Annotated in this window: 40 protein-coding genes and 2 riboswitches; of the genes, 36 read left to right on the forward strand and 4 right to left on the reverse strand. The window is 29.6% G+C overall.

The features are described from left to right. Positions 1-212 precede the first annotated feature (212 nt). From COL3_RS27465 to COL3_RS27475, 3 genes are all read left to right on the forward strand, one after another. Complete coding sequence (locus COL3_RS27465; RefSeq protein ID WP_008417818.1) at positions 213-1,277, forward strand: galactose ABC transporter substrate-binding protein; 1,065 nt, start codon at positions 213-215, stop codon at positions 1,275-1,277. 202 nt (positions 1,278-1,479) lie between these two features. Next, positions 1,480-2,142 carry a class I SAM-dependent methyltransferase gene (locus COL3_RS27470; RefSeq protein WP_008417815.1) on the forward strand — a complete coding sequence of 221 codons (663 nt, stop codon included), beginning with the start codon at positions 1,480-1,482 and terminating at the stop codon, positions 2,140-2,142. 228 nt (positions 2,143-2,370) lie between these two features. Then, complete coding sequence (locus COL3_RS27475) at positions 2,371-5,448, forward strand: PAS domain S-box protein (protein ID WP_008417813.1); 3,078 nt, start codon at positions 2,371-2,373, stop codon at positions 5,446-5,448. Positions 5,449-5,648: 200 nt separating this feature from the next. Here the strand turns inward: COL3_RS27475 and COL3_RS27480 are convergent, their stop codons facing one another. Both COL3_RS27480 and COL3_RS27485 read right to left on the reverse strand, forming a co-directional pair. Then, positions 5,649-6,308 (reverse strand): ImmA/IrrE family metallo-endopeptidase, encoded by a 660-nt coding sequence (locus COL3_RS27480; protein ID WP_008417811.1) that lies wholly within the window; start codon positions 6,306-6,308, stop codon positions 5,649-5,651. Next, positions 6,289-6,639: a helix-turn-helix transcriptional regulator gene (locus COL3_RS27485; RefSeq protein ID WP_008417809.1), complete on the reverse strand. Its 351-nt coding sequence runs from the start codon at positions 6,637-6,639 to the stop codon at positions 6,289-6,291. Before COL3_RS27485 ends, COL3_RS27480 begins: the two co-directional genes overlap by 20 nt. A 230-nt stretch (positions 6,640-6,869) precedes the next feature. Between COL3_RS27485 and COL3_RS27490 the strand changes: the two genes are divergently transcribed. Continuing rightward, positions 6,870-7,637 carry a polysaccharide deacetylase family protein gene (locus tag COL3_RS27490; protein WP_008417808.1) on the forward strand — a complete coding sequence of 256 codons (768 nt, stop codon included), beginning with the start codon at positions 6,870-6,872 and terminating at the stop codon, positions 7,635-7,637. Positions 7,638-7,796: 159 nt separating this feature from the next. Here COL3_RS27490 and COL3_RS27495 read toward each other — a convergent pair whose 3' ends face one another. Then, a complete protein-coding gene (locus COL3_RS27495) occupies positions 7,797-8,780 on the reverse strand; it encodes a magnesium transporter CorA family protein (protein ID WP_008417806.1) in 984 nt (327 codons plus the stop codon). Between the two features lie 533 nt (positions 8,781-9,313). Here COL3_RS27495 and COL3_RS29470 point away from each other — a divergent pair. From COL3_RS29470 to COL3_RS27505, 3 genes are all read left to right on the forward strand, one after another. Further along, positions 9,314-9,445, forward strand: a complete 132-nt coding sequence (locus tag COL3_RS29470; protein ID WP_008417804.1) for a hypothetical protein — start codon at positions 9,314-9,316, stop codon at positions 9,443-9,445. Continuing rightward, complete coding sequence (locus tag COL3_RS27500; RefSeq protein WP_008417802.1) at positions 9,430-9,894, forward strand: ORF6C domain-containing protein; 465 nt, start codon at positions 9,430-9,432, stop codon at positions 9,892-9,894. Before COL3_RS29470 ends, COL3_RS27500 begins: the two co-directional genes overlap by 16 nt. An 89-nt stretch (positions 9,895-9,983) precedes the next feature. After that, a complete protein-coding gene (locus COL3_RS27505; RefSeq protein ID WP_008417800.1) occupies positions 9,984-10,178 on the forward strand; it encodes a hypothetical protein in 195 nt (64 codons plus the stop codon). A 224-nt stretch (positions 10,179-10,402) separates the two neighbouring features. Here COL3_RS27505 and COL3_RS27510 read toward each other — a convergent pair whose 3' ends face one another. Further along, positions 10,403-10,720, reverse strand: coding sequence for a hypothetical protein (locus COL3_RS27510; protein WP_008417798.1), 318 nt, complete (start codon positions 10,718-10,720; stop codon positions 10,403-10,405). A 185-nt stretch (positions 10,721-10,905) separates the two neighbouring features. Here COL3_RS27510 and COL3_RS27515 point away from each other — a divergent pair, with 185 nt between their 5' ends. The 29 genes from COL3_RS27515 (at position 10,906) to COL3_RS27655 (ending at position 49,127) form a co-directional block, all read left to right on the forward strand. Further along, a complete protein-coding gene (locus tag COL3_RS27515) occupies positions 10,906-11,316 on the forward strand; it encodes a hypothetical protein (RefSeq protein ID WP_008417796.1) in 411 nt (136 codons plus the stop codon). Positions 11,317-11,447: 131 nt separating this feature from the next. Then, positions 11,448-11,813 carry an SdpI family protein gene (locus tag COL3_RS27520; protein WP_008417793.1) on the forward strand — a complete coding sequence of 122 codons (366 nt, stop codon included), beginning with the start codon at positions 11,448-11,450 and terminating at the stop codon, positions 11,811-11,813. 204 nt (positions 11,814-12,017) lie between these two features. After that, on the forward strand, positions 12,018-12,773 hold the full coding sequence (locus tag COL3_RS27525; RefSeq protein WP_008417791.1) for a C1 family peptidase: 756 nt from the start codon (positions 12,018-12,020) through the stop codon (positions 12,771-12,773). A 344-nt stretch (positions 12,774-13,117) separates the two neighbouring features. Beyond that, positions 13,118-14,431: an extracellular solute-binding protein gene (locus tag COL3_RS27530; protein WP_008417789.1), complete on the forward strand. Its 1,314-nt coding sequence runs from the start codon at positions 13,118-13,120 to the stop codon at positions 14,429-14,431. A gap of 140 nt (positions 14,432-14,571) precedes the next feature. Beyond that, positions 14,572-15,474 carry a sugar ABC transporter permease gene (locus COL3_RS27535; protein ID WP_008417787.1) on the forward strand — a complete coding sequence of 301 codons (903 nt, stop codon included), beginning with the start codon at positions 14,572-14,574 and terminating at the stop codon, positions 15,472-15,474. Between the two features lie 5 nt (positions 15,475-15,479). After that, positions 15,480-16,322 (forward strand): carbohydrate ABC transporter permease, encoded by an 843-nt coding sequence (locus tag COL3_RS27540; protein WP_008417784.1) that lies wholly within the window; start codon positions 15,480-15,482, stop codon positions 16,320-16,322. 114 nt (positions 16,323-16,436) lie between these two features. Continuing rightward, a complete protein-coding gene (locus COL3_RS27545) occupies positions 16,437-18,173 on the forward strand; it encodes a sensor histidine kinase (protein ID WP_242982207.1) in 1,737 nt (578 codons plus the stop codon). Next, positions 18,173-19,735, forward strand: coding sequence for a response regulator (locus tag COL3_RS27550; RefSeq protein ID WP_008417779.1), 1,563 nt, complete (start codon positions 18,173-18,175; stop codon positions 19,733-19,735). The genes COL3_RS27545 and COL3_RS27550 overlap by 1 nt, the downstream gene beginning before the upstream one ends. Positions 19,736-20,059: 324 nt before the next feature. Beyond that, positions 20,060-20,383, forward strand: a complete 324-nt coding sequence (locus tag COL3_RS27555) for a hypothetical protein (RefSeq protein WP_242982208.1) — start codon at positions 20,060-20,062, stop codon at positions 20,381-20,383. 259 nt (positions 20,384-20,642) lie between these two features. Further along, on the forward strand, positions 20,643-23,636 hold the full coding sequence (locus COL3_RS27560) for a sigma 54-interacting transcriptional regulator (RefSeq protein ID WP_008417775.1): 2,994 nt from the start codon (positions 20,643-20,645) through the stop codon (positions 23,634-23,636). A gap of 172 nt (positions 23,637-23,808) precedes the next feature. Further along, positions 23,809-24,285 (forward strand): PTS sugar transporter subunit IIA, encoded by a 477-nt coding sequence (locus tag COL3_RS27565; protein ID WP_008417773.1) that lies wholly within the window; start codon positions 23,809-23,811, stop codon positions 24,283-24,285. Positions 24,286-24,335: 50 nt separating this feature from the next. After that, positions 24,336-24,620 (forward strand): PTS sugar transporter subunit IIB, encoded by a 285-nt coding sequence (locus COL3_RS27570; protein WP_008417771.1) that lies wholly within the window; start codon positions 24,336-24,338, stop codon positions 24,618-24,620. A 157-nt stretch (positions 24,621-24,777) separates the two neighbouring features. After that, positions 24,778-26,052 (forward strand): PTS galactitol transporter subunit IIC, encoded by a 1,275-nt coding sequence (locus COL3_RS27575; protein ID WP_008417770.1) that lies wholly within the window; start codon positions 24,778-24,780, stop codon positions 26,050-26,052. Positions 26,053-26,128: 76 nt separating this feature from the next. Continuing rightward, the gene (locus tag COL3_RS27580) at positions 26,129-27,505 is read left to right on the forward strand and encodes a sn-glycerol-1-phosphate dehydrogenase (protein WP_008417768.1); all 1,377 of its coding nucleotides are present in this window, start codon (positions 26,129-26,131) and stop codon (positions 27,503-27,505) included. A 31-nt stretch (positions 27,506-27,536) separates the two neighbouring features. Beyond that, positions 27,537-28,337 carry an HAD-IIA family hydrolase gene (locus COL3_RS27585; RefSeq protein WP_008417766.1) on the forward strand — a complete coding sequence of 267 codons (801 nt, stop codon included), beginning with the start codon at positions 27,537-27,539 and terminating at the stop codon, positions 28,335-28,337. Positions 28,338-28,416: 79 nt separating this feature from the next. Beyond that, positions 28,417-29,451 carry an NAD(P)-binding domain-containing protein gene (locus COL3_RS27590; protein ID WP_008417764.1) on the forward strand — a complete coding sequence of 345 codons (1,035 nt, stop codon included), beginning with the start codon at positions 28,417-28,419 and terminating at the stop codon, positions 29,449-29,451. 383 nt (positions 29,452-29,834) lie between these two features. Beyond that, positions 29,835-31,418: a glycosyltransferase family 39 protein gene (locus tag COL3_RS27595; RefSeq protein WP_008417762.1), complete on the forward strand. Its 1,584-nt coding sequence runs from the start codon at positions 29,835-29,837 to the stop codon at positions 31,416-31,418. Between the two features lie 3 nt (positions 31,419-31,421). Then, entirely contained in the window at positions 31,422-32,015 is a 594-nt protein-coding gene (locus COL3_RS27600) for a hypothetical protein (protein WP_008417760.1), read from the forward strand. Positions 32,016-32,228: 213 nt separating this feature from the next. Next, complete coding sequence (locus tag COL3_RS27605) at positions 32,229-34,364, forward strand: hypothetical protein (RefSeq protein WP_008417758.1); 2,136 nt, start codon at positions 32,229-32,231, stop codon at positions 34,362-34,364. Positions 34,365-34,432: 68 nt separating this feature from the next. After that, positions 34,433-35,590, forward strand: a complete 1,158-nt coding sequence (locus COL3_RS27610) for a HEAT repeat domain-containing protein (protein ID WP_008417756.1) — start codon at positions 34,433-34,435, stop codon at positions 35,588-35,590. Continuing rightward, positions 35,587-36,999 (forward strand): glycosyltransferase, encoded by a 1,413-nt coding sequence (locus COL3_RS27615; protein ID WP_008417755.1) that lies wholly within the window; start codon positions 35,587-35,589, stop codon positions 36,997-36,999. Before COL3_RS27610 ends, COL3_RS27615 begins: the two co-directional genes overlap by 4 nt. Positions 37,000-37,015: 16 nt before the next feature. After that, a riboswitch (cyclic di-GMP riboswitch) is annotated at positions 37,016-37,107 on the forward strand. A gap of 47 nt (positions 37,108-37,154) precedes the next feature. Beyond that, positions 37,155-38,054: a hypothetical protein gene (locus COL3_RS27620; protein WP_008417754.1), complete on the forward strand. Its 900-nt coding sequence runs from the start codon at positions 37,155-37,157 to the stop codon at positions 38,052-38,054. Positions 38,055-38,434: 380 nt separating this feature from the next. Continuing rightward, the gene (locus COL3_RS27625) at positions 38,435-39,007 is read left to right on the forward strand and encodes an RNA polymerase sigma factor (protein ID WP_008417753.1); all 573 of its coding nucleotides are present in this window, start codon (positions 38,435-38,437) and stop codon (positions 39,005-39,007) included. After that, entirely contained in the window at positions 39,007-39,819 is an 813-nt protein-coding gene (locus COL3_RS27630) for a hypothetical protein (RefSeq protein WP_008417752.1), read from the forward strand. The genes COL3_RS27625 and COL3_RS27630 overlap by 1 nt, the downstream gene beginning before the upstream one ends. A 216-nt stretch (positions 39,820-40,035) precedes the next feature. After that, a riboswitch (cyclic di-GMP riboswitch) is annotated at positions 40,036-40,118 on the forward strand. 60 nt (positions 40,119-40,178) lie between these two features. After that, a complete protein-coding gene (locus tag COL3_RS27635; RefSeq protein WP_008417751.1) occupies positions 40,179-42,266 on the forward strand; it encodes a methyl-accepting chemotaxis protein in 2,088 nt (695 codons plus the stop codon). Between the two features lie 217 nt (positions 42,267-42,483). Continuing rightward, complete coding sequence (locus COL3_RS27640; protein WP_008417750.1) at positions 42,484-45,582, forward strand: ATP-binding protein; 3,099 nt, start codon at positions 42,484-42,486, stop codon at positions 45,580-45,582. Beyond that, a complete protein-coding gene (locus tag COL3_RS27645; RefSeq protein WP_008417749.1) occupies positions 45,560-46,450 on the forward strand; it encodes a response regulator in 891 nt (296 codons plus the stop codon). The genes COL3_RS27640 and COL3_RS27645 overlap by 23 nt, the downstream gene beginning before the upstream one ends. 236 nt (positions 46,451-46,686) lie before the next feature. After that, positions 46,687-47,898, forward strand: coding sequence for a diguanylate cyclase (locus COL3_RS27650; protein WP_008417748.1), 1,212 nt, complete (start codon positions 46,687-46,689; stop codon positions 47,896-47,898). 236 nt (positions 47,899-48,134) lie between these two features. Continuing rightward, complete coding sequence (locus tag COL3_RS27655) at positions 48,135-49,127, forward strand: polysaccharide deacetylase family protein (RefSeq protein WP_008417747.1); 993 nt, start codon at positions 48,135-48,137, stop codon at positions 49,125-49,127. The last annotated feature ends 77 nt before the right edge of the window (positions 49,128-49,204 follow it).

Here is a 49,204-nt window from a genome sequence, read left to right on the forward strand (position 1 = left end):
TACTCTCTTCCCCCTATAATTTGGTGATTACTGGTTAAGCTTTACGCGCATGGTTGGATATCTATATAAAATACATAATTTATTGAAGCTGTTATTGAAATAAATTTAGATAATCATTTTTTGAAGTTATTGGGCATAAAGGGGGTAAATAAATATTTATATTAATTTATGATAATAATATTAGTATCATTAATGAAAGGGTATGATTTAAAATGAAAATATTAAAAAAAACTATAGCAGTTTTAGAGTGCATAATTATCATATCTGCAATAGTATCAGGATATTATAATAAAAAAGTTAACGCTCAAACGATACAATTTAGACAAAGGCCTATAGCTATAGATGTATTATTATATAATTCTGATGATAAATATATTTCTTTAGTTCGCCAAAGTCTGGAAGATATTCAAAAACAAAATCCAGGAAAAGTTGAATTTAAATTTTACGATGCAAAGGGAAACCAGTCAACGCAAAATGAGATACTCGACAATATACTTAGAACTGAAAGGATTGATATTTTATTAGTAAATCTTGTTGATCCTAAAGCTACAGGTGATGTTATCCAAAGGGTTAAGGGAAAAGATCTTCCATTAATCTTTTTTAATAGAGAACCAGTTGCAACTGAAGTAATAAAATCTTACCCAAAATCTTACTATGTAGGAACAAATGCAAGTGAGGCTGGCGCATTGCAAGGAAAAATATTAATAAATCTATGGAATAATGATAGAAGTTTTATAGATAAAAATAATAATGGAATATTACAATATATTATGTTACAAGGAGAACGTGGAAGTATAGAAGCACAAGAAAGAACAGAATCAGTTATTTCAACAATTCAAAAAGCAGGAATTAAAACAGAACAATTAGCATTAATTGTTAGTGATTGGAGAAGAGATTTTGCCAAAGATGCTATAAGTAAATTGTTACTACAATATGATACAAGAATAGAGGCAATAATTGCAAATAATGATGAAATGGCAATAGGAGCTATTGAGGCATTGCAAGGTTATGGATATAACAAAGGAGATAAAGCAAAAACAATAGCAGTTGTTGGAGTTGATGCAACTCCAGAAGCACGAGAATTAATTAAAAAAGGAGAAATGGCTGGATCAGTCTTTCAAGATCCGTCAGAAATGGCGAAGGCTATTTATTTAATAGGAATGAATGTGTACCTAGGAAAGGATCCACTTGCTGGAACCCCATATAAATTTGATGCTACAGGAGTGGCAGTTAGACTACCATATAAGGAATATGCCAATCAAGGTGGTAATGTATAATTACATATAATAGTATCATAAAGGATTGCGGTTTAAGAGAAATATAGCAATCCTTTAGTTGCGCAAGTTTTATCTTTATACTTAAACGAGGAGATCTAGATGCCATTGTATATTAATTTCCAAATGTGCTATGATGCCTATATAGTTGCATTTTATGGGGAATTAATCAAATTTTAGGGGAAAAAATTAATGGAGGATAAAGATGGAACTTAAGTGGGAAGATGAATATGACTCATTATATGAAGAACAATGGGAAGATCAAATAGGTGTACTCCCAACTGCGAAGGTAGCAGCAGATATTTTTGATAAAAACGATTGTAAGATTATAATGGATTTAGGTTGTGGAAAGGGTAGACATACAGTATATTTTGCACAACAAGAATTTAATGTATTTGCCACAGATATTTCTGAAACAGCTATAGCAGAAACCAAGGCAAGAATAAAAGAATTAGAATTTAAAAATGTACAATTTAGACAACATGACATGAGAGAAATACCTTTTGACGATAATTACTTTGATGGAGTCTTATGTGTGTGGACAACAGGGGTAGGTACATTAGAAGATTGTAGAAGACATATAAATGAAATACATAGAGTATTAAAAACTAATGGAATAGTAATTATTGATTATGTTTCAACAAGTGATAAACAATGTGGTATAGGCGATGAAATAGAAAAAAATACATATATCAACAACATTAAAGGGGAGGAAGATATACCATATCATTACTCCACTAAAGAAGAACTAGAAGAACTCTATTCTAGCTTTTCCGGATTTTTTATAAAACCAGTGGATTATAATTTTTTTGATAGAAATGGAGGGAAGTATACAATAGAAGCTTTTGTAGTTATAGCTGTAAAATAGTATATAACCTGAGTTAATAGAAATGAGGCAAGTAATTATAATAAAACGTCATAATTATACAAAATAATTCTGTAGTAGCCATGGAAATAACATAAATAAGTAGAAAAATGATGAATAATAATGCACGTTATAAGTGGAAAAATGTGGAGAAGTGTAGTAAAATATCCCTAGGTATTTCAACTTATTGAAAAAAATTACTATAGGATAAGGGGGATAATAAAATAACCTATGAGTTGTACAGATGATCCAGATAAACAACCATTTATAATTGTGAAGAATAATATAATTACCGAAGTAAGCCAAGCTTTTGTTGATATGACCAAATACTCATTTCAGGAACTTATAAATAGAAATATTGAAGAAGTACTAAGAATTTTAAGGGTAGGTCCGCATACTAATCTTGAAAGGGTTGAGAGTAAGCAAAAGTATTTTTTCTTTACCAAATATCTAGAAGTTAGATTTATAAATATTGAAGTCATAAGTCGAAGAAAAGAGAAGATATATATAATCAGAGAAAAAGCAAATTCGAGAATTTCAGATAACAATCAATTTTTGGACAGACTTATTACTGAAAATGGAGTAGGAATAGGAATTTTTACAGCAAAAGATTTGATCATGTTAAAGGCAAATGAACGCCTGCTAAATCATTATCCCGCATCCTATAATAAAAAAGAGGTAATGTACGGGAAATCTTTAAAGGATATTATACCTAATTTTATGGGGGGGCCTATTGAAGAAGCATTTAATGACATTGTAAACAACAATAAGTCCAAATCATATAAAGAAAAAAAATTAGCTGTATTTAATAAAACTAGATATTGGAATTGCACCTTAACTCCTATTATGGTTAATGGAAGGGTAGAATATATAGTTGTAATGGCTGATGACGTGACAGAAAATGTTTTAAATAAAAAATATATACATAGACAATCAAAAGTTATTGAAGAGAAAAACAAAAAACTTGAAGCTATCTTTGAAAGTATAGGTGACATGCTTTTTATATTAGACAAAGATGGCAATGTATATGAAGAAAATACAACTAGCATAAGCTCTTGTTTAGAATTGATTAAAAATAATGTGGAATTTTTTGACTTTAACAATAACCTATTAGCAGTAGAAGACAGACCTATTTATAAAGTGTTAAAAAACGGAGAGAAAGTAAAAAGTTTTGGGCTAAAGCTGGTAGACAAAGAAAGAGAAAAATACATTATTATTAATGGAACTCCTATATTTAATTCGGATGAGAATATTAATTTGGGAGTATTTGCAGCAATAGATATAACCGAACTGATGGAAAAAGAAAAGCAGATTAAAAAACAAAAAGAACTACTGGAAAATATAATAGAGAATACATCAAATGGTGTTTTTATCTATGATAAAAACGGAAAACAACTGATGGTAAATAAAGAAGCCAAAAAGCTTATTTTTCCTACAGATTCAAGCAATGTTTTAAAACGTATTAATATTAACAATGAAACCTTTTATGAAAACGGAAGAATTATACCAAAGGGAGTACCTTTAAATTATTGCGCACTTAATGGAGAAATAATTAATGGTGAAAAAGTAACAATTAAGGAAGAAAAAATGGAAAAGGTGCTGGAATTTAAGTCTTCTCCTATTTATGATAATGACGGCAATATCGATATGCTAATAACTTATACTCATGACATAACTGAATTAGTATATCAAAATAAATATATAAATCAGCAAAAAGAGCTACTTGAATCAATTATTGAAAATATGTCTGATGCGATGATTGTTTATGATAAAGATAAGAATGTAGTTTTACGAAATGAAGCAACAAAGAAAATTTTTTATGATTATAGTAATTTAAAAAAATATGAAGATATATTTAAGACAACAAAGTGCTTAGATATTTACGGAAAAGAAATTTTGCAGGAAGAATTGCCTGTATTTAGATCATTTAGAGGAGAAAAGGTAACCAATTTTATAATGGCATTTAAGCGTCCTGATAAAAAAATTCATTGCAGAGTAAGCTCAAAGCCTATTTATGATGAATATGGTAAGATTAGTAATGTAGTTGTATGTATACATGATATAACAGATTTAATAGAAAAGGAAAAACAAGTGCAAGACCAAAAGGAGCTAAACAATATGCAGGAAGCAATAATAGTTTTTAATAAGGATGGTAAGTATATTATTAGAAATAATGTATCAATAGAGTTATTACAAACTAGAGTTGAAAATGTAGGGGATGGTTATAAGGTAAGAAAGTTTTTTCATCTTAATGGTGAAAAAGTGCTCCCAGAAGAAATGCCAGGTTACATTGTGGAAAAAGGAAAGTGTGTACAAGGTAAAGTAGGTTATTTTGAGGAAAACGGGAAAAAAGAATATGTTCTAGCTAATGGGGTACCAATTACCGATTCAGAAGGGAATTTTATGTATGGAATTATAAGCTGCCGCAGCATAACTGAGTTTATGGAAAGTCAACAGAATTTAAAATTAGCCCAGGAGCAATTATTAAAAGCTGAACGTGAAAAGAATGAAACTTTAAAAAAATCACTTGAAATGAAAGATGAATTTTTATCACTTATATCTCATGAATTTAGAACTCCTATTAATGTTATAAGTACTGCAATACAAGCTTTAAATTATATTTGCGGAAACGAATTAAGTAATAAAGTTAAAGAATATTTAGGAATTATACGACAAAATAATTTTAGGCAACTAAGATTAGTAAATAATCTTCTTGATGTTATTCGTGCCAATTCAGGACGTATTAAGATAAATAAAAGAAACATTAATATAGTATTTTTAACGAAAGCTATTATTGAGTCAGTATATGACTATGCGGCTCAAAAGGGAGTTAATGTAAGTCTTACTTCTTCTTTTAAAAATAAAGTAATTGCAATTGATGATGAAAAATATGAAAGGGTAATTTTAAACCTTATTTCGAACGCTATTAAATTTACATCAGAGGGAAACTCTATTTATGTAACTTTACGAAGCTTAAAAGGTAAGATATGTGTTGAAGTAAAGGATAATGGAATAGGAATTCCGCAAGATAAATTAGATGTGATTTTTGAAAAATTTGGGCAGGTTGATAGTTCATTATCAAGACAAGCGGAGGGGACTGGGATAGGCTTATCATTGGTAAAAATGTTTGTTCATGCACTTGGAGGCAGTATTTCAGTTAAGAGTAAGATTGGTAAAGGAAGCACATTTACGATGTTGTTTCCAGACAAAACGGTTGCTGATGAAGACAATTCTGAAAAAGATGCAGATTTTATGAATAATCGTCTTATAGAAGTAACAAATGTAGAATTTTCAGATATTTATTTATAACACAGTTGTTGTCAAGTTTTTACTTGTTCCTTGGCTACTTTAAGAGCAAGTAAAAATTTGACAAATATTTGTGCCAGGTGAAAATTTAAAAGTAACACTCCAATATGTGAAAAGAAAATTTCTAATTTTATATCTCGTTTTTAATACTTTTTCTATTGGCTGTTAAGTTTTAGTAGGAGAACTTTGCGATTTCAATTAAATTATCGAAAGGAGTTCATAAATCCAATGAATTCCTGATAATTTTGCTGTTGTTCAGTTATATAATTTTTGAAATTTCGAATAATGCATCTATCTGAACTACTTATAAATTTATTTTTACACCATTTTTTATAATTATCGTATCTATAGCGGGCTGCTTCAGAAGATAAGGCGCAATATATTTCAATGTCGTAAGCCGATTTTACATTCAGCATGTCTAATATTATTGGGTTAGATAAGAGTAGTCCAGTAAAGTGATTTGCCTCAGCCTCTCTGAACTTGTATTCATTTTCAGTTAAATCTTCACAAAACAACCTTGTTTTGTTACAGTAATGTTCACATAAAATATGGCCCAACTCATGGGTTATAGTCCACTTAATTCTTTCTTCAGATTTGTAGTATAAATCATTGTAATAGATGATATATCTATTTAACGATTTGCAATAATCAGTACACCCTTCTTCTGAGGATAATAGTTCAAAAGTTTCTTCTTTAGTTAGGTTATATTTAAGCATAAATTGATGATAAGAAACTATTTTGATATTATCGAAAGAACTTATTATTTCTTTTATGTCTATAGGAAACCTATTAATATTAAATTTTATATAAAGATCATTGACTAGGCTTTTAATATGTTTATACCTAATCGTCAAAATACTCATCAAAGGCAGACCTTAAAATTTTCATCATCTTTTCTTTGTTTTTAGGGTCCATTTTCTTTCTAGCTCTTTCAATTCTTCTAATATCATCATCTTCAAATTCATAATCACTATTTCTTGTGAGCGCGTCTGCTTCTTCAACTTCATCACATAGTAAATAATCAACAGTACTGTTTAAAGCGCTAGCAAGTTTTATTAATGTGTCATTACTAGCCCCTTGTTTATTTCCTTCTATCATGCCTATTGTAGATTGGCTTACTCCAATAGTTTCAGCTAATTTTTGTTGTGTGATCTTCATTTTCTTTCTGAGTAATTTAACTTTATCACCTAACATAGCACTTCACCTCTTAGGATAATTTTATCATAGTTGCCGATAAAATCAATAGTAAATTTAATAATATTAATCATTATTGAAATAAAAATTTATAAATAAAAATAGGTGCTTAAAATTACCTTAATAAAAGATTTAATAAAGTAAATAATAAGAAATATACAGAGTTTAGTTAATGCGAGTAATGAATAATTTATGCAATGTAAATAAAAACGTAATTGGAGGAGGATAAAATGAAAAAAAACTTTAGATATATTTTATTCCTTGCCATGAGTGTATTTCTTATTATTTTTATATTTGAAGAAAATATGAGTTGTACGGCTATGGGAGCAGATAAAGTAAGTAACGAGGAGATTATGGAAAATGAAAAGATTTCTAAAGATAATAAGAAAGTTATTTATTTAACTTTTGATGATGGGCCTAGTTATAAAGTTACGAATAAAATCCTAGATATATTGAAAGAAAATAATGTAAATGCAACATTTTTTCTAATTGGTAACCAAATTGAAGGAAGAGAGGATGTTGTAAGAAGAATTTATGAAGAAGGAAATAGCATAGGGCTTCATAGTTGCACTCATAATTTTAAACGAATTTACAGTGATGAAGACAAATTTATTCAAGAAATGATGATTTGCCGCAGCCAAATATACGAAACCATTGGCATTGCACCCAATATAATTCGATTTCCAGGTGGAAGCTGCAGGCATTTGAGTAAAAGCTATTTAAGAAAATTACATGCTAATAATTTTAAAGTATATGATTGGGATTTGGATAATAATGACGGAATAAATCCTAAAATACCTCCCTATCAGTTATATAAAAAGGCTATAACTGGAAGTGAAGACAAGGATAAGATTATATTACTTATGCATTGCACGGATATGAATAAAAATACCTGTAAGGCACTTCCGCAAATAATAAAATATTATAAATCACATGGCTTTGAGTTTAAAGTAATTACAGAAGAAACAACTGAATTATATTTTCCAATTAAGAAGTAATTTTATAAAACATGGTACAAGATTTCGTCTTTATACCATGTTTTATTTATATTATAGATATAAATTAACAAGTTTGCCTCACTTATGTTTAGTCAATTCTTTATTGAGCAAACACAAGTGAGGCAATTATTGTTTTAAATTTCCATATTAATTTTTTACTTAAAACCATTTATCCTTCTTAAGAAGTAATACTACCCCAATAAATATTGTTGGAATAAATATCATACCAAATACAATCCAAAATGCAAATTCGTAATCATGCATCGGAATTCCTTGTACGTTCATAGAGAAGAGTCCGCTAACTAGGGTCATAGGTAATATGGCAACTTGAATGATTGTAAATGTACGCATAAGACCATTCATTGTATGATTGGTAAGTGACGCAAAGGTATTATCAGCCGATTCTATAACTTCCTTATAATTTTCGAGCATATCCCATATTTTTTCTATTTTGTCAGTAATATCATCAAAATACATGTCCATATCTTCAGGAAGATAGTTTTTAATAACTTTTTCTAAATTTATTATAACCGGTCTTAAAGGTTTGATAACACTTCTATAATTGATTATTTGCATCTTTGTTCTTGAGATAGTTTCAAGCATTTCTTTGGAACGGGTAGCAAAGACTGCTCTATTGATTTCATTGACCATATTTCCGATTTTATCCAGCATAGGGAAGCAATAATCAAATAAAGCTTTAATGATTTCATAAAGCAATAATGCTGAACCTTCACTCATATATTCTTTTCTTATATCTTCATTATTTTCACATTTTTGTGCCATTTCAACTAAGGGTTTAAGTTCTCCTTCATGAAGTGTAACTAGATAATTATGGCTGATGAATATGTCTATTTCCTCAGAATCTAGTCTTGCTAAATCCTTTTTATATCTTGGAAGATGAAGAACAATAAAGCTATAATCATCATAAGAATCTATTTTCGATCTTTGATGCTCAGTAATACAATCCTCTAGAAGAAGTTCGTGGAATTCATACATATCTTCAAGCATCTCAATTTCTTTATTAGTAGGTCTTATAATGTCAATCCATTTAAGGCCATTAAATTCAATAATTCTTACCTCGGTTTCTAACTTTTTTAAAACCACAGGATGCTTTTTATCAGTTTTGAATGGTAATGTAAACATAGTAATCCTCCTTTAATTTATGGGAGGATATTAAAAGTCAGTCATTTTGAGTTGTATAATCTAATCCTCCCGTTATCAATATTAAATTTTTTAAATATTTCTGGGACGAATAGTCATCCACTCAAATCCACCACCTTTATAATCTGTATTATTAGAGAAATTTTCTCAACTAGTAAAGTATAATAATTTTTATAATGTTATACAAGTAGTTTTATGTTAAATTTTTCTACAACTACATTAAAAAGAAAAGAATCCTAATAAAAATTATTGGGGTTAATTATTAGAATGATTAACATCTTTATCGGCCAAAATGATAAAGCGATTGGAAAATAAAAGGAAATTGAAGATAATGCAAGAGATAATAATATAATTACCAAATTTATCAGTTTTTATGATAAAATGATGTTTTGAGAATATCAGTTATGCTGATAAAATATAAATATATTAGTAATAAGCATAAAACACAGAGAGTACTGTAATTTGAGTGTGTTTTATTAAAAAAAGTTTTAATGAATAAAACTAGTGGAGGGTATATGAGAGGGATAGTACAAGCTATAATAAAAACAATTGATAGTAGAGAAATTGCAGATATGTTAGGGGTAGAGCACTACAAAATAATCGAAAAATTAGAGGGGAGAGGAAGTGGTAAATGGCTATGTATGTAAAGAAATTCGAAGAGATAGGAAGACAATGTCAAGATTTACAAGAGTTGTTAAGCTCAGCAGAACACTTAAAAATACAAATTGAAGAATTAAAAGAGCAAAATATGAAGATAAATGAGATCAAAGCTAATATTGATGAATTTAAAAACAGTGTTCCTCTATACAGTATTGAATGTAAGGAACTTCAAGCTTTGGTGAGAAAGGTTGGAATAAAAGCATTAGGGGGATATAAAACACCTGCTTATAATAATAAATCTTTAAGGTCAAAGATTTATTCAGATATACAGCATCAGCTTAGAAGAGAATTCGACGTTGAAAGATATGAAGCTATAAAGAGATGCGAGTTTGAAATTGCCAAGAAAATAATTGAAGAATATAAACCTCCGACATTTTTAGTAAACCAAATAACTTTATTAAATAGCGAAATAAGTTTTGACTTGGAGGTAATATAGTCAAATCTTAAAATACAAGGATAATTAGAAGTTGATTTGATAGGATGGAGAAATTTTCTATGTTATAGAGGCTAGAGGGGGAAATCATATTGATAGTAAAATGTAATTGGAAAACCTGTAAAAACTGTAAAGATGAAGTATGCAGAGCAGAAACTATAGAGCTTAGAAGCTTTGATTATGAAGAAGATAATGAAGAACTAGAGGGATTAAAATGTAGTAATTATCAATATGATTCTTTTTGGATGTGTGAAAAGGGAAGAGAGGTAGATACTTTTATAAATTAATAGTGTTAAGGAACAGTTAACAGCTATATATAATTTTGGGAGTTTTTAATTTAATCGTAAAAACTGTAGCAAATAATAGCTGTTAACTAAATCAAGTATGAGAATAATAAGGCGAAACTTATGTTAACATAATACTCATATTAGTAAACTATAGGAAGCGGATCTATGAATCCATTGGAAAATTAATAGCTGAAATTAAAGAAATGACACTTTTTAAATGTCTTTCAGGATAAAACTAATTTTGCATCTCCTATTACAACAATAAAATAATCATATTGAAATGGTTTTAAAGTATATTTAGGAGAATTAGGTTCTAACCTTATTAATTCCTGCATTAATTGATTATTATCAAAGATGATAAGAAGAGATTTATTAGTAGGAGAAGTATTTTGAACAGTATATGAAGTACCTGCTAACAAGCCAGAATCACGAACATTATAAATGCCTTGGGTAAAAGTTTTCGTTTCAGCATGCACTGTTATTATATTAATGTTGAAACTTAATAATAATATAATAGAAAATATAGTAAAATATTTTTTCATTAAATTAAACACACCCTTCATAAATTGTTTTAAACATTAATTAATTCAATTTTTATTATGTGAGCATGCATAGATTTTATACAAAATAGAAGATTGGAAGTTATCTAATAAGTCACCATTATAATGATTAGTTGCAAAATTAAACAAAATATTTAAAGGATTAAAAAATATAAGGAGTGAAATTTATGATTAGTACTTTAGATAGAATAAGAAAATATAGGGAAACTCTAGCAGATATTCAAGAAATAGATATAAAAGTTCAAGAGCTTGAAGAAGAAATGTCCGAGTTTAATAGACAAGCAAAAGAAGAAAAAATAGAAGCAAATTATAAAGTTACTTGTGATTCAGGAGAAGTAGAAAAGTTAGAGGAGAAAAAGGAAGAGTTATATAAGTTAAAAGCCAATAAGAAGCGTGAATTGAAAAGGATAGAAAATGCACTGACTATATTAACAGAAGAAGAAAGAGAAATTGTACAGGTTGTTCATATTGAGCAGAGAAGATACTATGTGGTACAGGATAAACTAAATTTGTCATACCAAAGAATAAAACAACTTGAAAAGCAAGCGGCAAAGAAAATGGAAAGATATATATCATAATATAGGAGTATATTTAAAGAAAATACTTGTGCAGGAAGGCCGGCCAATAACGAAGATTTAAGCTTGGCAGAAGAATTCGGAAGAGATATAATAAAAATTAATATAGTAACTATAGTTGGAGGGTAAACCTTATGACATTATTAACAAATATATTATCAAGCATAATTGTTATTGGTTTTGGAGTCGTATTAAAATTATGGCCGCCAGGAGAAATAAATAGTATGTATGGATACAGAACGTTTTTTGCTATGAAGAATAAGGAAACTTGGAAAGAAGCTAATAGTTTTAGTTCAGTTATGATGATAGTAAGTGGCCTTATAACATTGAATTTTTCATTGTTAGTCACATTTTTATTTAAAACTGATTCAGATACATCTAATACAATATCAGTTGCAGGGACTATGGTAATAGTTTTATGTTTTGTGCTTTACACAGAAATTCACCTGAGAAAAATATTTGATAAAAATGGTATAAGAAAGGTTAATGAAAAGAAGTAAGGTAGATTACTGTAATGCAAAATTTTTCAGAGTTCATGAAGAGTTAGGAGAATTATAAAATCAATTAATTGATGATATTCTTTTTTGATAAAGTTCGAATTTTTGTTATGTTTTTATTCCAACTTACTTGTTCTCTCATATTATATAGAAAGAAATAATAATTAATCTGTTTCTAAAAAATATGAAAAACAAGGGGAAGAAAAAATGGTGCAAAGAAGTTATAAGTTAAAACCTGATAAACAAGATTTGAGAGACAAAGTTTTCTATGCTTCTACTTTAAAGCTGACTTCCCAGCTTCCAGCAACTGTTGATCTAAGAAAGTATTTATCACCAGTAGTAGACCAAGGAGATTTAGGAAGCTGTACTGCTAACGCGATTGCTTCAGGCCTTGGGGAATATTTGCAGAAAGTTTCAAAAAAACAATTCACACCCCTTAGCAGGTTGGAATTATATTGGTGGGAGCGCTTTTTGGAAGGAACTGTTAACCAAGATAGCGGTGCAGAAATTAGAGATGGCATGAAGATTTTTAATCAACTGGGTATTTCTCCTGAGAAAGACTATCCATATGATATTGCGGCCTTTACTAATCAACCAAGCCCACAGGCTATAATAGATGCTGCTGTTTTTAAGATCAGCAGTTACCATAGGGTACAGAATTTAAATTATTTAAAGACCTCTTTGGCAGAAGGACTTCCTGTTGTTACAGGTATATTAGTTTATGAAAGCTTTGAATCAAAAACTGTTGCAAGAAATGGAGTAGTGCCTATGCCGGACCCCAAAAAAGAACAGCTTCTAGGTGGGCATGCTGTACTTGCTGTAGGTTATATAGATAAAAAACAACAGGTTATTATGCGCAACTCATGGGGCACAAAATGGGGCGATAAAGGATACTTTTATCTACCATATGATTATTTTACAGATCCTAATGGATATGTTACGGATATGTGGACAGGTCAATAAGAGAATAAACAACGTTAGAAATATAAAATAACTGAACCTAATTAAGTAGATAACACTGGTAAAGTTTACTTAATTAGGTTCTTTCTATTTTTCGGATTACAATTCTTCTAACCTTTTCTTATTGATTCTCCCTTTGAATAATAGCATAAGAAATTTATTAAAAGGATTAAGTTTACAAAATTAAAACCATCCCTTAGATAAAAGAACTTAATCAATATATTAAATGTTTACAAGAGTGCAAGAAATTATATGTAAAAGACAAATTATTCAATTCTTATTAAATCTCATGAATGTTAATATATAGTAGTACCAAATATATAAAAATTCTAGGGGGAGAAAAATATATGAATAGGAATTTAAAAAGGATAGCATCAATTATTATGACTGTAGCTATGGTTTCTACTGGACTTATTGGCTGCGGAAATAATGCTTCACAAGCGAGCGGGGGATCAGCTTCAGGGAAGACAAAATTGACATTATGGCATATTCAAACATCTACAGCAGCAGATGCAATTAAGGCGTCAGTAAAGAGATTTATGACAGATAATCCTCAATATGATGTAGAAGTTGTGGATCAGGTTAATGACACTTATAAACAAAAATTGGCTATGGCTATGAGCTCAAATCAAACTCCAGATGTATTTATTCAATGGGGGGGATCAGGGTTAATTGATTATGTTAATTCGAAAAAAATAGCTGATCTTACAGATTTTATGAACAAAGACAACTATAAAGATAAATTTATAGATGCTGGAATCAATCAATGTTCATACAATGGTAAAATTTATGCTGTACCAGTTGAAAACGTATCCGTAGCAGGCTTCTTCTATAATAAAGATGTTTTTGCTAAATACGGAATACAAGAACCAAAAACTATTTCTGAATTAGAAGCTGCATGTGATAAGTTAAAAGCTAACGGAGTAACGCCATTTGCTTTAGCTAATGCTACAAAGTGGACAGGTTCCATGTATTTTATGTATTTAGCAACTCGTTTTGGTGGACTTAATGCATTTGCTGATGCAGCATCAGGAAAAGGTAAATTTGAAAATCCAGCATTTGAATTTGCCGGAAATAAGATTCAAGATTGGGTTAAAAAAGGATACTTTATCGATGGCTTTAATGGTATGGATGATGATAGTGGTCAAGCTAGACAAGCATTATATAAAGGTGATGCCGCTATGGATTTAATGGGTTCATGGTTTACAGGTACAGTACTTGGTGAAAATCCAGATTTTATGAGTAAATTAGGATTCTTCCCATTCCCAGCATTAGATGGTTCAAAAGAAGATCAATCACTTTGCGCAGGTACTGTTGGAGATAATTTATACTCAATTTCAGAAACATGTAAAGATAAAGAAGGTGCTTTCAAATTGATTCAATATTTATTAGATGATCAAGCACTTCAAGACCGTAAGAAATTAGGTAAAATTATTCCACTTAAATCTTTCAAACCTGATGATGCATTAACACAAAAAATATTAGATACAGTTAACCAAGCAAAAGGAGTTCAATTGTGGTACGATCAATACTTACCAGCAGAAGTTGCAGAAGTACACAAATCAACTTGTCAAGAAATATTTGGTTTAACTAAGACTCCACAAGATGCAGATAAAGAATTACAAGCAGCTATGGATGCATATAAAGCAAAAAATAAATAATTATAGCAATACTAAAAAATAAAATTAAGGCTGTTGCAAAATAAAGCTTTCATAGTAAATATTTTTAATTGCACAAATTAAATTTGAAATGAATGATTGAATTTTGCAGCAGCTAAATAATTATAAAGGAGAGAGAAAAAGTGCAATCACAAACTAATAGTTTAGCTAAAAGACGTGCTGCTTCAACAAGAAATGCAGCAATTGTATTTCTTGTACCAGCATTTTTATTCTTAATAATATATATAGCATATCCAATTGTCTATTCTTTCAATTTAAGTTGCTATGATTGGAATGGATTTGCATCAAATAAGATATTTGTGGGTTTAAGTAACTGGAAAGAACTTATAAACGATGCAGTTTTCAAAAAAGCTTTTTTAAATAACATTATTATTATGGTTTTATCTATAATTGTTCAATTACCAATTGGTATTGCCCTTGCCACTTTCTTAGATTTTGGTGGGAAAAAATTTAATGTATTTAAAGTAATCTGGTTTATACCGATGCTAATGTCATCTGTTGCAATTGGTTATTTGTTTAAATATGCATTAGATGCAAGCAGTGGTATAGTGTCTGGAATAGCAAAGGCATTCGGCGGACACAATATAGACTTATTAGGTAACCCTAAGACCGCATTATTAACCATTACCGTAGCTATATGTTGGCAGTTTATACCTTTTTACATGGTGTATTTCTTAGCAGGATATAGTAACATACCAGCTGATTTATATGAGGCTGCAATTATTGATGGCGCTAAAAAAAGCCAATATTTTTGGAAGATTGCGCTTCCGCTTATGAAACCAGCTATTAAAAGTGCAATTGTATTATCAATGGTCGGATCATTAAAATATTTTGATCTTATATATGTTATGACAGGAGGAGGACCGGGTAATGCATCAGAACTCATGGCTACTTATATGTACAAAAATGCGTTTTTATCTCAGAGAATGGGATATGGTTCTTCAATTGCTTCAGGAATGTTTATACTTATAACAATAATATCGTTAGTTACAATTAAGGCATTAAATAGAAAGGAAGAGATGTGATTATTATGAAGCAGGATTCATTAATAAAAAAAATATCAATAAAAGCTATCGTAGGGATACTAGCAATAGGCTGGCTTTTAATTACAATAGTTCCTTTTATATTTATGTTACTTGCAGGATTTAAGCAGCAATTTGAAATGCTTATGGGAAGTGTTTTTGATTTGCCTAAAAGTTTATACTTAAAAAATTTCATAGATGTATTTAAAGGAAACATATTTGGCTATTTTAAAAACAGTGTAATAGTACTTATAGTATCACTAGTTATATTACTATTCTTAAGTGCATGTGCATCTTATCCATTATCTAGATTTAAATTTAAGTTAAATAAGCCAATTTATGCTATAATAGTAGCATGTATGTCAGTACCAGTTCACGTAACATTGCTTCCTATATTCTTAATGACTACAAATATAGGTTTATATGATAGCATCTGGGCATTAATAGGTCCATATGTGGCTTTTAATTTACCAATTTCAGTATTCATACTAGTTACATTTATGAAGTCTATTCCTAGGGAGCTTGAAGAAGCAGCTGAAATCGACGGTTGTAATAAATATAAAATTTTCTTTAATGTTATGCTTCCACTAGTAAAGCCAGGACTTGCAACATTAGCCATTTATAATGGTGTTGCTATATGGAATGAATTTAGTTTTGCATTAGTTTTAACTCAAACTCTTCCTAACAGAACATTGCCACTTGCTATTTGGGAATATCAAGGACAATATACTATGAATGTTCCAATGATTATGGCAGTTCTTACAATTTCAATGCTACCAATGATTATTGCATTTATTTTTGGACAAGATAAATTAATTAAAGGTATGATGGCAGGTGCTGTTAAAGGTTAAAGATACGGCGATATGCATAGGAAGTATTGTTTTTCATATATAAAAATTTGATATTAGATAAAGGATACGAATATGTATAACGGGTTAAGAAAATTAATAGATAAATTATTTCAAATGAAGTTTAACCAAAAAATTACTACATTTTTTATTTTGACAGTTTTAATTACAAATACATTCGTTATTTTTGCAGTTTATCAATTGGCAGGAAAACAAATTACAGAAAAATCTAGCGGACTCGTGCAAGGGCAGTTAGATACTATTACTGATATTTTGAATATAACATTAAAAAATATAATTGAATCGTCAAATACAATTACTGGAGATAATAGAGTAAAAGAATTCTTAATGAATAATTCGTTAACTTCAAAGAACTATAATAAAGATACAAGTGATGCATATTCTTCAGTTAGATACCTATTAGATACAAACAGCTATATAGATTATATTTCCTTAGTAAAATTCGATGGGCCAGAGTTAATATATGTTGGAGAAGTTTGGACAAGTAATGATTTTAGGACTCAAACTCTGAAAGATTATCAAGATGCAGTAGGAACTAAATTTGGTAATTGTAAAATAAGTATGAAGAAAAAAGTATTTTATCCGGATCAGTATGTCCTAAACATCTACCAGCCTATTACTGATAAATATAATTTTAATAAGTACACTGGAGTTTTGGTAATAGGAATTGGAGAAAAAAGTATTAAAGAATTTTATTCTAATTTAGATAAAGGATTAGAAGTTCAAACCTATTTAACTGATAAGGATGGTGTAATAATATCTAATGAAGATAAGTCTTTAATTGGAACTAAAAGTTTTTATAAAGATATTTTACAGGGAAAAAGCGGCCAACAAAAAGTTGGAGATAAGATGGTTATTTATGAAAAACTTGATAATTGGGATTGGTACATGGTGGGAGAGATACCAACGGAGTCTTTGCTAAAAGATACAAATGCAGTTATATTTCTAATAATAATGTTGGTATTGGGAGCTGGAATATTAATTAGTATTGCATTTTATAAGTTAAGTAATAATTTATATAAACCTATGGATGCACTTGTTAAAAAAATGAGAGAGGTTTCCATGGGGAATCTTGAAGTGCGTATGGAACGGAATTATAAGGGAAAAGATTTTAAACAATTGGCAAGCGGCTTTAATATTATGATTGAGGAAATAAACATACTTATGTATAGAATAAAAAGAGAGCAGTCTGAGATTAAGCAAATTGAATTAAATAAATTGCAATCTCAAATTAAGCCACATTTTCTATATAACACGTTAGAGTGTATACATTGGCAGGCGTTATCTGATGGGAATAAAGATGTATCAAGAATGGTAAAGGCATTAGCTAATTATTATCGCCTATGTTTGAGTAAAGGAAAAGATATCGTTCCACTTTCACAGGAATTGGCTAATATAGAAAACTATTTAATTATTCAAAATATGAGATATAGCGGCATTGCCCAATGTGAAATAAATATAAATGATAATCTAAAAAATGTATTAATACCAAAGCTTACTCTTCAGCCTTTAATAGAAAATTCCATTTACCATGGAATAAGAGTTAAGGATGGTTATAAAGGTAAAATTTTTGTTAATGCTAAAGAAATAGATAATAAGATAGTTATATCAGTTGCTGATAATGGTGTGGGGATGAACCAAGAACAAATTGATGAAATTAACAATTCCATATCAGTATTTGATGAAAAAACAGGTTATGGCCTAAGAAATGTTCATAAAAGAATAGAAATATTGTTTGGCAGTGGGTATGGATTATACTATAGAAAAAATCAATACGGTGGAACTACAGTAGATATCATATTACCTAAAGGGGAGAATGGAGAGAATAATTAATGTATAAGGCTATAGTTGTAGATGATGAAGAGATGATTCGCAAAGGAATATGTAATGTAATTCCCTGGGAAAAGCTCAAAATAAATAATGTTAAGATGGCGTCTTCTGGAATTGAAGCTATAAAAATTATGGAAGATGAAATCTTTGACATTATGATTACGGATATCTGCATGACTGAAATGGATGGATTATCATTAGTAGAAAAAATGAATGATCTAAATCCAAAACTTAAAATTATAGTTTTAACAGGCTATGACAATTTTGAATATGCTCAAAAATGCTGCAAGATGCAGGTTGAGGATTATCTACTAAAACCAGTAGACGAAATAGAACTTGAGAATACTATTGAAAGATTAGTAGAGAAATTAGAGCATGAGAAAACTATAATTCATAAACAAAAGATAGATAACAGGATACAAGTGTTAACAGAACAATTAAAGCTTGAACAAATTATGCAAAATTTACTTTACGAGCGAATGATGGCTGATGAAATTAACAAAGTATTAGATGAGTATTCGTATAATAACGAAGAAATGCTGCAAATTGCGCTGGTATGTCCAGTTATTGATGATAATTTAGCATGGAGACAGCATTTTGAATTATTAAACTTGTCTATTAAAAATACTTGTATAGAATTATTTGATTCTAAAAAAGAAGGAATTACTTTTGAAGATAGAAATAAAAATATAGTAATTGCTGCATTTATAAGAGAAGGGTTAGAGGATGTAACCATAAGAATACAACGCTTAATTGAGTATTTAAAAAACGAGTATGATATTAACCCAAAGGTGATACTTGGAAGTGAAGTAGATGGATTTAATAAAATTAATATTTCATATAATGATGCCTGTGTTTTGTTAAACAATAAAAGTGCTTATGGCGGAATAATTACGAAAGAACCTAGAGAACTTAGACTTAGTTTATTTAATGAGAGAGTTCAGGAATTTCGCAAGGGTATGGTCGATAATATAGATGATGTTGAAAAAGTTATGAATATCTATGAAGCTTTTGCAGAAACAATAGAATTTTATAATTTATCAACTTCACTAGTTAAGAAAACATGCTTTGATATTGGAGGAGGAGTATATTTTTCTTATATGATGGAAAAAGGAGAAGTATCAGATAATAAATTAAATTCTTTATTAATTTCTTTGCAAAATTGTAGCAGTAATGATGCAATAAAGATAACAAGGGATTTTATTATGCAGATACTTCAAGGCGATATTGGAGAAAGTCATGAAATCATTAGAAAGGCAAAATCATATATTAATGACCATTTAAATGAAGATATTTCAGTATATAGTATTGCAGAGATGCTTTACTTAACTCCCACCTATTTTTCGAAGCTATTTAAGCATAGTACTGGAGAAGGCTGTAATAATTATATTATTCGCAAACGAATACAAAAGGCAAAATCATTATTAGAAACTACCAGTATGAAAACAGGTAAAATAGCCACTTTAGTAGGATACAAGGATACTAATTATTTTTCATTGGCATTTAAAAAGCAAACAGGAATGTCACCAACTGAATTTAGAGAAAGCAGCGGCAAAGATAATTAAGGATATTTATTTGTAATCTTATGATGTGTAGTATTGATATAATTTGAAAGAATAACTTTTATGTTTTTCTAAACCAATAACCCACGAAAATAAACAATAAATGTGTTCCTTTTATAGTAGAAAGGAGGCATTAGTTTTGGAGTTTCGTGGGTTTGTTTATTTTATCCATAAGGACATGTAAAGTAATATTAGAGTGACAGTATAATACATGGATATTAAATTGAAAATAGGCAATTTAAACGTTATAATTAGATTACATAAGTAATAGAAAAAAATAACATGGGATAGAGATTAAGCAAATAGCGATTTGATAGAAAAATCATTATGCTTAGAAAGAAACGTACCATTGGTTCAAATTTATTAATTGCAGGAGAGGTTGTATGTATGATATTAGTTAATTGTGCTTGGAGACAGGATGATATTATTAAGGTAGTGGAAAATGTGAAGTTAGATAATAAAAATGTTTTTAAATTCATTAAGGTTGAAGGAATAAGGATATTTTTTGATTCATTTTTGGATGATGTAGAGGGTACAAAGATGATAAAAAATGCTATAAAGGAAATTCCAGGATATCAAGCGTTGTTCATAGATATTGTACCAATTGTTAATGGTAGTATGTTTGAAGGATATAGCAAATTATTGTACTAGAAAAATAAATTAACTTTAGCAAATTATAAAGTACACTTCATAATAATAACCCGCAGTAATTAATTGGAATTATTGTGGGTTTTATACTTATTAATAAAAAGAATTGTAAATTTCATGAAAAGAATTTTGATACTAAGATAAAATATTAAAATAAAATAACTTGATTTTATGGAAAATATAGGAATATGGTTTATAATATAATTGTTATATTTATAAAAGGGTATTTCATTTATATATAAATTATATGGGGGGAATAGTTTTGCTTGAAAATAAGATAATGGAACTAATTGAGAATGAGGATAAAAGAAATCCATTAACTGATAGTGATATTGCTAGATTAGTAAATACAACTAGAGAATATATAACTCAATTTAGAACAGATAAAAATATAAGTAATTCTCGCCAAAGAAAAGAAGCAATTTTATATAGTGATATAAAGGAACTAATAATTGAAGATAAAAATATTTCGGACAGGCAGTTATGTAAAAAATTATCTCTTCTTGGATATGATATTTCTAGATATTCTGTGGCTCAGATGAAAAAGAATATAATTGTAGAAATGTTTCCACAGAATTTGGATGTAGCAGAGAGTGTGGCGGAAAATTTATCAGAAGGCTTACCTGAAAACTTAAAAGAAGTTAAATCTTTAGAAAACGAAAACATGCAAGAAATAAGTGGTGAAGAAATTATAAATACAGTTAGCAAAGAAAATAAAGAAAAGAATAATTACTTAAGAAATATTATAGGATATCATGGCTCATTAAAAAATGCAATTAGTCAAGCTGAGGCAGCAGTTCTATATCCACCCCATGGACTTCATACACTTTTACTTGGACCATCAGGTGTTGGAAAAAGTTTTTTTGCAGAAGCCATGTATAATTTTGCAGTTAATTCTTATCACTTTGGAAAAAGTGCACCATTTATACTATTTAACTGTGCTGATTATGTAGATAATCCACAATTACTTCTTTCCCAACTATTTGGTTATAGTAAAGGTGCTTTTACTGGTGCTAATACGGATAAAGTTGGCTTAGTGGAGAAAGCAAATAATGGAATACTATTCTTAGACGAAGTGCATAGACTCCCAAGCGAAGGGCAAGAAATATTGTTCTATTTGTTGGATAAGGGAAAGTATAGAAGGCTTGGTGAAACTGAAAATAGCAGAACAGCCAATGTAATGATAATTGCGGCAACTACAGAAGATCCACAGTCATCTTTATTGCTAACCTTTAGAAGAAGAATTCCAATGATAATTGAACTTCCTTCCATTAACAACAGGCCAATTAATGAAAAATATGTATTAATTAAAAGTTTTTTTTCGCAAGAATCAGCGAGAATCGGAAAAGAGATTACCGTACGTTATGAGGTTATTAGATCTTTATTGCTATACAACTGTCCAGGGAATATAGGTCAATTAAGAAGTGATATACAGGTTGCATGTGCAAGGGGTTTTTGTAATTCATTAAGTAATAATTCAAATGACGTCGTTATCGACATAAAAGATTTACCTAAGCACGTACCTCTAGGAATATTAAGTGTTGAAGATAGAGAACTAGTGTCAGACGACATTTTCAATGAGGATCTGGTTGTTAATCCTAATAATGTTGTGACACAGAAATCCAAAGATGATAGATATATGTTACCGGATGGGATATATAGTAATATAGAAGAAAAGTATTATAAACTTGAAAAGCAGGGACTCAGTAAAAATGAAATTAACAAAATCTTATGGAACAAAGTGGAATTCAATTTAAATAAATTTGCCAAAAATATAGAAGCAAATATATTTTTTCCCAAGGAAGAATTGAAAAATATAATAGATGAAAAGATATTAAATGTGGTTGAAAAAGTAACTAATATTGCAAAACAATATATAGAAAATATCCAGGAAAACTTTTATTATTGTATAGCAATGCACTTAAATTCTACCTATGATAGATTAAAACAGGGAAGGATAATAAAGAATCCTGAATCGGACTATATAAAAAAAGAATATTATAATGAGTACAGAGTTGCAAAAATATTAGCTAAAGAGATAAATAAAAGTTTAGACATTGAACTTCCAGAAGATGAAATAGGGTTTATTGCTATGTATTTAAAAACGTTTTCTGCTGTGGATAAAAATGTAAGCAGGGTGGCAGTTATTGTATTAAGCCATGGGCATGTTGCTTGCGGTATGGCTGATGTAGCTAATAAGCTGTTAGGTACAAATCTTGCCATAGGAATAGAAATGTCACTTGATGAAAGTCCTCAAATTTTACTTGAAAGAACTATAGAGGCTGTAAAAAAAGTTAATGAAGGTAAAGGCTGCCTATTATTAGTAGATATGGGGTCATTAGTTACTTTTGGGGAAATTATAACTAAAGAAACAGGGGTTCCGACAAGGGTTATTGGGCGGGTGGATACTGTAATGGTATTAGAAGCCGTGAGAAGATCATTAATTGAAAATAGTAATCTGAAGGAAATTTCTAGGGCACTTGATGGAGACAAGCTATATGTTGGAAAAGTAAAAGGCGTAAAGAAATATATTAAAACCATAGTTACAATATGTATAACTGGTGAAGGAACCGCTTTAAAAATAAAAAAATATATTGAAGATGTATTGGGAAACTCAAATAAAAATTTAAATATTATACCAATTGGAATCATGAATAAAAATAATGTGCAAGACGAAATAATCAAAATAAGTCAAGACAATAATATTGCTGCAATTGTTGGAACCATTGATCCTGGGCTAGAAAGTATTCCATTTATATCTTTTCAAGATATTTTGAAAGAATCGGGTAAATTAAGATTAAAAGATTTACTCGGAATGGAGAAGAGTATCAATCCTTTGATAAATGTAATTGATGAGGAGCTAATACAGATTAAGGATGATATATTTACAAAAAGTGATTTAATAGATGAAATGTGCAATCTGCTTATAGCAAAAGGAAAGGTTAAAGAAGAATTTACAATAAGTGTATATAAAAGAGAAATGATGGGTGGAACTCTATTTGAAGGTACTTTTGGTATACCTCATGGTTTATCAGAGTTTGTAGTGAAATCCTCCTTGGCTATTTTTAAACTTAATAATCCTATTTTGTGGGATTATGGTTGTAAGGTTGATGTTGTTATTATGCTGGCGATAAAAGAGAGTGATATGAAAATAGTCAGGAAGCTATTTGACACTATTTCAGATGCAGAAGTAGCACAATGGATAAGGCAGGCAAATTCGGATAAAGAAATTTCAGATATATTATTAAAAATTTAATAATAATTATTAGGTTCTAAGGTGGAAAATGTTAAATTCCACCTTTTCATTTTTATGAAATTATATATTACTTTTTCAACATAGTTTTGGCACGATAATTGCTTTATAAATTTATGAGGATGTAATCATGGATGAAAACGTATAAAGGACTTACAAAAAAGGAGGAAGTTAAATGAATGGAAGTATTAAAGAATTTTTAAGAAGAGATTTAGTTATAAATAACCTTGAAGCTAAATCAGCGGAGGATGTCTTTAAAAAGATGTCTCCAATATTATTAGAAGCAGGATTTGTAGAAGATTCCTTTTTTAATGGGTTGGTAAGTAGAGAAAATAAATTTCCTACAGGTTTATTGCTTGGAAAATATAATGTTGCAATACCTCACACAGATGCGATTCATGTTAAAAAGCCAGCTATAGCTATTGCAACACTAAAAAATCCGGTGAAATTTAATAATATGGATGGAAATGGAAGTGTGGATGTTAATATAGTATTTACTATGGCTTTAAATGAACCCCACAGTCAGATAGTAATGCTGCAGCAATTGATGTTTCTAATTCAAAATGAAAGTATTTTACAAAATATGCTTCAAGCAAAAGATAGCGATGAAGTGTATGATATCGTTTCAAGCTTTAATTATAATTGCGATTAAATAATAAGCAATTATTTAAATTATAGAATTTTATTTATGGAGGTAAAAATATGGACAAACAAAAATTAATATTAGTAGCATGTGGTACAGGAATAGCAACTTCAACAGTTGTGTGTAAAAAGGTTGAGGACCTAGTTAAAGCTAATGGCATTAATGCGAGAATTATACAATGCAAGATTTCAGAAGTGGCAGGTTATGAAGATCAAGCTGATCTTTTGGTAACAACTACAATTTCATCACGAAATTATAAATTTCCTGTAGTCAATGCTATGAATTACTTAACTAACATTAATCCAGGCAAAGTTGACCAAGGAATAATTGAAGCTTTAAAGTAAAAAAATAGGCCACTATAAAGGTGGACCTATATAAAAAATTAATTGGACTATTAATTATTATAACACATAAAAATATGTATTTGAAGCTTATGATAGCAACATGTTAATTAAGAATTTATTAAAGTAAATAAAAATTGATAATATAGGGGGAAAAAGAATGTTATTAGATGTAGTAAAGTACATTTTGAACTTAGGGCCAACCGTTATGTTGCCATTAACAATTACTATTATTGGTATGATTTTTGGACAAGGATTTAAAAAAGCATTTAGATCAGGTATTACAATTGGTATCGGCTTTGTTGGTATAAATTTAGTAGTTGGATTACTTACAACAAACCTTGGTGGAGCAGCACAACAAATGGTTACTAGATATGGATTACAACTAAGTATAATAGATGTAGGCTGGCCAGCAGCTGCTGCAATAAGCTGGGCATCTCCTATAGCAGCAATAATGATTCCAATAGCTATGTTGGTAAATTTATTAATGCTCGCTACAAAGACAACAAATGTAGTTGATATTGATATATGGAATTATTGGCACTTTACTGCAGCTGGTGCGAGTGTATACGTATTAACTCATGGTAACTGGTTATTCGCTATTTTAGCTGGTATTTTATATGAAATTGCTGTTATTAAGATTGCAGATAAGACAGCTCCAATGGTTCAAGAATTCTTTGGGCTTGAGGGAGTATCATTACCAACTGGCTCAACTGCAGCTTGTGGTCTTATAGGTATTCCCATTGTTAGTGTTGTTAAAAAAATTCCAGGTATTAAAAATTTAAAGGCAGACCCAGAAACAATTCAAAAAAGATTTGGTGTTTTTGGAGAACCTATGATGATGGGACTTATTCTTGGTGTTGTACTTGGAATCCTTGCTGGATATGGTATAGATAAAATTCTACAAATAGGTATTTCTATGGCTGGTGTCATGTTCTTAATGCCTAGAATGGTTAGGATACTTATGGAAGGTTTAATTCCTGTTTCGGAATCAGTTAGAGAATTTTTACAAAAGAAAGACTTTGGTAAAGATAGAAATCTTACAATTGGATTAGATGCAGCAGTAGCAGTTGGACATCCAGCAGTTATAGCAACAGCACTTGTACTAGTTCCTATTACACTATTCTTAGCAGTAATACTACCAGGAAATCAAGTTTTACCTTTTGGAGATTTAGCTACAATATGTTTCTATGTTGCGTTTATAGTTGGTGCAGCAAAAGGTAATATAGTTCACTCAGTTATATCAGGTACAATTGTTATGGCGTTAGGATTATTAATGGCAACCAATATTGCAAGCTTCCATACTCAAATGGCGCAAATGGCTCAATTTTCAATGCCAGCGGGAACATCAACTATTTCAAGCTTAGACATGGGCGGTAATTTCTTAAACTGGATAGTAATTAAGATATTCCAATTATTCACAGGAAGTCTATAGCATTAAATAACTTAATTTGTTAAAGAGTACCTAATAGTACTCTTTAACATTATTGGATACTTACAAGGAAAGGATGATGGTTATAGTGGATATAACGAACTTAAAAGCAGAAGAACTTATTGGAATGGATTTTAAGTGTGAATGCGGAAAAAGGCATAGCGTAGAAATTAATTCTGTAAAGATAGGAAATAAGATAATAGAACAACTTCCAGAGTTTCTTAAAGAGTTTAAAAATAAAAAAATATTAATTGTACAAGATGTTCACACATATGATGCGGCTGGAAAAAGAGTGGAAAAAATATTAAAGAATAATTTTTCATTAAAGAAATATGTGTTTCCACAGGAACACCTATTGCCTGATGTGTATGCCCTTGGAAGAGTTTTGATAGAAATAGAAGATGATACAGAACTTATACTTGGCGTAGGTTCAGGTGTTATAAATGACATCTGCAGGTATGTAGCTTACAGAGCACATATACCTTATGCCATAGTAGGTACTGCACCATCTATGGATGGTTATGCCTCTGTGGTATCACCTCTGATTACAGATGGGTTTAAAGAGTCTCATAAAGCTATATATGCCTATGGAATATATGCAGATATTGAAGTTATGAAGAATGCTCCAATGTATTTACTTTGTTCAGGACTTGGTGATGTATTAGGTAAATATATTGCTCTTGCAGACTGGTCAATTGCACACCTCTTAACAGGAGAATATTATTGTAAGACTATTGCAGATATGGTTCAAGCTGCAGTAGCTAAGTGTGTTGCTGCTGCACCAAGGATTCCTGAAAGGAATAATGAAGTAGTAAAAAATATAACAGATGCATTAGTTTTGTCAGGAATAACTATAGGAATGGCAGGATGTTCAAGACCTGCGTCAGGTTCCGAGCATCATATTGCTCATGGCTGGGAAATAATGTTCCATACAAGAAGCAGTGAAGAAAAATGGGTGCATGGAAACTTTGTTGGAGTAGGTACAGTTATTATGGCTATGTTATTTGAGGCATTAAAGGATATAGATATAGAAAGTGTTATGACTAAAAGAAGCTTCAGATACTATGATATGAGTAAATGGAGACAAAATATTGAAAGCGTATTTGGTAAAGTGGCTGGTAATGTAATTGATTATAAAAAGGATGCAATTGAATTGAATCCTGATAAGAGACAAGAAAATGCAGAAAAGATAGCAGCAAACTGGAAGGAAATTCTTGATATTGGGCATACTATAGTGCCAAGTTCTGAGAATGTAAAGAAAATACTACAGGACGGGGGATGCATATGGCATCCTGAAGAGCTTGGAATAGACAAGAATTTATTTATTAAAACCTTCGTTGCTGCAAAGGACATAAGAACTAGATATGGTGTTGTGCATTTGATTGATGATCTTGGATTAACAGAGGAAATTGCTAATTTAATTGCTGATAAGTTATATAAATCCAATAACATATAAGACAAATATATGTTTTAAGCTGGAGGTAAAAATGAATGAGTTAAAAGATATTAAATGTTTTCTATTAGATATGGATGGGACTTTCTATCTTGGAAATACAATTATTGATGGTGCCCTAGACTTTTTAGATATTTTAAAAAGTCAAGAAAAGAAATTTATATTTTTAACAAATAACTCTTCGAAAAACAAATCAACGTATAAGCAGAAGCTTTCAGCACTTGGCTGTTATGTTGATAAAGAACAAGTATACACATCTGGTGAAGCAACCATATGGTATATGAAGAAAAACTGTTCAGGTAATAAAATATATCTAATGGGCACAGAACCACTTATGAAAGAATTTAAAAATGAAGGTTTTATACTAGTTAAGGACAAAAATGACAAGCCTGATTATGTAGTTCTTGGGTTTGACACTACACTAACCTATGAAAAAATATGGGCAGCTTGTGATTATTTAAGGGATGGGGTACCATTTATAGCTACTCATCCAGATTTTAATTGTCCAATTGAAGATAGTAAATATATGCCGGATACTGGATCTATGATAAGAATGTTTGAATCATCTACAGGTGTTTCTCCTATTATTATAGGTAAGCCATTTGAATATATAGTAGAGGCGATTATTGAAAAGTATGATCTTAAAAAAGAAGAAGTAGCGATTGTAGGGGATAGATTGTACACAGACATTAAAACTGGAGTGAATGCGGGAATAACAAGTATTCTTGTGTTAAGCGGCGAGACATCAGAAGATATGTATAAGAAGTCTGACATATCTGCAGATTATGTATTTTCATCAATTAAATATATTGGTGAAGAGCTTAAGAAGTTTTAAGAGAGCTTTGCTTAATCTATATGTTAAGCAATTGAATAAATAATACTATTATATTAAATTTAAAATAGGAGGGAACGTTATGAGCATTATAACAATTATTGGAGCAGGTCAAATGGCCTCGGCACTATCTTTTCCAGCAATAGAAAATAATAATAAGGTACGACTTGTTGGTACTCCATTAGATAGAGAAATTATAAATACAGCAAGGGCTACTGGTTTTCATACTACTTTAAAACGTCAATTACCTAAAACAGGAATTGAGTACTATCAAATCGAGGATGTAAACGAGGCAATAGATGGAGCTGATGTAATTATTTGCGGAGTCAGCAGTTTTGGTGTTGACTGGTTTGCAGATAATATATTGCCCATTATATCTGAAGATATTCCTGTTCTTTCAATAACAAAAGGTATGGTTACTGAAGAGGATGGCAAAATGATTAATTATCCTCACTATTTTTTAAGCAAACTTCCTTCTAATAAAAAACTTTCTATTAGCGCTGTCGGTGGGCCATGTACCAGTTATGAACTTGCCGATAAAGATAATTCAGAAGTTGTGTTTTGTGGAGACGACATGAATATACTTAGAAAGCTTAAGAGCTTATTTGAAACACAATACTATCATATTAGCTTATCTACCGATGTTATAGGTGTCGAATGTGCAGTAGCATTAAAGAACGCTTATGCCTTAGGCGTATCACTAGCTATTGGATTATCAATTGGAGCTGATGGTTCAGGAAAAGAGCATTATAATTCACAGGCTGCACTTTTTGGACAAAGTATAAAGGAAGCAAAACATCTTCTTGAGTTAGTTGACGGAGGGGAAGAAAATATTATATATTTTGGCGGGGACCTGTATGTAACTGTATTTGGTGGACGTACTCGAAAAATAGGTACTTTATTGGGAAAAGGTTTTTCGTTTGAGCAAGCCATGGAGCAATTAAAAGGTGTTACTTTAGAATCTGTAGTTATTGCTACAAGAGCCGCAAGATATGTACGTTGTTTGGCAGAAAGAGGAATTGTTGAAATAAGTGATTTTCCAATGCTAATTCATATTGATGAGATTATAAATTCTGGTACTAAGGTTGATATTCCGTGGAAATCTTTTGAGTCATAATAAATATGATAGTGAAGAACAATTTAATTTGAAGATTATAGAATAATTGATTAGAACTAAATTTATTAAAACAATATTATGAAAATAAAAGAAATTGATAAATTCAATTTAAAAGCTCAAGTGAGAAGCAAAAGTTAAAGATGAAATCCTTAATGTCTGTCTAAAAAATATTTTTTGGACAGACATTGGTTTTTAAATTTATTGCTTGTCACTTTTAATTTACCCATAAACAATTTGCAATTCTAAATAAATAAATTTAAAATATTTTGTAGTTGTTAAGCTAAATTACAGAAAACTAAATTATAATAAAATTGCAAAATATCTTTTTGTGTAAGTATGGATGCGAGTTTTTTAATAATAATTGCCACAAAGGAGTTTTTATTATGTTAGAGCTAATTAAAAAGGTGATATATGTAATACTTGTTTTTTTTATAGGACTATTTATAGGTTCGTCATTTTTTATTAGGGCAAAGTATGATTCTTTTTTATATGGTGATAAGCCAATTCTTCAAAATCAAGAGCTTTGTATTTTTGTTTTAATAATAGTTATGCTAATTTTATTAAGCATAGTTTTATATAAATTATGCTTCAAATTAAATAAGCATAGTAAAAAGATAGTAATTCCAGTAACATTGCTATTTAGTTTTGCTATTCAAGTTATTATTATATTTTTATTTACTAAGTTACCAACAGCCGATTCCCAAACTGTATTATCATTGGCTTTAAATATGCTATATAAGAATGATTATTCTACATTTAAAACTGGTGGCTATCTTTTTATGTTTCCTTATAACTATTCCACAGTTTTATATTTAAAAGCTTTGTTAGCTATATTTCCAAATAATTATTTAGTTATTAAAATCTTTAATATAATATTTACCCTAGTTACAACTTTAATGATTTATCTAATATACAAAAAAATAAATTATAGATCGAAAGAAAATGACTACGGTGTCCTAATTTTTGCAGCAACATATATACCATCTCTATTCATGAGCAATTTTATTTACAACGATATAATAGCTACGGCATTTCTTACCACAGCCATGTATTTTTTAATAAGATTTGTAAAAGAAAAATCTATAAAGTATATAGTGATTTCCTCAATACTTTTATCAATTGGAAATTATTTTAGAAGCACAGGGGCAATCATACTAATAGCTGGGGTAATCTACATCTTACTCAGTATAAAGGAAATTGGAATGAAGAAGGTAATAACCTCTTTTTGCATATTGGGATTGTTATTTAATATTCCAAATTGGTCTCAAAACGCGTATTTACAAGGAACTCATGTTGTAGATGAATCTGTTAACAATAATTCTGCACCTATATATATGTGGATTAATATGGGATTGAACAAGGACACGCTTGGTTATTGGGATAATATGAAAAGCTATAATATATATCAAAGACAAGGAAATTATAATAAAGAAAAAAGTACAGAGTTGTTTAAGGAAGAAATAAGTAATAAATTATCTAATATGAGTTTTAGTGACTTAGCAAAATTTTATTATAACAAAATCGTATGGACTTGGACTGAAGGAACATATCAAATTGAAACATTTGGTATTGGCAACGCAGAAGCATCTAATTCAAGTGGACGAATGGGTAGAGCGCAAGCGCAATATATTTATAATACTTTTGCTACAGATTTGTTTAAAGGAAATTCAGTATATAGAAGCGGATTAATTTGGACATTATATGTAATGAATTTTCTAATGTATTGTTTTATTTTAATAAGATTGATAAGTGGAATAAAATTTAAGAGGTTTGATGAAGTTTTTTTAACCTTAGTGATTTTAGGGTTTATTGGCTTCTATATTTTATGGGAAATTAAGTCTAGATATATTTACCCAGTATATCCATTGCTAATAGTTTTATCGTACATGGGATTTAAAGATGTATATGATTTTATATCCAAAAGGAATCTTCTACAATTTATATCATCATTTAGAAAGAGGTTATAAAATATGCGTAAGAGAGTATATAGTATTTTTATAATTATGTTATTGTATATTTGTTCTTTAGAGCTCGTTTCCTGCGAGGCTATTACTGCTCAAAATATAAATATTAATTCTGCTGGAGGAGCCAATGGAGGACAAAGAATGAATGGAGGACCAAGGCCAAATGGTGGATCAGATGAAAATAATAGGAATTTGATTGGTGAAATGATGAATGCTGATATTATGGGGAAAATAATATCTATTGATGGGAATTCTATAAATATAGAATTAATTGAGCAGCCTCAAAACAGTAAATCCTCAAATATAAATAATGATAAGCAGAATGCAAATAGTAATCAAAATAATGATAATAACAATAAGCAATCTCAAAGAGGCTTTCAGAGAAATGTGCCAGAAATGAACTATACAGGCACCTATAAAACAATCACAGTAGGTGATGATGTTAACATAGCACAAGAATTAAATATTGGCCGTGAAAATCAAAATGATGACTTAAAATCTTCTATAAAGATATCAGACTTGAAAAAGGATCAAATTATAATGATTTGGTATAAGGAAAATACTGAAACGGTAGATAGAATTAGTGTAGTGCAATCTTAGATTATAAACTCATACAATTATTGATAGCTTCATGTAAATGAACATTTATGCAGATTGCGAGAGCACTTTTAATACCTCCACATCTCCTTTTAATAGCTATGATTAATGTTTTGTTAATTTTTTAGTTTTTCTCGAAAATGATGTAGAATTTGGAGGAAACATGTTATAATATTAGTGAATTTCACTGAATTATTGAGCATAAAGGAGTTTACTGTGAAGAAGTTTATAATAATTCTGTCGATTATTGTTCTATCTGCTTTTTTAAGCTATAAAAGTATGTTTTTAATTAGAAATAAAGTATCACTATATACTGGTGACGGAATATCATATATGTCTAAAGTTGATGATAAATCCTTCTACATATATAAGTATGGAAAATGGGAAAAATCCTTTGTTAAAGGTGTAAATATTGGTGCAGCAAAGCCAGGTTCTTTTCCAGGAGAACTAACTATAACAAAGGATGATTATCTTAGATGGTTTAAGGAAATATCAGATATGGATGCTGATACAATAAGAGTTTATACAATACTCAATCCAGTTTTTTACGATGCATTGTATGATTATAATAAATCTGCGCTAAAGCCTATATACGTATTTCAGGGAGTATGGGTTAATGAAGATGACATATCGAAATTTCAAGATGCTCATAATCCAATAATTAAAGATGGGTTTAAGGAAGATATAAAAACATTAATTGATATAATTCATGGAAATGCAAATCTTCCAGAGCAAAACGGACATGCTAGCGGAGTATATACAAAAGATGTATCCCCTTATGTAATGGGGTGGATACTTGGGATTGAATGGGATCCGGATTTGGTAGAAAATACAAATAAAGTCAATAGTAAGATTACTAGTTTTGATGGAAAATATTTGCATACTGAAAATGCATCTCCTTTTGAAGCATTTTTAGCTGAATGTGGAGATTACGCTATAGACTACGAAACTGCAAAATATAAGATGCAAAGACCATTAAGTTTTACAAACTGGGTTACTACAGATCCATTAAAGCATCCTAACGAACCTCTTGCAAACGAAGATAAAGCGGAAGTAAATACTGAACATATAAAAGCTAATACTTCCTTTAAGCCAGGGTTATTTGCATCGTATCATATATATCCATATTATCCGGACTTTATGAATTATCAACATGATTATGCAACCTATAAAGATGAAGATGGCAAGATAAATACTTACAAGGCGTATTTAAAAGATTTAATAAAAGAACATACCGTACCAGTATTAGTTGCTGAATTTGGGATACCAGCATCAAGAGGAAGTGCTCATGAAAATATTCATATGGGATATAATCAAGGTAATGTAGATGAAAGCAGTCAAGGAAAAATGGATGCAGCTATGCTTAAGGATATTTATGACGAAGGTTATGCCGGAGGATTGGTTTTCACCTGGCAGGATGAATGGTTTAAAAGAACCTGGAATACTATGGATTTAGATTTGCCAGAGAGAAGAGCATATTGGTCTAATGCTCAAACTAATGAACAGGAATTTGGAATTTTAGCCTTTGACCCTGGTAAGGAGAAAAGCATTTGCTATGTGGATGGAGATATTTCTGACTGGAAGAATGATAAACCTTTAATAGATACTTCTAATATGAAGCTATATACGAAAAGTGATGAAAAATATTTGTATATCATGGGAGATGTAAAAGGGTTTGACTTCGAAAGTGATAAGTTATTTATTCCAATTGACATAACTCCAAACTCTGGAAATTTAACATATAACGATTATAATTTAACATTTAGCAGGCCAGCAGATATGGTTGTTGTATTAGACAAGAAAAATGGTTCTAGAATAGTTACAGATTCTTACTACGATGTTTTTTACTATATGTATGCAAAGCAATTAAAAATGATAGATGAAAATCCATCCTATGAAAAAAAGAACAGTGGAATCTTTAATCCAATCTATTTATGTTTGAACAGGGCATTGTATTTACCAGAAGATAAAACAACAATTCCTCTGCAAAAATATGAAACTGGTAAATTGGTTCAAGGAGATGGTAATCCAGATCACAAGGATTATAATTCATTAACTGATTATGCAGTAAATGGAGATAAAATAGAAATTAGAATACCTTGGCAGCTTTTAGATGTTATGGATCCATCTACCAAAATGGTTATGGATGATTTCTATAATAAGAATCAAATAACTGCCACGAAAATACCAGGAGTTTACATAGGCGGAATAGTAACTAAAAATAATGTTATTACTGAAAATACCAGCATGGAATTATATAGTTGGGATGAATGGGATGTGCCAACTTACCATGAAAGACTGAAACCTTCTTACTACATTTTAAAGGATGCGTTTAAATCAATTGGCCACTAATACTGCTGACAACTTTCAGGAGTAAATTATTTCTAAGAGATAAGTGATATTTTAGAAAGAGGTTAAGTATGGAACAATATGTTTATCTATCGATAATATTTTTCTCTTTAATAACGTTTTTCTTATATATTTATATAGTGTTTGAAAAAACTGTTGAAACTTATAGAAATAAAAGACGGAAGAAGTACTATAAAAAATTAGTACCTTATGTTGATTTTATTGTTAATGAAATTATAGAAGGTAAAGATTTAGAACTTTTTGCTACCAAAAATCTTAAAATTCTTTGTAAAAATAAAGAAAAGAGAGAAATTATAGAAGAACGGTTAATTCACTATTTTGAAGAGTATAAAGGCGAATTCTTACCCAAACTTATTGAATTATGTGAATATACAAAGATTGTTAAATATGAAATACAGAATTTAAAAGATAAAAATAGCTTCAAAAAAGCTTTAGCTGCTAAACGGCTAGGTGAATTTAGAGAATGGAAATCAGCTGGAGCGTTATTAAATGAATTAAGAACAAGAAATAGTGATGTTCAATACAATATTCTTTTAGCACTTGCAAAGATAGGAGATGAAGATTATTTTATTAAGGCCTTTGAAACTATTGATTCAGCTGTAATTTTAAGTGAAAGAAGCCTAATAGAAATAGTTGACAGCTTTGAAGGGAATAAACATAAAATTAATAAGTATATGATAAACCAAGATAATAGTTTCATTGCTGGTGTATTTATAAAGTCTGCTGGGAATCATAAGGATATATCTTTAAGCAAAGATATATCTCAATATTTATTTAATGAAAATAAGGAATTAAGAATTGCATCAATTAAAGCTATAGGCAGTATTGGAGATGAGACATATTTAGAAGATATTATAAAGCTATTAGAGGATAATGAATGGGAAGTAAGGGCGATAGCGGCAAGGGCCCTTGGGAATTTTACTGATAGCAGAATATTGACTCCACTAACAAAAGCACTTTCTGATAATGAGTGGTATGTTAGATATAATGCTGCAACATCTATATTAGATCATAAGGACGGTATAAATGTAATTTCAGGTGTTTTGCGTGGGGAAGACAAATTTGCTAAGGATATAATTATATCCGCTATAGAAAATTCATCTAATGGTGCTCATTTATATGAAAATTCTCAAAATCCAGATAAAGTAGAATTAGCTCTTTTAATAAAGGAGTATACTGATGATAAAAACAAGGAGATTGCTACGTGAATATAGGATTTATTAGACAGTTAATTATAGACTTTAATTTCATCATACTTTATTATGTGTTAACTATTAATGGAATATATTTTATGCAGTTGATTCTATCTGCGTTTAGTTTATATGATTATATTAAAAAAATGAATTACTCGGACTACAAGAAATATATTTACTCAAACAATATGATACCTATCTCAGTATTAGTACCAGCTTACAATGAGGAGAGTACGATAGTAGATAATATAAAGTCTTTATTAGCTTTAAATTACTCAGCCCATGAGGTTATAGTTATTAATGATGGTTCAAAAGATGATACTTTCAAAAAGGTAGTTGAAGCTTATAAGTTAACAGAAATAAACCAACCAATAAGGCATTTAATTAAAACAAAAAAAGTGCGAGGCATATATAAAAATTTGGATTATCCAAAGCTAACTTTAGTTGATAAGGAAAATGGAGGAAAAGCAGATGCCCTTAATGTTGGCATAAACGTATCTAAGTATCCGGTGTTTACATCCATTGATGCAGATTCAATGCTTGAAAGTGATTCTTTAGTTAGAGTAATAATGCCATTTATTGAGGATAAGTTAACAGTAGCTGTTGGTGGAATTGTAAGAATAGCTAATGGTAGTAAAATTAAAGATGGAAAATTAGAATCCATTGGGCTCCCCAAAAATAAGCTGGCAATGTTTCAGATTATCGAGTATTTAAGAGCATTTCTAACAGGAAGAATGGGATGGAGCGCATTAGATTGTTTGTTGATTATTTCAGGAGCTTTTGGTGCTTTTAAGAAAGATATAGTAGTACAGGTTGGTGGATATAGTAGTAATACTATTGGGGAAGATATGGAACTTGTAGTTAAAATGCACAAATATTTAAGAAAGAATAAAATTAAATACAAAGTTAAATTTATACCCGACCCTGTATGTTGGACACAAGCTCCAGAAAAGGTAAAGGATTTAAGAGGCCAAAGAAGAAGATGGCAAATTGGTTTAATGGACAGCTTACTTAGGCACAAAGATTTACTAGCAAATCCAAGGTACGGTATAATAGGAATGTTTGGAGTTCCATATTTTTGGATTTTTGAAATGCTAGGACCTGTAATTGAAACATTAGGATATATTTTTATTCCGTTGTCATACGCTTTTGGACTGCTTAACATTAGATATTTTATTTTGTTTTTAGTTTCATCTATACTTTATGGTATAATATTATCTATAGGAGCAATTTTACTAGAAGAGTATACTTTTAGTAAATACCCATCCATTAATCAGTTAGTTAAGCTTACATGGTATGGTATAATAGAGAATTTTGGATACAGGCAAATGACAACATTATTCAGAATAGATGCAATTGTGAGATTTAAAAAGTTTCGGAATAGTTGGGGAAAAATAAAAAGAGAAAGTTTTAGCAACAATTAATATAATATTTATTTAGTAATGAAAAAGGCAAATTTATCGAAAGGTAAAGACGCAAAGCCATGGGCCTAAACAGTTTTTTTATACTGCAATGGCTGCCAGGTTGCCAGGACTCTTCTTTTAGAAGGCTCCAGGCCTACATAAGAGGAGGGATTAATATGTCCATATCAAAATTTATCATATCTTTATTTATATCTATAGTTTTAATTATGCCAACAAATGCAGCCTTTGCAAGTCAAAATTTTAGTCCAATTAATAACCACATAAATTCTACATGGCTTTGGGATACAAGCCAGATTATAAAATCTTCAGATAAAATTCTTAATTTTCTTTCTAGTAATAATGTAAAAGTTTTATATCTTCAAATAGACTACAGTATAAAGTCTGATGTTTATAGAAGTTTCATAAAAAAAGCTTCATTAAAAGGAATTAGTGTACATGCATTAAATGGCTCACCAGATTGGTTATCTGATGGAGGCGCAAATAAAGAAAAAGAATTCTTGGATTGGTTAACAAAATTTCAAAGTACTTCATCATCTAATGAAAAATTTAAAGGGATTCATTTAGATATAGAACCATATTTAAATAAGGATTATGAAAGTAATATGAATAAAGTTCTAGAGAACTATCAAAAATCTTTATTAGATGCTCTTAATAATAGTAATTCTTTAGGAGTATCATTAGGAATTGATATACCTTTTTGGTTTGATGGAATAAAATTTAATACTAAGTATGGAACTGATTCATTAGCTAACTGGATCTTGAAAAATATAAATAATGTTGTGATAATGGCATATAGAGATAAGGCTGAGGGAAATAATGGGATCATTCAGGTGGCTTCTAAAGAAATGGCCCTAGGCGAGCAATATGGATCTAAAGTTACTATAGCTGTTGAAACACAGAAATCTGTTGAGGGGAATTTTGTAAGCTTTTATGAAGAAGGAAATAGCTATATGAATACGGAATTAAGTAAAACATATTATGTATATAAAGACAACTCTAGTTTTGGAGGCTTTGCAATTCATCATGTAATAAGCTGGATGAACCTCAAAAAATAAAACCAGTATATAATTAAATATAAACGTGTATCAATACCAATTAGGTATATGCGTGTTCTATAGGACTATGAAAATTTCACTGGAATGTTCTAAATAGGGAGTACACCACTTTTGATTGCTCTAATATTCATTTGCTAATTAAAAGTCGAGCAATCCCCTACTTAGAACATTCTTCTGTTTATTTCCAAGTGCCTATTTTACACAAATATACCTAATTTTTTTTATTAATATACATGTTTAACTCTAGTAAATGTTATTATATTTACGAATACCAATAAATGATATGCTAAAAAAATTAATTTCAAAATGAACCATTTGATAAATTAAAGGCTCTTATATATAGGTGCACCAAAATAGTATTTATGAAAGGAGATGCTAAAGTGAGTGAAAGTGAGATTGTTAGAAAAATCCAGTCTGGTGATATAGATGCCTTAGGTGAAATATTTGAATTATATAAAAATACAGCGCTTAAATATTCATATCTAATTACAAATGATAAATTTGCCAGTGAAGATATTGTCCAAGAAGCATTTATAAAATGCTATTTAAATGCAAAGAGCTTAAAGAATGTTGAACAATTTAAAGCATGGTTTTTTAAAATACTTACAAGAATTGCTTGGAAACGTATTGATAAAGACAAGAAGGCTTTACCTATAGAGAACATCTTTGAAAAAGCTAATAATGATAGTATTGATAAATGTGTAAATATATATTTAAAAAATCAAGAGGATCAAATACTTCACTCTGAAATTGAAAAATTAGATTTAATGCAAAAAACAGTTATAGTACTTTTCTATTTTAATGGATTAACTGTTAAAGAAATTGCAAAGGTAATGGGATGCTTTGAAGGTACAGTAAAATCGCGACTTTATAGTGCAAGAAAAAAATTAAAAGAAAGTTTGGAAAATAGTAATGAAAAAAATTTTGTGTATGTAAAGGAGTGTAAATTTTGATGAAAGGAAAGTTAAATGAAGATATAGATAAAAAAATTATTGGCAGTTTAAATAAAAAGGCAGAAGAAATGTCAGTTTCAGAGAATATGTTTTTTAAAATTAAAAATGATATCCGTAAAGAGGATGAAGGAGGATTTTTGAATATGAGATTTGGATTTTTGAAAGTTAAGACATTAATAATTGTAGGAGTTTTATGTATAGCAACAACCATAACTTGCGTTGCAGCAACAAATGGTTTTCAATGGATTTCAACTAGCTCTAAGGCCTCTAAAATTAATCAATTTCCAACAGGTGATTCGATAAAGAAGATGATTGGCTATTTACCTAAATATGTGGAGAGCTTTGAAGGTGGGTTTAAATTTGATTCACTAAATTTTTCAAATAGTTCCCTAGAGGATGAAAGTGGAAAGGTAGTTATTAAAGCTAAAAATGCGAACTTTGAATATAAAAAGGATGGGGCTAAAAAAAATCAGAGTTTATTTATGACTGCAACAGCAATTGATAAAGCGTATTTTAATAAAGAAATAGAAAGTAATAGGGATGTAACTGAATTTAATGGAATAAAAATATATTATAGCAATATCCAACGTAAAATTGTTCCAGCAGATTATAAACAAACAGAAGAGGATATAAAATTAATCAAAGAAGGACTTTTAGATATAGCTTTTGGAAGTGATGAAATTCAAGAATATAATAGTCAAAGCGTTGCATGGTATGACAGTGGTATTGAATATTTAATTACAAATAATGCTTATGATGAAGTTGATAAAAGTGCAATGATTAAAATGGCTGAAACTGTTATAAATCAGTGAAAACTTAAGTATATATCAAATGAAATTATATAAATGCTTTTAACAGCAAGGATTATTATGTGGAACTATTAAGATCTCCCTAAATTTAGTTTGCGATAATTTACAGGTAATCAAAATGAAAATAGCGAATATTATGTTAAATTATAGTAAATAATGTTGAGAAATTTTCATGTTAATGATAATATTTCAATGTATTGAAGATTTTTAAAAGCTATTATAGCAATTGGAAACTATGAAGAATTCTTTTACGTGGGCACCTTAAGAATTTGGAGTTAGTGGTGCAACCTGCCAGTTGAAAATCAATTATTTTAATAATTATTGATTTCTTCTGGATTTTTTTATTTAAGGGGGATGAACAAATGAGAAGTATTAAAATTAAAATTTTTTCAGCAATTTCACTGTGTTCTATTTTTATTGCTGTGTTAATCGGATTCGTCAGTATATCGCATGCAACTAGTGTAGCGTCAACTGATTCTAAGGAAAAATTGACTTTAACATGCGAGAATAAAGCAGGTGAACTTAATTCAACAATAACTAAAGTTGAGGAATCAGTAAATACTCTTTCGGAAATTGCTTTAGATAATCTAGATGATGTAAAAAAATTTTCATCTGATTCTGAATATGTAAAAAATTATCAAGATAATCTTGAAGGTATAGCTAAGAAATTTGGAGAAAATACAGCTGGTGCAATGACTTTTTATATAAGATTTAACCCACAATTTACTCCGCCAACATCAGGGATTTTTTATTCTAAACCAGATGAAAACAGTAAGTTTGAAAAACTTACTCCAACAGATTTTAGTAAATATGATCCTAGCGATACGGAACATGTAGGATGGTATTATATACCAGTAAATGCAAAGAAGCCAGTATGGATGGATCCATATTTAAATTCTAATATTAATGTACAAATGGTTTCTTATGTAGTGCCATTGTATAAAGATGGAAAATCTATTGGTATAGTTGGAATGGATATTAATTTTAAACAAATCCAGAATATAGTTCAAAATACGAAAATTTATGATTCAGGATATGCTTTCTTACTCAACAATAAAAATGATATTATATATCATCCAGCAATTGAAACGAAAGATAATTTATCGACTATAGAAAATGGTTCATTAAAAGGATTTGCAGATGAGATTAGCAATAATTCATCCTCTGAAAAACAGTTTTCATATACATACAAAGGCATAAATAAAAATGCAAGTTACGCTCATCTTTCGAATGGATGGACATTAGCTTTAACAGCACCGTCAGATGAAATTTTAAAGCAATCTAATAATCTTATTAAAACAATAATTTTATTTATTATAATTGGGCTGATTTTATCTAGTGTAGTTGCTTTTTATCTTGGAAATATTATAGCAAAGCCAATAGTAAAAATTACAAATGTTATGAAAAAAGCAGGCGAATTGGATTTAACTGATAGTAATATGGATGATTTATTAAAATATAAAGATGAAATCGGTCAGCTTTCTAATGCATTTAATACAATGAGAAATGAATTTGTAATTTTTATAAGACAGACCTTAGAAAAATCAAAGGATTTAACTTCGGGCAGTGAAAAACTTTCTGTAACTGTGGAAGAGCTTACTAACAAAGCAGAAAATATAGAAAAAGTGATAAATACAATAGCTGAAGGTGTTCAAGAAACAAGCGCTGCTTCTGAAGAAATAAGTGCATCTATACAAGAAGTTGATTCTAGCATAAGTATATTATCAAGTAAAGCATTAGAAGGAAGCAATACTTCAAGTAAGGCTAAAGAAAAAGCAATGGAAGTTAAGAATAATGGAATAATTTCTATTGAAGAAACTAGAAAATTATATAACGAGAAAAAGGAAAAAGGATTAAAAGCTATTGAGGATAGCAAAATTGTGGATAATATAAAAGTAATGGCTGATACAATTTCGAGCATATCAGAAGAGACAAATTTACTTGCATTAAATGCCGCTATAGAAGCAGCAAGAGCTGGAGAACAAGGAAAAGGTTTTGCTGTAGTTGCAGAAGAAGTAAGAAAGTTAGCTGAACAATCATCGCAGGCAGTAGCAAATATACAAGATACAATTTCAAAAGTTCAAAGGGCATTTCAGAATCTTTCTGATAATAGTAAGGATATATTATCATTCATATTAGAAAATGTAGACCCTCAATTTGAAGCTATGAAAGCTACAGGTGATCATTATTATAATGATGCAGATTTTATAACAAAAATGTCTGATGAAATAGCTTCTATGAGTGAAGAATTAACAGCAACAATTACGCAAGTAAGTGAAGCAGTACAGAATACAGCGGAGACGGCACAAAAATCTTCTGAAAATGCTGAGGAAATAAAAGAAAAAATAGATGAAACAATAAATGCAATAGAGAAAGTAGCAGCAACATCTCACCATCAAGCAGAACTTGCGCAGCAGTTAAATCAAATGGTAAATAAGTTTAAAATTTAAGAGGTTATTTTAATCAACAATATGTAGATTTTTTACATAACCCTATGGATATTGTCTCCAATGGGGTTATGTTTTGTTATTTAAACATATGTTTAACATAGATTTAGTTTATATGCTGTAGAAAGGATAAAGTGTAAAGTATATAATAGTTATAAGAAAATTACGTGAATATAATTATACCAATCTAAACTATGCATTATGAAAGCTTGGAGGAAATATGAAAGTATTAAAAAATAGAACGTCTATAATATTCTTAAGCATTTTTTTTATACTATTGCTATTTCTTTTTAACATATATCAAGAATATCACAAAAAACAATTGCAAGCTGAAAAAGGAAGCATAGATCTTACCAGTTGGAATTTTGAAAAAGACGGAGTCATAAGCCTTGATGGAGAATGGGAGTTTTATTGGAATCAGTTATTAACAGAGGATGATTTTAAGAATGGAGAATCAATAAAGCCAGATGGTTATTTTAGAGTTCCAAGTGTTTGGACAAATTATATTTCTAATAATGCAAAATTTCCCGAACAAGGTTACGCAACATATAGATTAAAAGTTAAAACAGATGATTTAGATTCTTTAAAAGGATTGAAGATTCTAACAACTTCAACTTCGTATAAGCTTATGGTAAATGAAAAGATTGTTGCAGAAAATGGAGTAGTTGGAATAACAAAAGAAACTTCTGTTCCTGAATATAGACCTCAAGCTGTTAGCTTTCAAAATACTTCAAAGGAATTCGATATCATAGTACAAGTTTCAAATTTTACATATTCTAGAGGTGGAATTTGGCATTCTATTTATTTAGGAAGTGATCAAGGAATAAGGGCGCTCAAGGAATTTAACTCAGAAAAGGATATGTTTATGCTTGGTGTAGTTGCTATTATGTCTCTGTATCATATAGCTCTTTTTCTTATTCAAAAGAGAGATAAATCAGCTTTATATTTTGCATTAGTGCTAGTAGTTACTGCTATAAGAACTGCGATTACAGGGGAATATGTAATTCTTAATTTTATTCCATCAGCAGATATAACTTGGATGGTGCCATTAGAATATATGACAATATATTGGGGATTAATTATGGCAATGGCATTTGTTAATGAATTATATCCAAAAGAGGTACCCCAAAAAGTAACTAAAGCTACAATGTATGCTGGTATTATTTTAAGCATATTTACTATTTCTGTGCAAATAAGCACTTTTACAAGGTACTTAATATATTATGAAATATTAATTGGCACTTTATATTGCTATATAACATTCTCGGTTATGAAAGCAGCTATGAAAAAGCGAGAAGGGGCTTCTTTACTACTGTTAGGATCAATAATAATTTTAATTGCATATATGAATGATGTCTTATATTATTGGAATGTGATTTACGACAGAGATGGTCCAAGTATGGAAGCAGCAGTATTTATAGTTATATTTATTCAAGCATACATTTTAGCAGCTAGATTTTCGCTAGCCTTTAAAAAGGTAGAAAAATTATCAGAAAAGCTTATTTCACTTGATAAGTTAAAAGATGAATTTCTTGTTAGCACTAATTATGAGTTAATTACATCATTAAATGGGATAATAAATATAGTTCAATCACTATTAAAAGGTATAGGAGGACAGCTTAACTTAAGCCAAGAAGAAAATCTCCAAATAGTGCTTGCTTCTTTAAGAAGGCTATATAATTTAATAAATGATGTTTTGGATATTTCAAATTTGGCATATAATTCGCTAAAATTGCACCCAAAGCCATTAGATATAAGAATGATAGTAGAATCTGTAATATTTGTACTTGAGTATTTAAAAGGTGAAAAGAATATTGTTTTTATTAATCTCACACCTAAAGATGCACCTGCGGTATTATGTGATGAGGAGAGACTTGGCCAAATTTTTTATAACATACTTGAAAATGCACTTAGATTTACTGAGAATGGAAGTATAACAATAAAAGCTGAATTCTCTGAAGATACAGCCACAATATTTGTTGAAAATGAAGGGACAGGAATAAAAAATACTAATCTAGATAGTATTTATAATTCCTTTGAACAAGAGAAGTGTAATAAAAGTGGAAAATATGAAGGAACAAGCCTCGGTCTATCTATTGCAAAACAGTTAATAGAGCTTCAAGGTGGAACTGTGGGCATAAAATCACAACACGAAAAGAGTCCTTGTTTTCTATTTACATTACCGCTAGCTAAAAGACATCCAGAAAAAGTTATGGAGAAAATTCAAGAACATTTTCAGGCAAAAAATATTGAGGGGGAAGAGATCAATAATGAGAAAATTCTTGATAAATATAATATTCTTGCTATTGAATATGATACTGTAAGTCTTAAAGTGTTAATTAATAATCTTAATTTATATGGTTATACGGTAAAAGGAGTTGGAAATGGGTATGATGCGCTTAAGCTTGTAGAAAGCGGAATAAAATTTGATGTTGTGATTATAGATATAATGATGCCAGGTATTTCAGGGTATGATATTCTAAAAAAAATTCGTGAACAATATCTTCCAGTTGAGTTGCCAGTATTGCTTCTTACAACTAGTAAACGCACCTATGAAATTTCTACCGGTTTTAGACTTGGAGCCAATGATTATTTAACAAAACCTTTTGAACCAGAAGAATTAAATGCTAGAGTAAAGAGTCTAATAGATATGAAAAAAGCAGTAAATAAACTCATAGCTACAGAATTATCATTTTTGCAGGCTCAGATTAAGCCGCATTTTATATATAATGCTTTAAGTGTTATTTCTTCTTTAAGTTTAATAGAGCCAGAAAAAGCAAAAGAGCTTATCCTTAACTTATCTGATTATCTAAGAGGTAGTTTTGAGTTTGAAAGTAAAAATGGCCTTACAACCCTTAAAAGAGAACTTAATCTTGTAAAATCTTACCTTGCAATTGAACAAGCAAGATTTAAAGAGCGTATTTGCGTTGAATTTGAAGTTGAAGTTGATGATTTAATAGATTGTACTGTACCAGTGCTTTGCATACAGCCTTTGGTAGAAAATGCAGTAAGGCATGGAATTATGCCTATGATTGATGGAGGTAAAGTAGAGGTTAATGTTAAAGATAAAGGTGAGTATATTAAGATATCAATTAGTGATACAGGTATAGGAATTAGTGAAGCAAAATTACATAATATACTTTTGGGAAAATTAGAAAATGGAAGCATAGGAATAAAAAATATTCATAAAAGACTTATGAAACTATATGGAAAGGGAATTACTATAAAATCAAAAGAGGGAAATGGTACGATAGTAGAATTTGAGGTGCCTTATAGTGAGAATAGGAGGAATGAACATGAATATTCTTATGGTAGATGATGAAATAGATATTTTAAATGAAATAAATTTTTATGTGAAAAAATATAAGAAGTTCGACTCTTCAGTAATGTGCACGAACCCTTTAAAGGCTTTAGAGGAAGCTAAAAAAGCATCTTTTGATATTGCATTATTGGATATAGAGATGCCAGGAATGAACGGGCTTGAGTTAGCAGAACAGTTACAAAACCTTTTTCCTCACATGAAACTTGGCTTTATTACAGCCTACAACTCTTATGCTACAGAAGCTTTTGATGTAAATGCAATTGATTATGTTTTAAAACCAATTAGGGAGGAAAGACTTATAAAAGCCTTGGACAGACTTACTTTAGAAAAAACAAGTAAGATTGAAAAAAATGAGAATATGTTGAAATTTTATATACAAACTTTAGGTAAATTTGTTATTAAGAGCGGAGATAACATAGTAAAGTGGAATAGAAAAAAATCATCTGAGCTCTTTGCTTACCTGCTTGAAAATCAAGAAATGCCTGTACATAAGGAGAAATTATGTGATTTGCTTTGGCCTGATTTTGAACCACAAAAGGCTTTAGTTAATCTCCAAAGTACAATATATTCGATCAGAAAAATTTTTAATAAATATGATAATTGTGATGTAAGTATTAAATATGTTGGTGATAATTACATACTTCATATAGAAAAAGCTTGTATTGATGTGGTTGAATTTGAAAAATATCTAAAAGAAGCATTAGTTATGAAAGATAAAACTTTATTAAAAAAGGCTTTGGATATATATATAGGAGATTACTTAGAAGAAGAAGGTTGGCTATGGGCTGAACCCAGAAAGCAAGAATTAAGAAGAAAATATGAAGAAGCTATCAAAATATCAAAAAAGAATACATTAAGAAACTGAAAGCTATAATTTTTAAAATATGCAGAAAGCTAAAAGAAATATTATTAGCTTTCTTTTTTATTCAAAAAAATATTATAGAAAAAGAAAAAAATTTCTTTGTAAATGTTTGCAAGAGCTATTTTTATTATTTTTGTCAGAGTTTTGTCAGAAGTTAAATTTAAAATATAATGAGGTTATTGTTACATTTTGAATAAAGTTGTTAAATTAGTGTAAGAAAAGAAGATTGGAGAATGAAAATGGAGGTCAAAAATTTATTAATTTTACCTTTAAGTAAAAAAGAAAAGAAGAGTTTTACAAATGAAACCATAAAAATAAATGTTCACAGGGCAAAGATGTATAGTAAGTTCATAATATCTATTGAAATAATCATGTGCTTAGCGGATATATTTTTTAAGCATAATTATTCTATTGCAGATTTTAATTTTAATATTTATCTTGCATTACATTTGATAATGCTTAGCATGAATTTAGTATACTTGTTATTTTTAAGCAAGGTTAATATTTGTGAAGAGAAGGGAAATGTTATAAGTTTCAGTATAACAAGTTATGTTACATTTATGATGATTTGGGGTGCAATTATTTCTTTAATGGAACAAAAAATTTATGGACAAGTGATGGTGTACATGATAAATGTGATAATTTTCTCAGTAGTTTATTATATTGATAATAAGAATCTATTATTTTCATATTTTATATCAGCTTTTGTATTATTCTTTGGATTACCATTTTTTCAAGAATCAAAAAATATTATTTTAGATCATTACATAAATGGGATTATCTTTTTAGTTTGTTCATATATTACTTCGAGAATATTATATAAAAATTTATATAATGATTTTATTAGTAAAAGATTAATTATGGAAGCTAATGATAGATTGAAAAATGAAATAGAGGAAAGTAAAAACTTGTACGAAAAACTTGAAAAAACTAATAAAATGCTCAAGAGGAATTCTTTAAAGGATGAGTTGACTAATATTCATAATAGGAGAGCATTAAGGGAATTTATTGATAATATTTTCATTAAAATGAAAAAGAAAAAAAAACCAATATCTGTTATAATGATTGATATAGATGATTTCAAATTATACAATGATAAATATGGCCACGTAAAGGGTGATGAAGTTCTCAAGAAGGTTTCAAAACAGTTAAAAGATACTGTTAGGGATTCACGAGACTTTGTTGCTAGATATGGGGGAGAAGAATTTATATTTATTTCCTTAGAAACAGATAGAGATGAAATCTATGAAATTGCCAATAAAATAAGAGAAAGAGTAAATAACTTAAAAATTGTCCACGAGTATTCTAAGGTATCAAATTATGTAACCATAAGCTTAGGAACAGCTACGGTTCTTCCATTTAACGAAAACTCAGTATATGACTGTATAAAAAATGCAGATATTGCACTATACCAGGCGAAATTTAAAGGGAAGAATAGGATAGTAGGTTAGATAAGAAAATCCTTATAAAGCATAAGAGTTTTATAAGGATTTTTTCTGTTTTAATTAAAGTTAAAATCGTAAATATTCAAAATTTATAGAAGAGTTAGTAATAAAATGTTGTATAATGTAATTATAGAAGAATTTGTAGATATTGTATTATGACAAATATTGAAGGTATGTTTATTTGAGGCAAGTTTAATATATAAATTATTACTAAAAATTCTATATGTTTTGGGGGGATAAATTTGCTTAAAAAGAATTTAGCTTTTTTAATAGCATTGACTATATTTTTATCAGGTTGCGGAGGAATAAATCAAGATAAAAGACAAAATGAAAATAATATACCAAAAACTATTTCGGAAAGTGAAAGTATAGCAAGTTCATCTAGTGAGGAAGATAATAAGACAGAAACTCAGCAAAAGCCTAATGATAAGATTGCCTCTGACTCAGAAAAGTCTAATTCTAAATCAGAAGCAGTTCCGGTGGAAGGGCTTGAGCCTAGCCAAGAGGCGTTTACGCCATTGTTGATATCCGATACGTCATCTCTTAGTACTAAAGCTATACCGTGGTCATGGTTGTATTCACCAAGAGATAGTGCTGGACTTTTATCAAAATATAAAGGTTATGGTTTTGGAGATACTACAAAAAAAATTATTTATTTAACTTTTGATGAAGGCTATGAGAATGGCTATACTTCTAGTATTCTTGATACTTTAAAGTTAAATAATGTGCATGCAGCTTTTTTTGTGACCAAGCCTTATGTAACGGGAAGCTATAATGGCGTTCCAGATAGTGAACTATTAAAAAGAATGAGCAAAGAAGGCCATATTATAGGTAATCACTCTGTACAACATAAATCTATGCCTACTTTTACAAATGAAACAGCTTTTGATGCCGAACTTACTGGGGTGGAGGATTCTGTAAATAGTATTCCAGGCTGCAAAATGTCAAAATATTTTAGGCCTCCAGAAGGAACTTTTAGTGAACTATCACTTTACTACACTCAGAAGCTAGGATATAAATCTATATTTTTTGCTCTTGCTTATCAAGATTATAATGTAGATAATCAGCCCGCTCCAGAAGCAGCTAAAGAAATGCTATTAAAAAATACTCGTAATGGTATGATTTGCTTGCTACATGCTGTATCTAAAACCAATGCTTCTATTTTGGACAGCATGATTAAAGAATGGAAGAATGAGGGGTATGAATTTAGAACTTTAGATGAACTTCCTAACTAATATAAGCAAGATGTAAACTAAACTTATGTGGTAGCTTACCGAAATAATAAATATTTTTGTTACGAAAAACTATGAAA

This window comes from Clostridium sp. LS (assembly GCF_002760435.1).
In the GTDB taxonomy this organism is placed as follows: Bacteria; Bacillota; Clostridia; order Clostridiales; family Clostridiaceae; genus Clostridium.

Bases quoted from the DNA above. Each gene is read 5' to 3' on its own strand.
- COL3_RS27465 (WP_008417818.1), top strand. From the start codon at position 213: ATGAAAATATTAAAAAAAACTATAGCAGTTTTAGAGTGCATAATTATC.
- COL3_RS27470 (WP_008417815.1), top strand. From the start codon at position 1,480: ATGGAACTTAAGTGGGAAGATGAATATGACTCATTATATGAAGAACAA.
- COL3_RS27475 (WP_008417813.1), top strand. From the start codon at position 2,371: ATGAGTTGTACAGATGATCCAGATAAACAACCATTTATAATTGTGAAG.
- COL3_RS27480 (WP_008417811.1), bottom strand. From the start codon at position 6,308: ATGAGTATTTTGACGATTAGGTATAAACATATTAAAAGCCTAGTCAAT.
- COL3_RS27485 (WP_008417809.1), bottom strand. From the start codon at position 6,639: ATGTTAGGTGATAAAGTTAAATTACTCAGAAAGAAAATGAAGATCACA.
- COL3_RS27490 (WP_008417808.1), top strand. From the start codon at position 6,870: ATGAAAAAAAACTTTAGATATATTTTATTCCTTGCCATGAGTGTATTT.
- COL3_RS27495 (WP_008417806.1), bottom strand. From the start codon at position 8,780: ATGTTTACATTACCATTCAAAACTGATAAAAAGCATCCTGTGGTTTTA.
- COL3_RS29470 (WP_008417804.1), top strand. From the start codon at position 9,314: ATGAGAGGGATAGTACAAGCTATAATAAAAACAATTGATAGTAGAGAA.
- COL3_RS27500 (WP_008417802.1), top strand. From the start codon at position 9,430: ATGGCTATGTATGTAAAGAAATTCGAAGAGATAGGAAGACAATGTCAA.
- COL3_RS27510 (WP_008417798.1), bottom strand. From the start codon at position 10,720: ATGAAAAAATATTTTACTATATTTTCTATTATATTATTATTAAGTTTC.
- COL3_RS27515 (WP_008417796.1), top strand. From the start codon at position 10,906: ATGATTAGTACTTTAGATAGAATAAGAAAATATAGGGAAACTCTAGCA.
- COL3_RS27520 (WP_008417793.1), top strand. From the start codon at position 11,448: ATGACATTATTAACAAATATATTATCAAGCATAATTGTTATTGGTTTT.
- COL3_RS27525 (WP_008417791.1), top strand. From the start codon at position 12,018: ATGGTGCAAAGAAGTTATAAGTTAAAACCTGATAAACAAGATTTGAGA.
- COL3_RS27530 (WP_008417789.1), top strand. From the start codon at position 13,118: ATGAATAGGAATTTAAAAAGGATAGCATCAATTATTATGACTGTAGCT.
- COL3_RS27540 (WP_008417784.1), top strand. From the start codon at position 15,480: ATGAAGCAGGATTCATTAATAAAAAAAATATCAATAAAAGCTATCGTA.
- COL3_RS27545 (WP_242982207.1), top strand. From the start codon at position 16,437: ATGAAGTTTAACCAAAAAATTACTACATTTTTTATTTTGACAGTTTTA.
- COL3_RS27550 (WP_008417779.1), top strand. From the start codon at position 18,173: ATGTATAAGGCTATAGTTGTAGATGATGAAGAGATGATTCGCAAAGGA.
- COL3_RS27555 (WP_242982208.1), top strand. From the start codon at position 20,060: ATGCTTAGAAAGAAACGTACCATTGGTTCAAATTTATTAATTGCAGGA.
- COL3_RS27565 (WP_008417773.1), top strand. From the start codon at position 23,809: ATGAATGGAAGTATTAAAGAATTTTTAAGAAGAGATTTAGTTATAAAT.
- COL3_RS27570 (WP_008417771.1), top strand. From the start codon at position 24,336: ATGGACAAACAAAAATTAATATTAGTAGCATGTGGTACAGGAATAGCA.
- COL3_RS27575 (WP_008417770.1), top strand. From the start codon at position 24,778: ATGTTATTAGATGTAGTAAAGTACATTTTGAACTTAGGGCCAACCGTT.
- COL3_RS27580 (WP_008417768.1), top strand. From the start codon at position 26,129: ATGGTTATAGTGGATATAACGAACTTAAAAGCAGAAGAACTTATTGGA.
- COL3_RS27585 (WP_008417766.1), top strand. From the start codon at position 27,537: ATGAATGAGTTAAAAGATATTAAATGTTTTCTATTAGATATGGATGGG.
- COL3_RS27590 (WP_008417764.1), top strand. From the start codon at position 28,417: ATGAGCATTATAACAATTATTGGAGCAGGTCAAATGGCCTCGGCACTA.
- COL3_RS27595 (WP_008417762.1), top strand. From the start codon at position 29,835: ATGTTAGAGCTAATTAAAAAGGTGATATATGTAATACTTGTTTTTTTT.
- COL3_RS27600 (WP_008417760.1), top strand. From the start codon at position 31,422: ATGCGTAAGAGAGTATATAGTATTTTTATAATTATGTTATTGTATATT.
- COL3_RS27610 (WP_008417756.1), top strand. From the start codon at position 34,433: ATGGAACAATATGTTTATCTATCGATAATATTTTTCTCTTTAATAACG.
- COL3_RS27620 (WP_008417754.1), top strand. From the start codon at position 37,155: ATGTCCATATCAAAATTTATCATATCTTTATTTATATCTATAGTTTTA.
- COL3_RS27630 (WP_008417752.1), top strand. From the start codon at position 39,007: ATGAAAGGAAAGTTAAATGAAGATATAGATAAAAAAATTATTGGCAGT.
- COL3_RS27635 (WP_008417751.1), top strand. From the start codon at position 40,179: ATGAGAAGTATTAAAATTAAAATTTTTTCAGCAATTTCACTGTGTTCT.
- COL3_RS27640 (WP_008417750.1), top strand. From the start codon at position 42,484: ATGAAAGTATTAAAAAATAGAACGTCTATAATATTCTTAAGCATTTTT.
- COL3_RS27645 (WP_008417749.1), top strand. From the start codon at position 45,560: ATGAATATTCTTATGGTAGATGATGAAATAGATATTTTAAATGAAATA.
- COL3_RS27650 (WP_008417748.1), top strand. From the start codon at position 46,687: ATGGAGGTCAAAAATTTATTAATTTTACCTTTAAGTAAAAAAGAAAAG.